We start from the raw sequence: 57671 nt of genomic DNA, 5'->3' as shown, positions 1-57671 counted from the left end.
GGCGGGCTAAAAGTTCAGCAGGCCTTGGCGCGCGCGATCGTTTTCCCCCGGCCAGGGCGCCATGGGATGGCCCAGTAACTGGCTTATCTGGCGTGCCAGTACAGGGGCCTGGGCATTGTCGGCGGTATGAATAAAGAGGTGGAGATCCTTGCCCTCGGCAAGCCAGCGCTGCCAGTGGGGCAACCAGGCGGGCAGGAAGGGGTGGTTGTCCTCGGGATCTGGCAGACCGATGAGGCGCACCACGGGCGCGTTGGCGGTGGCCAGCAGGTGCACCGGCAGCCTCGGCTTCTTGCCTTGGGCGTCTATCATGGCAGCGCTGCTGGCGGGCACAGAGAACAGCGGGCGGGAATCGAGCATGATGCGGTTGATGCCCTTTTCCATCAGCAGCCGGTTGAGAGCCCGCTCCGCCTCGCCCTTGGCGAAGAAATCGGGGTGACGCACCTCGAGCGCATAGCCAAAGTCCCGCGGTAGTCGATTGAAAAATTCGGCGAGGCGCGGCAACCCGGCGGGGCCGAAGCGGGCGGGCAGCTGCAACTTCAGCAGCCCCAGCTTGTCGTGCAGCGGGCCGAGCAGGTTAATGAAGTCCGTTACCTGCTTGTCGACGCTGACCAGGTCGCTCTGATGGCTGATGGTCTGCGGAAATTTGAAGCTGAAGCGAAAGGAGTCCGGCACCGCATCGGCCCAGCGCTGCACCGTTTCCGGGGTCGGCGAGGCGTAGAAGGTGGTATTGCCTTCCACCGTGTTGAACACACGGGCATAGTGGGCGAGGTGTTCGGCGGGTTTGGCACCCATGCCCAGTAATTGACCGGGCCAGGCCGGGTGTGACCATTGTGGCAGACCCAAATAGAGGCTCATGACGGATCCTGTCTGCTGATTTGGCGTGTTTTGCTCCTCTTTTTGCGCCAGGACAAGAAAAAACAGGGCAAAGGAGGCTGTGGGCCATTTTACCCAAATGGGGGTTTTCCTCTATAATGCCAGCCCTTTTGTTTGCCAATTTATTGTGGCCCATGCGGTCGTGCGCCTATGGTGGTGATGATTGCGACCATGAACTGGCCAAACAACGACGCTTGCCGATGCCCTCGCACCGACTTTCGACTCCCGGATGAGTCGCCTCTGGTCGAGTCGATATCGGTGGCAAGACTCCGGTTCAGGTGAGCCGGATGGTACGAGACTGATTTTAAACCGGGTAAGAACAAGAATCTGGCCAGCTGTGAGACAGACGGTGCTTGCCAGTCGTGCCCGGCGGCCCAAGGTTAACCGTCTCTCTACAATTTCGAAGGAAGAAGTCCATGCGCTCTATCTATTGCGGACAGGTCAATGAGGCCCATGCCGGGCAGACCATTACATTGTGCGGTTGGGTCCATCGTCGTCGTGACCTCGGCGGTCTCATCTTTATCGACATGCGCGATCGGGAAGGGATCGTGCAGGTGTTCTTCGATCCGGACAAACCGGACGCTTTCGCCCTGGCCTCCGAACTGCGCGGTGAGTTCTGCATCCAGGTGACCGGTGTGGTGCGTAGCCGCCCCGATTCCCAGCGCAACAGCGACATGGCCACCGGCGCCATCGAGGTGTTTGGCCACGAGTTGACCATCATCAACCGCTCAGAGCCGCTGCCGCTCGACTTCAACCAGGTCAACAGCGAAGAGCAACGCCTCAAGTTCCGTTACCTGGACCTGCGTCGCCCTGAGATGGCCAAGTACCTGAAGACCCGTGCCAAGGCCAGCGCCTTCGTGCGCCGCTTCATGGACGAGCAGGGCTTCCTCGACATCGAGACCCCGATGCTGACCAAGGCGACCCCGGAAGGCGCCCGTGACTACCTGGTACCGAGCCGCGTGCACAAGGGCAAGTTCTACGCCCTGCCGCAGTCTCCGCAGCTGTTCAAGCAGTTGCTGATGATGTCCGGCTTCGATCGTTACTACCAGATCGTCAAGTGCTTCCGCGATGAAGACTTGCGCGCCGACCGTCAGCCTGAATTCACCCAGATCGATGTGGAGACCTCCTTCATGACCGCGCCGCAAGTGCGCGAGCTGATGGAAGAGATGATCCGTCAGCTGTGGCAACACGTGCTGGCCGTGGATCTCGGCAACTTCCCGGTGATGACCTTCGACGAAGCCATGCGTCGCTTCGGCTCCGACAAACCGGACCTGCGTCTGCCGATGGAGCTGGTCGATGTGGCCGATCTGCTGACCGCGGTCGAGTTCGCCGTGTTCGCCGGCCCGGCCAACGACCCCAAAGGCCGTGTGGCCGCCTTGAAAGTCCCAGGTGGCGCCGAGCTGTCTCGCAAGCAGATCGACGAATACACCAAGTTTGTCGGCATCTATGGCGCCAAGGGCTTGGCCTGGATGAAGGTCAACGACGTGGCCAATGGCCTCGAGGGCGTACAGTCTCCGGTTGCCAAGTTCCTCTCCGACGCCATAGTGCGCGAGATCCTGGCCCGTACCGGCGCCGCCAATGGCGACATCATCTTCTTCGGCGCCGACAGCAAGAAAGTCGTCTGTGACGCCATGGGCGCCCTGCGCCTGAAGGTGGGTCGCGATCTGGGTCTGGTGGAAAAGGTCTGGAAACCGCTGTGGGTCATCGACTTCCCGATGTTCGAGGAAGACGGCGAGGGCGGTCTGGCCGCCATGCACCACCCGTTCACCGCGCCGAGCAATCTGAGCGCGAGCGAGCTGAAAGTGGATCCGCTCCGTGCCTACGCCAACGCCTACGACATGGTGATCAACGGTTACGAAGTGGGTGGCGGCTCGGTCCGTATCCACAACAGCGAGATGCAGTCCACCGTGTTCGACATCCTGGGTATCACCCCGGACGAGCAGCGCCTGAAGTTTGGCTTCCTGCTGGATGCGCTGAAATACGGTACTCCGCCCCATGCTGGTCTGGCCTTCGGCCTGGATCGCCTGAGCATGCTGCTGACCGGCACCGACAACATCCGGGACGTGATCGCTTTCCCGAAAACCACCGCAGCCGCCTGCCTGATGACCGACGCCCCCAGCTTCGCCAACCAGGCCCAGCTGAGCGAGCTGGCCATCGCGACCGTCGCCAAGGCCGATGCCAAGGCTGAGGTCGAAGGCGCTGAATAAAGCAGACGGGCCGCACATGCGGCCCGCATTATCAGACTATCTCATCGAGTTAAAATTATAACGGAGAGCTTCTATGGCAGGTCATAGCAAATGGGCCAACATCAAACATCGCAAGGCGGCGCAAGACGCCAAGCGTGGCAAAATCTTCACCAAGCTGATTCGTGAAATCACCACTTCGGCGCGCATCGGCGATCCGGATCCCGCCAACAACCCGCGCCTGCGTGCGGCGGTGACGGCGGCCCTGACCAGCAACATGACCCGCGAAACCATCAACCGCGCCATCGCCCGTGGGGCTGGCGGTGGTGACGGCGAGCAGCTCGAAACCATCGTTTACGAAGGTTACGGCCCGGCGGGCTCTGCGGTCATGGTGGAGTGCCTGACCGACAACCGCAACCGTACCGTTGCCGAAGTGCGTCATGCCTTCAGCAAGAGCGGTGGCAACCTGGGTACCGACGGCTCCGTGGCCTATCTGTTCAGCAAGAAAGGGCTGTTGACCTTCGTCGGTGTCGATGAAGATGCCCTGATGGATGCGGCGCTGGAAGCCGGCGCCGATGATGTTGTCACCGAAGAGGATGGCTCCATCGAGGTGTACACCACCCCGAACGATTTCGGGACCGTGCTGGATGCACTGGAAGCGGCCGGCTTCAAGCCAGAGAACGCCGAAGTGACCATGATCCCCTCCACCGAAGCCGAGCTGGATGCCGAGACCGCACCCAAGCTGATGCGTCTCATCGACATGCTCGAAGATCTGGACGACGTGCAGGAGGTGTACCACAACGGCTCCATCTCCGACGAAGTCGCCGCATTGCTCTGATCCTTAGTACCCCAATGACAGAAACGGCAGCCACAGGCTGCCGTTTTTTTTGTCTTAAAAGTGTAATTGGGACTCATAACTTCCCCTCCTTAATTCTCGCTTAAGTTTGCCTTCCTAAGATTCCTCCGTATCCGGGCCACTGTGCCCATCACCTTGTTGTCTGCTCGGGAAGAGAGACGGGTGACTGGGATGCCCAAAACGGAGCCCCCATGCAGGGCCTCCAGATCTACTGGCTTGTCGGAGTACTGTTATGCGTCTCACCCTAGGAGTGATGAAGGTCAACTTGTTGCTGGTGCTGCTGTTTGCACTGGTCTTCAACTGGCCCATTTTCCTGCATTTTTACACCATCCTCACCGCACTCGAACACGTCAAGGTGGGCTTCGCCCTCTCTATTCCGTTTGTGCTGATGGCCGCGCTCAATGCCGTCTTCCTGCCATTTACCTTCAAGTATCTGCTCAAGCCCTTCTTCTGCTTGCTGATCCTGACCGGCTCCATCGCCAGCTACGCCATGCTGAAATACGGCGTCATCTTCGACGTCGGCATGGTGCAGAACATCATCGAGACCAACAGCGGGGAGGCGACCTCCTACCTCAACGGCTCGGTGGCGATCTGGTTCCTGCTGACCGGCGTGTTGCCGGTGCTCTGCCTGCTGTGGATCAAGATTGAATACCCGGCCGTCTGGTACAAGGGGCTGGCGCTGCGATTGGGCTCCATTGCCCTCTCTCTGCTGTTCCTGGTCGGGGTTGCGGCCCTCTATTATCAGGATTACGCCTCGGTCGGGCGCAACAACCACGCCATCGTCAAGGAGATAGTGCCCGCCAACTATGTGCGCGGTCTCTATCGTTACGCGCGGGACATAGTGTTCGCTACCCCCATCCCTTATCAGCCGATCGGGACCGATGCCAAGGTAGTGGCCAAGAGCGACAAGCCGACCCTGATGTTCCTGGTGGTAGGGGAGACGGCGCGCAGCCAGAACTACTCCCTCAACGGCTACAAGAAAGAGACCAACAGCTTTACCGAGAAAGAATCCGGGCTTGTCTCCTTCAAGGATGTGCGCTCCTGTGGCACCGCCACGGCGGTCTCGGTGCCCTGCATGTTCTCCAACCTGACGCGTCATGAGTATGACGAGACCCTGGCAAAGTCCCGGGACGGGCTGCTGGATGTGCTGCAACACGCCGGTGTCTCGGTGCTGTGGAAGGAGAATGACGGCGGCTGCAAGGGGGTGTGCAAGAACGTGCCCACCATCGAGATCGAGCCCAAGCAGTTCCCCGACTATTGCCAGGGCGACTCCTGCTATGACGAAGTATTGCTGCAGGGGCTGGACAAGCAGATCACCGACATGAAGAGTGGCAACAAGGTGGTGGCTTTCCACCTGATGGGCAGCCATGGTCCGACCTACTATCGTCGTTACCCAGCCGCCGATCGCTTTTTCCTGCCGGACTGCCCACGCAGCGACATCGAGAACTGCAGCAACGAGGAGTTGGTGAACACCTACGACAACACCATCCGTTACACCGACAAGGTGCTGTCCCAGCTGATCGCCAAGCTCAAGACCCTGGAGAGCCAGTACAACGTGGGGCTGGTCTACCTGTCGGATCACGGCGAATCCCTCGGCGCCATGGGGCTCTATCTGCACGGCACACCTTACAAGTTTGCGCCGGACGATCAGACCCGGGTGCCGCTGCTGACCTGGTTCTCCCCCCAGTTGCAACAAGACCGCCAACTGGATCAGGACTGTCTGCGCCAGGAGGCGAGCAGCAAGCGCTTCTCCCACGACAACCTGTTCCACTCAATGTTAGGGATCATGGACGTGAAGACCCAGGTGTATGACGGGGCGCTGGATATGTTCAAGCCCTGCCGCGCGGGTTGAGTCAAAGCGAGTATCCATAGATAGAAATGGCAGCCGAGAGGCTGCCATTTTTATTGGGGGAGTGTGGGTTATCGCTACACCCAGAATCTGGCAGAGCGGAAACTGGGCTGATAAGCGGAGACCTATGGACCTATGTGCCCAGCGACATAAATGGCAGCCGAGAGGCTGCCATTTTGCGATTTAGGGGTAGAGGAGATTGCGGCTAAACAGGATGGGACACTGCCTGCGATGGGCCTGGTAGCGACTCTGACTGCTCAGGTCCGATATGGCAGCGATATAACAATGCGAAATATAAAAATGGCGGCCGATTGGCCGCCTTTTTATGCTCGAAGCCTGTGGGTCGCTCGTTACTTCTGCTCCATGATGATCTGCAGCAGGTCGCCTTCCAGCAGGGAGCGCTTGACCAGGGCGAAGCCGCCGATGGTGGGCTGGTTCTGGAAGCGCGCCTTCACGATGGGCAGGCCACGGTGGAAACTTGGCAGGGATTGATGCTCAACGCAGCGACGGATGGCCGGGATCAGGATCTCCTCGGCGGCGGTGATTTCGCCAGCGATCAGCACCTTCTGCGGGTTGAACAGGTTGACCGTGATGGCGATGGCCCGGCCCAGATGTTCCCCCACGTTCTCGATCACGCTGCGGGCCAGTTCATCCCCGGCCACGGCGGCCTTGCACACCTCCTGGATGGTGATGTGCTTCTCCTGCAGCGAGCTCTGGTGGCCGCGGCTGATGAGCTCCTTGACCTTGTCGACGATGGCCTCGTTGGAGGCGATGGTCTCCAGACAGCCGAAGTTGCCGCAGTGGCAGCGCTTGCCGAGGGGTTCGACCTGGATATGGCCAATTTCGCCGACGTTGCGGTTCTGACCGAGGAACACCTTGCCCTTGGTGATGATGCCCGAACCGGCGCCCTGGTGCACGCTGACCAAGATGGAGTCCATGCAATCGCGGGACTCGCCGAAGAAGTGCTCGGCCAGCGCCAGAGAGCGGGTGTCGTTACCCACGTAGCAGGGCAGGTTGAAGTGGTGCTGCAGCAGCTTGGCCAGCGCCAGGTTGCGGATCTGGTAGGTCGGGGTATAGATGACCATGCCGGATTCCGGGTTGACCAGACCCGGCATGGTCAGCGCGATACTGATGAGGTTGCGGCTGCGATCCGTATTGGCATCGATGAAGGCGCCAATTTCGCGCAGCAGCATGTCGACCACGGGCTGCTGCTCGATCTCGCTCACCTGGGTGATGTGCTGATCGAGCTCCTTGCCGTCGAGATCATAGAGACTCAACTGCAGGTAGCCGCGGCCAAGCTTGGCGGAGACAAACTGAAAGCGATGCTTGATGGTGGTCAGGGAAATGGCACGTCGCCCGCCGGTGGAGGCCTGCGGTGAGGTTTCCCTGATCAACCCATGCTCGATCAGTTGCCGGGTTATCTTGGTCACGCTGGCCGGGGCCAGCTGACTCAACTCGGCAATTTTGACCCGCGAAATGGGCCCTTGCAGGTCAATGAGTCGATACACGACCGCACTGTTTACCTGCTTGATGAGATCTACGTTTGCTATTTGTCCGCCAGTCATAGTGTCACTGTTGTGTGTAGTGTCCGTTAACCACGGTCCCGCAGACCGTGAAGGCCTGATCAAAGACGGTGAGGTTGGCAATTTTTCCGACCTGGATACTACCGAGACGTGAGTCCCATCCAATGGCGCGTGCGGGGTAAAGGGTGGCCATTCTCAGTGCTTCATCGAGCGGTAATCCGACCTGTTTGACCAGATTCTCCACCCCCTCGATCATGGTGAGGGCAGAACCGCCGAGTGTACCATTCTCATCGACGCACTGACCATCGCGGAAATAGACGGTTGCGCCACAAAAATCAAACTTCTCAAAGCCTTCCGGTGCGCCCGCGGCGGCGGTGGCATCGGTCACCAGCACCAGCTTCTCCCCCAGCATCTTGTGGGCGAGGCGCACGTTGGCCCAGTGCACGTGATGGCCGTCGACGATGACGCCAGCGTAGACATCCTTGCGATCGTAGATGGCACCGACCACCCCGGGCTCACGGCCGTTCAGGGTCGGGGTCATGGCGTTGTAGAGGTGGGTGGCAAAGCGAATGCCATCGTCAAAACCGGCCATGGCCTGCTCATAGTTGGCGGCGGTGTGACCGGCGGAGACCAGGATGCCTGCCTCGACCAGACGACGGATGTGTTCCGGTTTGTTGCGCTCCGGCGCCAGGGTGATCTTGGCGATGGCATCGCTGTTGGCGCAGAAGAAGTCGATCATCTCGTCCGCGGGCTGGCGGATCTGCGCAGCCGGGTGGATGCCCTTGCGTTTGAGGTTGGTGTAAGGCCCTTCCAGATGGACGCCGAGCACCTCATTGGGGTGGGCGGCCATGTAGTCGCGGGTGACTGCCACCGCCTGCTTCATGTCCGCATCTGGGCTGGTGATCAGGGTCGGCAGGAAGCTGGTGGTACCGGACTTGAGGTTGGCCGCCTGCATGATGGCCAGGGTCTCGGTGGTGATGTGGCCATTGAACATGATGCCGCCGCAGCCGTTGAGCTGCACGTCGATGAAGCCGGCGCTCAGGTTGGCGCCGTGCAGATCATGTTGGACCACCGCTGCGGGCAGCTCTGCCCGGGGCACAATGGCGACAATGCTGTCGCCCTCGATCAGTACGCCGTGGCCGGTCAGCACACAGCTGCCGGTGTAGATGGTGCAATTAGTCAGTGCGTACATGACGGCTCCTTACAGACGGTTGATGTTGGCGGCTTCCAGCTGTTGGAAGTAGCGGACCGTCTTGACTTTCAATTCCATGGTGGAGGGCTCGTCGCACACCATCATGCCCTTCGGATGCAGCTGCAGGGTGGAGATGGTCCACATGTGGTTGACACAACCTTCCACCGCGGCTTGCAGCGCCAGCGCCTTGGCGTGGCCGGTGACCAGGATCATGATCTCTTCGGCATCCATCAGGGTACCGACACCCACGGTCAGCGCCAGCTTGGGCACCTGCTCCATGTCGCCGCCGAAGAAGCGGGAGTTGGCGATGCGGGTGTCCTCGGTCAGGGTCTTGACTCGGGTGCGGGAGGCCAGGGAGGAGGCCGGTTCGTTGAACGCGATATGGCCGTCATTGCCGACGCCGCCCATGAACAGGTTGATCTTGCCGTAGGACTTGATCTTGTCTTCGTAGCGCTTGCACTCGGCCGCCAGATCCTCGGCGTTGCCGTTGAGGATGTTGATGTTCTCCGGGCGAATGTCGACGTGGTTGAAGAAGTTGTTGTACATGAAGCTGTGGTAGCTCTCCGGGTGCTCGGCCGGCAGACCCACGTACTCGTCCATGTTGAAGGTGACCACGTGCTGGAAGCTGATTTCGCCGGCTTTATGCAGTTCAATCAATCGCTTGTAAGTGGTCAGCGGGGTGCCGCCAGTGGGCAGGCCCAGTACAAAGGGGCGATCGCTGGTCGGCTTGAACGCATTGATGCGGTCTACGATGTAACGGGCAGACCAGAGACCCACTTGGCTGGCAGATTTCAACGGGATCAGGCGCATTATAGATACCTCTGTACGGGTTGCGGCCGGTCTATCGACGGCAAGGATTTAAGATAGATTTAAGTTGTTTCATAGCGTAAATAAAGATTGCGAACTAAGCCACATCTATCCGCCACCTTTATCTCTGTTGAGTGATAATGATCACGAAAGTCGGTTTATTAATTTGCGCAGCGAAATAAAACCCATAGACTGCCAATCAAGCCTTGATGGCTTATGCGTCGAACGTGATAAGCACTTAATTTCTAGAAAAACATTAACTAAGGAGAGGAACCGTGAACATTCTCGGTTATTTGCAAAAGATCGGCCGTGCCCTGATGGTGCCGGTAGCGGTATTGCCTGCCGCAGCGATCCTGATGGGGATTGGCTACTGGATTGACCCGAACGGCTGGGGCGGCGATAGCGCACTGGCTGCTTTCCTGATCAAGGCGGGTGCCGCGATCATCGACAAGATGGCCATCCTGTTTGCCGTCGGCGTCGCCTATGGCATGTCCAAGGATAAAGACGGCTCTGCCGCACTGGCCGGTCTGGTCGGTTATCTGGTCGTGACCACCCTGCTGAGCCCGGGCGCTGTGTCCCAGATCCAGCAGATCCCGCTGGATCAGGTCCCTGCCGCCTTCGGTAAAATCGAGAACCAGTTCATCGGTATCTTGACCGGTGTCATCGCCGCCGAGCTGTACAACCGCTTCAGCAGCGTCGAGCTGCACAAGGCGCTGGCCTTCTTCTCCGGCCGTCGTCTGGTGCCGATCGTGACCTCCGTGGTGATGATCGTGGTCTCCTTCATCCTGATGGCCGTCTGGCCCGTCATCTATGGTGGCCTGGTCTCCTTCGGTGAGTCCATCGTCAACATGGGTTCCACCGGCGCCGGCATCTATGCCTTCTTCAACCGCCTGCTGATCCCGGTCGGTCTGCATCACGCCCTGAACTCCGTGTTCTGGTTTGACGTGGCTGGCATCAACGACATCCCGAACTTCCTGGGTGGCCAATCTTCCATCGACGCTGGTAAAGCGGTAGTGGGCGTGACTGGTATGTACCAGGCTGGCTTCTTCCCCATCATGATGTTCGGTCTGCCGGGTGCCGCACTGGCCATCTACCACACCGCCAAGAAAGAGAACAAAGAGAAAGTTGCCTCCATCATGGTTGCAGCCGCCTTTGCCGCCTTCTTCACCGGGGTGACCGAGCCGCTCGAATTCTCCTTCATGTTCGTGGCACCTGTGCTGTACGTCATCCACGCCTTCCTGACCGGTATCTCCGTGTTCATCGCCGCCAGCATGCAGTGGATCGCCGGTTTCGGCTTCAGTGCCGGCCTGGTGGATATGGTGCTCTCCAGCCGTAACCCGCTGGCGACTCACTGGTACATGCTGCTGGCACAAGGCCTGGTGTTCTTCGGTCTCTACTACGTCATCTTCCGTGCCGTGATCGTCAAGTTCAACCTGAAAACCCCGGGTCGTGAAGATGACGAAGCTGTGCCGGTACAGGCTGAGATCACCGACCGCACCGAACTGGCTCGCCAGTATCTGGAAGTGCTGGGTGGCCAGGACAACCTGGTGACCATCGATGCCTGCATCACCCGTCTGCGTCTGACTCTGAAAGACCGCAGCATTGTGGATGAGCGCAAGTTGAAAGCCCTGGGCGCGGCCGGTGTGGTCAAGCTCGGTGAGCAAAACCTGCAGGTGATTCTGGGCCCCTTGGCCGAAATCATCGCCGGTGAGATGAAAGCCCTGCGTTAATCGAGCACAAGCTCACCTCAAGTCTAAGTCCATTGTTGACATAAATAAGGGCCCCCACAGGGGGCCCCATATAAAAAAAGCCAAGAAAATCCAACCTTTACTTCAAATGAGAGCAGCAGTTATGAACTTGAAACATTCTCTGTTAGCCATTGCCATGTCTACCGTTTTTGTCAGCCAGGTACAGGCGGCTGATACCGCCAAACAAGCCGTGGTCGACTCCATCGCCAACAACCTCGTCGTCAAGTACGAAGTGGTCACCAACGACGGTGCGGGCGCAGGCCTGGATTGTCAGGCACTCGGGTCCGAGTGGGCGAGTTGCGGAGTGGCCAAGCTGCACCTGACCAACACCGGTGCCGATGTGACCTCCAAGGACTGGAGCATTTATGTCTCCTCCATCCGCCGCATCCAGCGTATCGACAACGACCAGTTCACCATCACTCACCTGACCGGCGATCTCTATCGTCTGTCGCCGACCGAGAAATTCCAGGGTTTTGCCAAGGATGCCACGGTCGAAGTCCCGCTGGTGGTGGAGTACTGGGTACTGTTTGAAACTGACATCATGCCGAGCTGGTATGTGACCGCCGAGGGCGCCGAGCCTAAGGTTATCGCCAGCATGAGCAACATCGATGATGCCACCACCTACGAGAAGCCGATGCCGGCCGATGGCTGGAAGCGCACCAAGGATGACAACAACATCCTGATGAACAGCGAGACCCGTTTCGCGGCCAACCAGACCAGCAGCCTGCTGCCGGCCAGCAAGATCGACGACCGGATCTTGCCGACCCCGCACAAGCAAGTGGTGAAAGCGGGCCCGCAGGTGGATCTCTCCAGCATCAAGCTCAATGCCCTTGACCTGCCGACCGACCGTGCCGATGCCATCAAGGCGTCACTGACCAAGCTGGGTGTTACCCTCTCCGACACCGGCTATCCAGTGACCATCAAGCTCGGCAGCAAGGTCAAGCAGACCGAAGGCTATGACATGACCATCGGCCAGAAGGGCGCCGTCATTGCGGGCCACGACATTCAGGGTGCCTTCTGGGGCGCGCAGTCCTTGATCTCCCTGCTGGGGGTCGATGACAAGCTGGTCAGCCAGATGAGCGTCGAGGATGCGCCGCGCTTCGAATACCGTGGCATGCAGACCGACGTGGCTCGCCACTTCAGAAGCCCGCAGACCCTGCACAAGCTGATCGACCAGATGTCCGCCACCAAGCTCAACGTGCTGCATCTGGGTCTGACCAACGATGAAGGCTGGCGCCTCGAGATCCCGGGCCTGCCCGAGCTGACCGAGGTGGGCAGCGAGCGTTGCCACGATCTGTCCGAAACCAAGTGCATCCTGCCGCAGCTGGGTTCAGGCCCGGGCAGCGACAACCAGGGCACCGGTTTCTACAGCAAGAACGATTACATCGAGCTGGTGCGTTACGCCAAGGCGCGCGGTGTGACAGTAGTACCCGAGATCAACATGCCGGCCCACGCCCGTGCCGCCGTGGTTTCCATGGAGGCGCGTTACAAGCGGCTGATGGCCGAGGGCAAAGAAGCCGAAGCGAACCAGTTCCGCCTGACCGATCCGGCCGATACTTCCAACATCACCTCGGTCCAGTTCTACGACAAGATGTCCTTCATCAACCCTTGCCAACCGGGTGCTGCCACCTTCGTCGCCAAGGTGATGGATGAAGTGGCCCAGATGCACCAGGCCGCCGGTCAGCCGCTGACCGCCTGGCACTACGGTGGTGATGAGGCCAAAAACATCATGCTCGGCGGTGGCTATCAGGATCCGGCCACCACCAAGAAAGAAGAGCTGGTGGCCTGGAAGGGCAACACCGACTGGAGCAAGCAGGACAAGCCGTTTGGCAAGTCCCCGATGTGCCAGAAGATGATCGACGATGGCAAGATCAAGGACGTGGCCGAGTTGCCGGTCTATTTCGCCAAGGAAGTGAGCGAGATGGTCAAGGGCCACGGCTTCTCCACCCTGCAGGCGTGGGAAGATGGTCTGAAGTACGCCAAGGATGCCAGCGTCTTCGCCACCGAGAAGACTCGGGTCAACTTCTGGGAAACCCTCTACTGGGGTGGCTTCAACGAGGCGATGAAGTGGGCGCACAACGGCTATGATGTGGTGCTCTCCAACCCGGATTACCTCTACTTCGACTTCCCGAACGAGGTTCACCCGGCCGAGCGTGGCTACTACTGGGCCACTCGCTTCAACGACACCCGCAAGGTGTTCGCCTTCGCCCCGGAGAACCTGCCGCAGAACGCCGAGACCTCGGTTGACCGCGATGGCAATGCCTTCGTCGCCAAGGGTGATCAGGATGCCGTCAAGTTCAAGGGCATGTCTGGTCAGCTGTGGAGCGAAACGGTACGTACCGACGCCCAGTACGAGTACATGGTCTACCCGCGCATCTTCTCGGTGGCCGAGCGTGCCTGGCACCAGGGTGGCTTCGAGCTGCCGTACGTGAAGGGTCGTGAGTTCTCCGGTGAGACCAAGTTCGTCAACAAGGCGACCCTGGCCAAGGAGTGGAACCAGTTTGCCAACCTGCTGGGTCAGCGTCAGCTGCCGAAGCTGGATCAGGCCGGGGTGGAATATCGCCTCTCGGTGCCGGGTGCCAAGCTGGTCAACGGCGTGCTGGAAGCGAACGTGGATCTGCCGGGCCTGCCCATCCAGTACAGCCTGGATGGCAAGACCTGGACCGCCTATGACGCCGCGGCCAAGCCGAGCGTGACAGGCAAGGTCTACCTGCGTACCACCAGCTTCGATGGCAAGCGCACCAGCCGCGTCACCGAACTGAACTGATCGTCGTCATTAGCACAGGGTGGGTCGCAAGACCCACCTTTCCCAAGGTCGCGTCGGGCAGGATGTGCTGGCACGGACTTGGGAAAGGTTGACTGTGCGTGTGAGCCTTTGTTGTGTGTGTTTGTCTGTTTTTCATCACTTGTGACCCCGCTTCGTGCGGGGATTTTTTTATCTACTGGGTGGTGATTTAATGGCATGAATATCTTTTAAATTGGCACTGTTTAGTTAAAAAAACTGCCATAAAAGGACGGGTCTGTGGGTCAGAGCGGGTCACTTGGCCAGAGCGGATCGCCTGGCCAGTCGATGTCTTGTACGCAGCCGGGATCATTGAGTGGCAGGCAGCGCAGGCGAGCCTGGTGACGTGCCACTATGCTCTGCGCTCCTTGCTCACCGCTGAGACTGGCCAGCTCGGGCAGCAAGTCGGCGGGGAAGCTGACGGGGTGTCCCGGTTGCCCCAGGTGAAGGGGGCGCACTATCTCCAGGCCCGACTGGGCGGCCTGGAGCGCTCGCAGGCTGGCGGATGAGAGATGGGGCATGTCGGCCAGGGCGATGGTCAGGCTGTGCACTGGTCGGCCGCTCGCCAACAGGGTACGCACGCCATGGGCCAGACTGTCCCCCAGGCCGCCGTCGAGGGGCACCTGGGTGAGCTCGGCACCGCAATCCGCCAGCAGACGGCGCAGCGCTTCATCGTCACGGCGCAGCACCACCAGCACGTGGTCATGATAAGAGAGCAGGGGAGCTAGGGTGCGCAGGATCAGCGGCGGTGAACCGGCGAGGCGCTTGTCGCTGCCGTAGCGGCGGGAGAAACCCGCGGCCAGCAGCAGGGCAACCCGTTCAGGTGGCATCTGGGGTGCTCCTTAATGTATTTCCATGCAGGGCGCGTCCGGCTCAGGCCGCATGGGTGGTGCGCCTCAAGGTAATGCCCTGGCGCACGGCGATCAGCTCGGCCAGCACGGCGATGGCGATCTCGATCGGGGTCTTGCTGCCGATGGGCAGCCCGATCGGCGCGTGGATCCGTGCAAGCTGGCTCTCGCTCGCCTCGCCAATTCGCTGCAGCCGCTCCAGCCGGCGCGCACTGGTACGTATTGAGCCCATGGCGCCGAGGTAGAAGGCTTCTGACTCGAGCCCCGCCATCAGGCCGGCATCGTCGATCCTGGGATCGTGCGCCAGCGCGAGCACGGCGCTCTGGGCCGTGGCGTGGCGCTCGACGAAGCGCTCGGGATCGCACCACTCCACTTCGATGCCGCCTTGCTCCGGCCCCCAGTGCCAGTCGGCGCGGTACTGCTCACGGGTATCGCACAGCCGCACCTCGAAGCCGGCGGCCTGGCCGAGCCGCGCCACCTGCTCGCTCACCTGGCTGATGCCGAGCAGCAGCAGGCGCCAGCGCTGGGCGTAGGCGAGCCGTACCCTGCCTGGTTCGTCCTGCTCGCACTGGCCCTGGTGCTCGCCGGCGAGATAGCAGCGAACTCCTTGCTCAAGCAGCACCTCCCGCACGAAGGGGAGGCCCCCTTGCAGCCGGGTCAGCCACTCATCCAGATCCGCCATGGCCGCGTCGCCGGTGAGGCGCTCGACCAGCAGCCGAATGCGGCCGCCGCACGGCAGCTCGAACGCGCTGCCGTCGGGGGCGAGATGGGCGCCATAGTCCAGCAGGCTTAAGGTTGAGTCATGCTCCCCCCTCGCCAACATGTCGACGAAGGCATCTTCGATGCAACCACCGGAGATGGAGCCGCTGCGGCTCGCGCCGTCGGTGGCGAACAGGGCCCCCTTTGGACGGGGGGCCGAGCCGTAGGTGTCGACTATGCTGCACAGCCAGATGCATTTTCCCTGGGCGAGCCAGGCGAGGCTCTGGCGCAGCACCTCCAGCTGACCATTACTCATCGTGCGTCCCGACGATCTCCTGCCTGAGCGTCTTGATGTCGTCGGCAGTCAGGGTCGAGGGCTGATGGGCCCAGGTCTGGCGCAGGAAATTCACCAGATCCGCCAGTTGCTGTTCATTGAGCTCCTTGGCGTAGCTTGGCATGGGGGCGAAGCGCTCGGTCTGGCTGTAGCTCTGGGCCGGGATCCCGCGCAGCAGCACCGCCAGGGTATTGGTCGGCGTCTTCTGATCCAGGGTGGCGTTGGTGTACATGGACGGCGTCACGTTCGGCTTGCCCTGACCCTCCTGGCCGTGGCAACCGGCGCAGTAGCTGTTGTAGAGCGCATAGCCGGGGTGCGCGCTATCCAGTGTGACCGGCTTGGGTTCTGGCACAGGCAGCGGGGTATCGCTATCGAGCAGGTAGCTGGTGACGGCGTGCATGTCCTCGTCGGTCAGGTAGGCGAAGCTCTTCTCGACCACGGGATACATGCCGGCGAAGACGCCGCCCTTGACCGAGTAGCCCTTGCGCAGCAGCTTGGTCAGGGAGTCATGGGTCCAGCCCTGGCGCCTGAGCTCGGTGGCGGTGATCTCCGGCGCCATCACCCCCTCGATCATGCTGCCCTTGAGGTAGTTGGCTTCGTCCATCGCCATAAACACATTGCGCGGCGTGTGGCACTCGCCACAGTGGCCCAGTCCATCCACCAGGTAGCGGCCCCGATTCCAGTTGCTGCTCTTGGCCGGATCCGGTTGGAAGGCGCTGTCGTCGTGCGCCACCAGGTTCCAGGCCAGCAGACCGGTACGTATGTTGAAGGGGAAGGAGACGCCGTTGTCACGGTTCGGGGTGGCGGCGGGCCTGGTCTGCATGAAGTAGGCGTAGAGCGCCTTCATGTCCTCATCCGTGACCAGATGATAGGAGGTGTAGGGCATGGCGGGATAGAGCCGCCCCTTGGGGGCATCGCCGTTATGCATCACCTCGCGAAACTGCTCATAGCTGTACTGGCCGATGCCGTGGGTCTTGTCCGAGCTGATGTTGGTGGAGTAGACGACGCCAAAGGGCGTCTCGAAGCCGAGCCCGCCCGCGTACTTCTGGCCGCCTTCTGTGGTGTGGCAGGCGGCGCAGTCGCCGACCTTGGAGAGGTAGGCCCCTTGTGCCACCAGGGGATCTTGTGCCTCGGCCCCGTGCACAGCGCCTGCACCAAGCAGCAGTGCGAATGTGAGTCTGGAAAGCATCATGTGCGTACTACCCCCTCCGAGATCAACATGGCCTTGACCCCCTCGTAATACTTCTTGTAACCGGTGCAGCGGCAGACGTGATCTTTAAGCGCATCCTCGATGGTGGACTCGAGATCGGCCATGGCCACCGGCTGTTTGCGCAGACGCTCGAGCAGCACCGTGGTCTCGTTGACGAAGCCCGAGGTGCACCAGCCGCACTGGAAGGAGAAGTGGTCGAGGAAGGTCTTCTGCACCGGGCTCAGGGCGATCACCTTGCCCATGCCGTTGCGTTTGGCATGGCCTTCTACTGTGCGTATGCGCTGGCCGTTGAAGCGGCCCACCCCATTGATGCAGGTGCGCACGCTCTCGCTGGTGCCATTCGCACCGTCGATGACGATGGTGCAGGCATGGCAGACACCGACGCCACAGCCAAACTTGGTACCGGTCAGGTTCACATACTCGTGCAGGAAGTCGATCATCATGGTGTTGTCATCCACGTCGATCGGGCCAATGAGACGGTCGTTGATGGTCATGTTTACGGTGATCATTGGATGGCCTTCTGAATGTCGGTTGCAGTGACGGGAAGATGATAGAAGCGGGTACCGCTCGCCTGATAGATGGCTTCGACCAGGGCGGCGACGACGGGGATCATCACCACTTCGCCGATGCCCTTGGTGGCATCGGTGGGGGAGAGGGGCTCCAGCAGGGTGTGGGTCAGGTTCCAGACCGGCAGTTGATGCGCCAGCGGCACCTGATAGCGGTTCAGGTTCCAGGTGCCGTTGCCCGGCCCCTCTTGTCCTGGCGGCAGGTATTCATACAGGGCATGGCCGACGCCCATGGCGAGGCCACCCTGGATCTGGCCTTCCACCAGTTCGGGAACGATGACCCGGCCGGCGTCCAGCCAGCTGTGCGCAGACAGGATATGCACCTTGCCGGATCCCTTCTCCAGCGCGATCTCGACCAGGGTGGCGCAGGGGGCGTAGTAGGTCACCATGGCGTTGTTCAGACTGGTGCTGGGGTAGTGAGCCTGGGTGCGTTCGAGCAGGTGATAGCCGCTGGCATCGGCCTGTGCCCGCAGCTCGCTGCTGGCTCCCTCGCCGTAGCGCAGCGCCAGCGCATCGATGGGCAGGCGCTTGCTCTGACCCTCGATGGTGAAGTCGCATTCGGCCCAGGCCCAGCGGTTGAAGGTGTGCACCATGGCGCCGGTGATGAGGCCGTTGGCGTGGGCATGGGCTGCCAGCAGGGAGAGCGGCAGTGGTGGCATGCCACGGGTCGTCAGCCCCGCCGGGGTCCAGCTCGCTTCGCTGGAGGGGCCCAGATCCAGGCCCGCCTGACCGACGAAATACTGCTTGCGCCAGATGGCGGTCGCCGCTGGCCAGAGTGTCTGCTCAAACAGGAGACGGGCCGCCGCGACAGTGGCGTGGCTCTGGAAGTAGGAGGAGATGGAGGCCGAGGAGGCCTGCGGAATGGCCAGGGTCCAGCGCGGGTTCTTTTGCATCTCGTCCTGGCGTTCCTGGGAGATGATGTAGGGGTTGTCGGTCTCTTCCAGCTTGAAGCTTTCCCAGAGCGCGATTTCGGCGAGATCTATGGTGTCGGCCGGTTGGCCGAAGTAGCGGCTGACGATCTCTGCCTGAGAGGTCTGGATCCCGGTCCCCATCTCCATGCCACTGATTTTAAGCAGGATCTCCCCCTTGCTGGTCAGCTCGACGCAGGCCGATGGCGCCACGGCGCCGGTGCCATAGTCCTTGGTGGTGATGCTGAACCCTGTGCCGTGCAGGCGATCGGGGTGCTGGGCCTCGTAGGCCTGCTTCCTGGCCTCACGCTGGGCCCAAGCCTCGTGTTGCCCGGCCATCGCCAGGATCTCGGGGTAACGGTTGTTGCCCTCGGGGATGGCTCCCTGGGTATTGGGCTGGCCGGGCTTGATCAGGTTGCGGCGCCGCAGCTCCAGCGGATCTATTTTGAGCAGCGCGGCGGCCTCGTTGATCATCATCTCCATGGCCGCCATGGTTTGCAGGGAGCCATAGCCCCGCATCGAGCCGCAATCCGGGTTCTCGGATGGCATGGCGACCGCCGTGATGTCGTTCTTGGGCAGGTAGTAGACCCCCTGAATGGCGCTGGCGCCCACGCTGGTCACGGAGCCGGTGAAGTTCAAGCGACCGCCACCGTCCACCGTCATGGAGGAGATGAGGGCACGGAACTGGCCGCTCTGCTTGTCGAGCACCAGCTTGTTTTTCATGTTGAACGGATGACGCTTGAGGCCACCCTGGAACTGCTCGAAACGGTCGTTGGCCAGGCGTACCGGGCCGTTGCCATAGATGGCGGCGAGCAGGCCATAGAAGGGGAAAATGGTGTGATCCTTGGCCCCGAAGCCACCGCCGATGAAGGGGGAGTGCACCACCAGCTTGTCGACCTTGCCTGCCAGCGGCCCCTTGGCCAGCATCTCGGCGGCTTCGTAGTAGAAGTCGTGTGGGGACTGGGTGCTCACCACCAGATGCATGGTGCGCGCCTTGGCGTCGAACCAGCCGTTGAAGTTTTCCGGCTCCATCATCATAGGTTCGATGAACTGGGTCTGGTAGGTGCGATCCAGCACCAGGGCGTCGTCGGCTTCCAGCTCCTTGTGCACCAGCCCGGCCTGATACATGCCCTGCTCACCCGCATTACCATCGGCCTTGGGGGTCGGCCATACCGGCTGGTGATTGGCGATGGCCGGGAAGAATAGGCCGTTTTTCAAGGCGCTGTATTGATCGGCCATGCCGAGCTTGCCCTCGATCCGGATGATGCGCCAGCAGGCCCAGGGATCGCGGGAGGCGGCGACCAGCGGCGTCACATCGCCGTAGCGCACCACCTTGTCATTGAATTGCAGCGTCTGCTTGGCCCGGTTGAAGGTGGCAAAGTCCGGGAAGAGGAGCATGGCGGCGGCCTGGCCCAGATAGTCCGGGGTAGCGCCTTCGCTCACCATCATGTTGATGCCGTAGAAGGAGGGCAGCTCGACGCCGTCGCGCAGCAGATCGACTGCGGTGATCACCCGACTGGGCTGGGCGTTGGCAGGCAGCATGGAGAGATCCAGCCCCAGATAGCGGTGATCCGCCTTGTCGAGCCGGATCAGCAGCGCATGTTGCTGCTGGGACGGCCAGCCAGCCAAGTCCTGCGCACGATAGTCCCGGCTGTAGATCTTCTGGCCGGTGACCTTGGCCAGGCCGTCGCTGCGAAACTTGACTTTGCCGCCCTGTTTCCACTGGCCGAGCAAGGCGGGATCGAAGACCTCGTCCTCCATGCCGGACAACGAGAGGTTCGCGAGAAGAGGGGCGCTGTAGACGGCGATGCCGGCGATGACGCACTGCTTGATGAATTCACGTCTTGATAAGGGATAGGACATGGCTTCGCTACCTGTGTGAGGATGAGGCGTGTGGCATGGGGAAAGGGAGGGGGACAGCGTTGTCGACCATCTTCCCTGATGTCGCAGTAGAGAATGATAGAGTTATAAATAGGATACTAGGATGATGCGGTTTGGAAAATGCCTAGTTTTTGTTTATGCCAACTTGGTCCAATTTGGTGGCGTGATGCGCTGGTTGTTGACGTTTGGTTTCACGTTATTGAAGTTTGATAGCGAAATGGCAACGATAAACAGCGTTTTATTCGTACTCATAAGCGGCCCTCCATATTCAAGCGGCGCGCCTCATCTGTTTTTCCAGCGCAGTAATTGCCCCGATGGCGGCTCAATAAAGTGAGCATGGGCGAGCGAACCCAGCACAGTTTCCTTGAGAATGGGGTCTGTCGTGCTACCACACAGGGCGCGGCGGCAAATTCCTGTTGAGCCTCGTGGGTGAATAGTGGATCATTGACGGTTTCTAAGCGGGGGCGCGCGGTTGCCCCATGAGCTGAGACTTTCGAGGTGAATTCATGAGCGAGGCGAGCAGCCCAACCAACTTTATCCGTCAGATCATCGATGAAGATCTGGCCAGCGGTAAGCACAAGAGCGTGCATACCCGTTTTCCACCTGAGCCGAACGGTTATCTGCACATCGGTCACGCCAAGTCCATCTGCCTGAACTTCGGCATCGCCCGTGACTATCAGGGCCAGTGCAACCTGCGCTTCGATGACACCAACCCGGCGAAGGAAGACATCGAGTTCGTGGAGTCCATCAAGCAGGACGTACAGTGGCTCGGCTTCCAGTGGAGCGGCGAGATCTGCTACTCCTCCGATTATTTCGACAAGCTGCACGGCTACGCCATTGAGCTCATCGAGAAGGGTCTGGCCTATGTGGACGAGCTCTCCCCCGAGCAGATGCGCGAGTATCGTGGCACCTTGACCGAAGCCGGCAAGAACAGCCCGTTCCGCGATCGCAGCGTCGAAGAGAACCTGGCGCTGTTTGCCAAGATGAAGAACGGCGAAATGGCCGAGGGCAGCGCCTGCCTGCGTGCCAAGATCGACATGGCATCCCCCTTCATGGTGATGCGCGATCCCGTCATCTATCGCATCAAGTTTGCCCACCATCACCAGACAGGTGACAAGTGGTGCATCTACCCGATGTATGACTTCACCCACTGCATCTCGGACGCCCTGGAGGGGATCACCCACTCCCTCTGTACCCTGGAGTTCCAGGACAACCGCCGTCTGTATGACTGGGTGCTGGACAACATCAGCATCGATTGCCACCCCCGTCAGTACGAGTTCTCCCGTCTGAACCTCGAATACACCGTCATGTCCAAGCGCAAGCTGAACCTGCTGGTGACCGAAGGGCACGTCAGCGGTTGGGATGATCCGCGCATGCTGACCGTGTCCGGTCTGCGTCGTCGTGGCTATACCCCGGCCTCCATCCGCGAGTTCTGCAAACGCATCGGCGTGACCAAGCAGGACAACATCGTCGAGATGAGCATGCTGGAAGCCTGCATCCGCGAGGATCTCAACGAGAACGCCCCGCGTGCCATGGCCGTGCTGCATCCGCTGAAGGTGGTGATCGAGAACCTGGCGGCCGACGAGGTGCTGATTGCACCTGCGCACCCGAACAATGCCGAGATGGGCACGCGTGAACTGCCCTTTGGCCGCGAGATCTTCATCGATGAAGCAGACTTCAAGGAAGAGGCGAACAAGCAGTTCAAGCGGCTGGTGCTGGGCAAGGAAGTACGCCTGCGCAACGCCTACGTCATCAAGGCCGAGCGGGTCGAGAAGGATGCGGATGGCAAGGTGACTTGCGTCTATTGCTCCTACGATCCGGAAACGCTAGGCAAGGATCCGGCCGATGGCCGCAAGGTGAAGGGCGTGATCCACTGGGTCAGTGCCACTCACTCCCTGCCGGCGGAGATCCGTCTCTACGATCGCCTGTTCAAGATGCCGAACCCGGCGGCCGAAGATGACTTCGAGGCAGCGCTCAACCCCGACTCCTTGGTGATCATCGAAGGCGCCCGGGTCGAAGCGTCCTTGAAAGATGCCAAGCCGGAGTTTGCTTACCAGTTCGAGCGCGAAGGCTACTTCTGCGCCGACAACAAGCTCTCCAGCGCTGAGCACCTGGTGTTCAACCGCACCGTCGCCTTGCGCGACGTCTGGGGCAAGGCCGAAGGCTGATAGCCAGAGAAGGGCAGGGGAGTCCCTGCCTTTTTAGCGGATAACGGATACAAAAAAGCCAGCATGATGCTGGCTTTTTTCTTGCCTGTTACGCCTGCTGCGTTATTCGTCGTGCTTGCAATCGCCGTTGGCACAGTGACCATAGAGGTAGAGGCTATGGTTGGTCAGGCGGATGTTGTGCGCCTTGGCGATGTCGCGCTGACGCTGCTCGATCACCTCGTCGGAGAACTCGATCACCTTGCCGCAGTCGAGGCAGACCAGGTGGTCGTGGTGTTCCTGGGTCGCCAGCTCGAACACCGACTTGCCGCCTTCGAAGTGGTGACGGGTGACGATACCAGCATCATCAAACTGGTTGAGAACACGATAGACGGTAGCGAGACCAATCTCCTCACCCTGTTCGATCAGCCGTTTGTACAGATCTTCCGCACTGGTGTGCTGGCAGTCCGGTTGCTGCAGGATTTCCAGGATTTTGACACGGGGCAAGGTGATCTTGAGCCCGGCCTTTTTTAACGCTTGGTTGTTGTCTGCCATATTCTATTTATTCGCATTCTCGAAGGTGTGGTTATTCTGATTGACTGCCGAAGGAATGGCAACCACGAACTCGTATGGCCTGACATTATAGGTCGTAGCCAACTCAAAAATAAACCCAGTGATTCAAGGGGTTTAGCACATTTGCTCCCGGTGGAAGATAAATATACCCAGCTGTGGTTAGGCTTGCTCCGCGAGAGAATGTTGATAATATGTAATATCTCTATTGTCTGGTCGGATGAGATCCATGGATTGGCTTTTTGGCAACGCGGCCTGGGTGCGCCACGCCCTCAACGCCTGGCCTCCCTTCTGGGGAGCGGGCATCAAAATTGACACCCTGAGCGATGACTTTCGCTACTGCCGGGTCACCCTGAAATCACGCTGGTGGAACAAGAACGCCAACCGGACCCAGTTCGGTGGCAGCATGTTTGCCATGACGGATCCCATCTATCCACTGATGCTGATGGGCCATTTCAAGAATCGCTATTACGTCTGGGACAAGGCGGGCAGCATCAACTACATCAAACCGGGCAAGGGGATACTGGTGGCCGAGTTCAATCTGACCGATGCCAAACTGGCGTCGATCGTGGCGGCGACCGAGCGGGGAGACAAACATTTCCCCGAGTTCGAGGTGACGGTACAGGACAAGCAGGGCGAGCTGGTGGCGCAGATCAAACGCACCCTCTATGTGCGGCCCAAGCCGGAGCACAGGGTTGCCGAGTAGGGCGCAGTGATAAGCACAAACAACAAGGGCCCCAGCGGGGCCCTTGTTGTCAGAGGAGATAAATCAGGCCAGTTCAGCCAGATTCAGCTCTTCGTGCAGCTGTTTGCACCAGCCCTTGACGCGCTCGGCAGTCAGCTCCGGCTGGCGATCTTCATCGATGCCCAGACCGACGAAGTGCTTGTCATCGACCAGTGCCTTGGACGCTTCGAACTCATAGCCGGCGGTCGGCCAGTGGCCAACGATGATGGCGCCCTTGGCTTCGACGATGTCACGCAGGGTGCCCATGGCGTCGAGGAAGTACTCAGAATAGTCTTCCTGATCGCCGCAGCCGAAGATGGCTACCAGCTTGTTGGTGAAGTCGATCTCTTCCAGCTCAGGGAAGAAGTCATCCCAGTCAGCTTGAGACTCGCCGTAGTACCAAGTCGGGATGCCAAACATCAGCAGATCGAAATTGGCGATGTCAGCCTTGCTGCTCTTGGCAATGTCATGGACTTCAATGAGTTGCTTGCCCAGTTCTTTCTGGATCATCTTGGCGACAGCTTCGGTATTACCGGTATCGCTGCCGAAAAACAGACCTACACTAGCCATAGTGTTTAGTTACCCGTATTTGGTGTTAATGCTAACGGTTCAGATTGCGATGCCTGCTGCAAAAGCAGACTCAATCTGTTGCTTCAAGATAGATTGGATCAGCTCGGCTCGGCTGACGTTCTGTTGCAGCGCAAGTTGGTTCAGGCGCTCCAGCAACTCGGCCTCCACCTTTAACTCTACCCGTTTCAGGCCGTTCTCCCGATCGCGCTTGAGCTGGTTGCGCTTGTTGATCTTGAGTTGGGTCTCACGGGGGAGTGGATTGGTCTTTGGCCTGCCGGGGCGCTTCTCAGTTGCGAACAGATCCAGTGTTGTTCGATCAGTTTGCTGTTTGGCCATACGTCACAGATGAAAAGTAGTTAGCCGATCCCTGAGCCTTCCCAGCCCATTTCGATCAGCCCCTTGGCGACAAAACCCGCGCAACCCAGAAACAGAACCAGCCAGACGATGAGACGACCGAAACGGGGCACATTGCCGCGTTTGAGCACATCTTGAATGGCCAGACCAATCAGCAGGAAGATGGCCACGAAGAACAGCTTCAGGCCCAGACTCTCGATCAGATCGATGTGTTCATTCAGCATGGATTGCGCGCACTCCTTATGAGGGCCGCACTATATCACAAAGGATTTGAAACTGTTAACCGCCTATCGACAGGAAATCCACAACCAATTTGTTGAACAATGCCGGCTTTTCGGCGTGCAGCCAGTGGCCGGTTCCGGCGATGACTCGGGCGTTGGCGGCCGGGAACTGGGCCGTCACCATGCCCGTGTATTCGGGCAGTACATAGTCCGAATCTCCCCCCTTGATGAACAGGGTCGGTCCCTCAAAGCGGGTCTGGTCGTCGGGCCAGCCCATGATGTTGGCGTAATTGCGCTCGAGGGCCGGCACATTGAAACGCCAGCCCCACCCGGACTCACTTTTGGCGAAGGATTTGAGCAGGAACTGGCGCACCCCGGGGATCTCGATGTGCTGGGCCAGCAGGGCTTCGGCCTCGTTGCGGCTCTGGGGCGGGTTGGCCAGTGTGGCATTGAGGCCGGCGAACACATTTCGGTGGCGGGCGTGGGGATAGGCCACCGGCGCGATATCGGCTACCACCAGTTTGCGGATGCGAGCAGGCGCCAGCTTGGCGAGCTGCATCGCCACCTTGCCGCCCATGGAGTGGCCCACTATCGCCACCTGCGCTAGGCCGAGGTGGTCGAGCAGGGCGAGTACGTCGGCGGCCTGCTGGGGATAGGTCATTTCATCTGAGTGGAAGGAGGCGCCGTGGTTGCGCAAGTCCAGGCTGATGACGCGAAACTGTTCGCTCAAGGGGCGTGCCAGCAGGCCGAGGTTGTCCAGGCTGCCAAACAGGCCGTGGATCAGGATGACGGCAGGGCCCTGGCCCTGCTCCTTGAAGTTCAAAAGCTGTTTGTGTTGCAAAATAACACCTTATCGGTCGTGGGCTGCGCCGCCAGATTCTTAACGCACTGAAAGAAAAGGATTTCATTATTTTGGAATGAATATTCTGTGGTTTTCTTCCAAAAAATGAGTCCAGGATCGGCTATCAGTGCGGGGGATCACACACTTGGTCCCGCATTATGCCGTATTCTCGATGAGATTCATGCACATCTGCCGGCCACTCCCTTGGGCTGCCGGGTTTGCCTATGTATAATCGCCGCATCCGAATTTCGACGAGTCCAGCGCATCCCTATGAAAACCATTGAGCTTGATGACGATCTCTACTTCTACATCGCCAGCCAGACCCGGCACATCGGCGAGAGTGCCTCCGATATCCTGCGCCGTCTGCTGGAGCATCCCACCCAGGCAGGCGCCCCCGTGGTTGCCGAGCCGGTAGTGTTGGCTCAGCCCGTGGCCGATGCCATGGGGTTGCAGGCACTGCTCGACTCCGGCGCCTTGCAGCAGGAAGAGAAGTCCATCAACCGCTTCATGCTGGTACTGACCACCCTCTATCGGGACAACCCGGAGAGCTTCACCCAGGCGACCGAGATCAAGGGGCGCAAGCGCGTCTATTTCTCCCGCGATCCGGAGGCGCTGCGAGCCAGTGGCAGCACCACTAAACCCAAGCAGGTGCCGGATACCCCGTTCTGGGTTATCACCAATACCAACACCAGCCGCAAGCAGAACATGGTGGCCCAGCTGATGGCCAGCATGGGTTATGACGAGGATTTGACTGCTCGGGTGTGCGCAGCGGTTTAACGATTCACAAGACTTAAGGCCTTGTCAGACAAGGCCTCGCTCAAGGAAAACGTCATGGCACAGCATCCCCACGCCGGCAAGCCGGCTCGCCTCAGCGACTTGACCAACATTCCCCGTCTGGTCAGCGCTTACTACCTCAACAAGCCGGACATGAGCCGCCCCGAGCAACGGGTAGCCTTTGGCACCTCCGGCCATCGTGGCAGCGCCCTGCACAACGCCTTCACCGAATCCCACATCCTGGCGGTGACTCAGGCGCTGGTGGAGTATCGCCAGCAGGCCGGCATCCAGGGGCCGCTGTTTGTCGGCATGGATACCCACGCCCTGTCGGAATCCGCCTTTGCCAGTGCGGTGGAAGTGCTGGCGGCCAATGGCGTCGAGACCCGTATTCAGGCCGGGCTTGGCTTCACGCCGACCCCAGTCATCTCCCATGCCATTCTGCGCCACAATTCCGGTAAAGAAGGGGCGGGCAAACCGGCGGCGCTGGCGGACGGTGTGGTGATCACCCCGTCCCACAACCCGCCGGAAGACGGTGGTTTCAAGTACAACCCGCCACACGGTGGCCCCGCCGAGGGCGAGATCACCAAGTGGGTGGAAGACAGGGCCAACGCCATTCTGGAAGCGAACCTCGCCGGCGTGAAGCGGATGCCGTTCACCGAGGCGCTCAAGAGCCCGCTGGTGGTCGAGCACGACTACGTCACCCCTTATGTGGACGATCTGGAAAACGTGCTGGACCTGGACGCCATCAAGCGGGCCGGCATCAAGATCGGGGTGGATCCCCTCGGCGGCTCCGGCGTCGCCTATTGGGACGTGATCGCCAAGCGCTATGATCTCGACATCGAAGTAGTCAACTACCGCGTCGATCCGACCTTCTCCTTCATGACCCTGGACAAGGACGGCAAGATCCGGATGGATTGCTCCAGCCCCTTCGCCATGGCGGGTCTGATTGCACTGAAAGACAAGTTCGACATCGCCCTTGGCAACGATCCTGACTACGACCGTCACGGCATCGTCACGAAATCCGGCCTGATGAACCCGAACCACTATCTGGCGGTGGCCATCCAGTATCTGTTCACCCACAGAACCGGTTGGGCCAAAGAAGCGGCCGTCGGCAAGACGCTGGTCTCTTCCTCCATGATCGACCGGGTCGCCGGCGAGATTGGTCGCACCCTGAAAGAGGTGCCGGTCGGCTTCAAGTGGTTCGTGGACGGCCTCTACAGCGGCGAGTTCGGCTTTGGCGGCGAGGAGAGCGCGGGCGCCTCCTTCCTGCGCAAGGACGGCAGCGTCTGGACCACCGACAAGGATGGCTTCATCCTGGCCCTGCTGGCGGCCGAAATTCTGGCGGTGACCGGCAAGGATCCCCAGGCGCACTACGATGCCCTTGAGGCCAAGTTTGGTCGCTCCAGCTACCGCCGCATCGACGCCCCGGCCAACAGCGCGCAAAAAGCCGTGCTGTCCAAGCTGGATCCGGCGCTGGTGGAAGCCTCCAGCCTGGCCGGTGACCCCATCCTCGCCAAGCTGACCAAGGCCCCCGGCAACGACGCCGCCATCGGTGGCCTCAAGGTGGTGACCGAGTTCGGCTGGTTCGCGGCGCGTCCCTCCGGTACCGAGTCCATCTACAAGATCTACATGGAGAGCTTCAAAGGCGAAGCACACCTGGATCTTATCCAGCAGGAGGCGCAGCAGATCGTCTCCGCCGCCCTGGCCAAGGCCGGCGTCTGACGCCATCTAGCCGATGGGCTGAGTCGAGTCGCGCGATATAACGCGATAGAAAAAGAGGAGCCCCGGTGGCTCCTCTTCTTTATGTCGTTTTTTACGCAGATCCGAGTTAACCGTTGTCGACCCTCTCGGTGGCGGCCTTGCGAGTCTGCCAGCGTTTGAAGAAGGCGCGGCCCGGCAGCTTCATCAGGAACAGGGAGAGCAGGATCACCCCGATGCCGAGCCACTGGCGGCCGTCCAGGGTCTCACCCACCATCAGTACCCCGAGCGACACCGCCACCATGGGATTGGTGAGGGCCAGCATGCCCATCACCTCTGGGCCGTGGCGCTTGAGGCCCCACAGCCAGGCCCAGTAGGCCAGCGCCGTATTGAGCAAGATGAGCCAGCCAAAGGCGGGAGCACTCGCCAGCTGTGGCATCGGCATGGGCCCTGCCAGCCACCAGGCCAGCGGGATCAGCATCAGGCCGCCGAGCAGCAGCTGCCAGGCGGTCAGCGCCAGCAGATCGCTCACCGGCCAGCGCTGCATCCAGCGACTGGATTGGCCGATGAGCACGGTGGCGAGCAGGGCGCAGGCGACACCGACAGGATCCAGGTTGGCGGACGGGTTGAGCAGCAGCAATACGCCGGCGAGCCCCATCAGGCCCAGCAGCAGCCATTTGAGGGTCGGCCTCTTGCCATCTTGCAGCCAGGCCAGCGCCATCAGGATGAGCGGCAGGGTGGCGCCGAGGGTACCCGCCACGGCGCCCGGCAGGCGAAAGGCCGCCACGAACAGCAGGGCGAAGAAGGCGGTGATGTTGCAAAACGCCAGCAGGAATTGCCGACTCCAGGTCAAGGGCGGCCAGCGCGGATGCAGCAACAGCAACAGCACGCCAGCGGGGAGCGCTCGCCACACCGCCACCCAGTAGGGGGAGTAGTCGGTCAGGTAGAGGCTGACCAGCGCATAGGTACTGCCCCACAGCAGGGGGGCGAGCAGGGCGATCAACAGTGGCATGGCTATCTCATGAATAAGTATCTTTAAGTAAAGATACATTAGTCGCGAGTTAGTTTATTATCAAGTATCTTTACGAAAAGATAGTGGAGCCATGATGGAGTGTGATCATGTAGACCTGCTGCTGGCGCAGTGGGCCCAGCAACGACCGGATCTCGACTGCTCGCCCATGGGGGTGGTGGGACGGGTGGCCAGGATGGCGGCGATCGCCGGCCGTGAGGTGAACGAAGAGCTGAAAGAGTGTGGCCTGCTGGGCTCGGACTTCGATATTCTGGCGACCCTGCGCCGGGCCGCCGGGCCGCTGACCCCGACCCAGCTCTACCAGTCCGCCATGCTGACCTCGGGGGCCATGACGGCCCGGCTCGACAAGTTAGCGGAGCGCGGTCTGATCGAGCGCCAGGCCGCCCCGACTGACAGGCGCAGTCTCTTGGTCAGCCTGACGGCGGCTGGGCGGGAGCTGATCGACAGGGCGGTGGAGCGACATGTGGCGAACGAGCGTCGCCTGCTGGCCCCCCTGACCGAGGCCGAGCAGGCGCAGCTGGCTGCCTTGCTCAAACGCTGGCTACTGGAAAACGAATAGCAAAAACGGGCCAGAGGGCCCGTTTTTTCATCCTGCAGCAGGATTAATAACTGCCTTTGGCATCCTTTACCGCCAGACCCAACTGCCACACTGCCATGGCGTAGTGGGTGCTGTGGTTGTAGCGGGTGATGGCGTAGAAGTTCGGCAGGCCGTACCAGTATTGATAGCCGGTGCCGACGTCCAGACGCAGCAGGCTCGCCTCCTTGTGATTGCCAAGGGAGGCGATGGGGGCGAGGCCGGCGCCGCGCAGGGTGGCGACCGGGTAGCGGGTCTGGAAGCCGTGCTCATAGCCGGGCAGCTGGCCCTGACCGCGCACCGCTACCGGTTGTCCCTTCTCCCAGCCATGGGCCTTGAAGTAGTTTGCCACGCTGCCGATGGCATCCACCGGATCCCAGAGGTTGGTGTGGCCGTTGCCATCGAAGTCGACCGCGTAGCTCTGGAAACTCGACGGCATGAACTGGCCGTAGCCCATGGCGCCAGCGTAGGAGCCTTGCGGCTGCGCGGGATCCATCCCCTCATCCCGGGTCATCACCAGGAAGGCTTCCAGCTCGCCGGTGAAGAACGTGGCCCGGCGCGGATAGTCGAAGGCCAGGGTCGCCAGCGCATCCAGGATGCGGGTCTTGCCCATCACTCGGCCCCAGCGGGTCTCCACCCCTATGATGCCGACGATGATCTCCGGTGGTACCCCGTAGATCTGCTGCGCCCGGTTCAGCTCGCTCTCGTATTCACGCCAGAAGTTGACGCCGTTTTGCACGTTGTCCGGGGTGATGAACTTGGCGCGATAGCGGTTCCAGGCACCGGTCGGGCCGGTCGGCGGCGTGGTGGTGGGGGCCTGGGCATCCATCAGCTTGATGATCCAGTCGTAGCGCTGGGCCTGTGCCAGCACCTGATGCAGCTGTGCACTGTCAAAACCGTGCTTTTGCACCATGCGTTGCACGAACTGGTCCACATTCGGGCGATTGGCGAAGTCTCCCTTGCTAACCCCTTGACTATAAACTGGTTTATTCGGCGGTGTCTGATTGATAAAGGCGCTGTTGGGCTGCGGTTTGACCACAGCCGCGGGGGCCGGGGTGCTGCTGCAGCTCTGGATCAGCGGCAAGGCAGAGAGGGTGAGAAGGCAGACAAGGCGACGCATAGGGATTCTCGGAGGAGTGAAGCTAAGTGAGGTCATGGTAAAACATTGGCGTCCATTCGCAAGTGCTCCGTATGAGCAGATGTACCCAGACGCATCTAGTCGCGCAGGGTGTGATAACCGCTCCAGAGCCGGGTCAGGGTGGTGATGAGGCAGAGCAGGGCAAAGCCGTAGGCCAGTGGCGCGAAGGCCGCGGGCCACAGGCACATCAGCACGAACAGGGCGATGGTCTCGCTGCCCTCGGTCAGGCCACCGAGGTAGTAGAGCGACTTGTGGTGGTAGACGGGGTTCTCGATGCCGCGCTTGCTGGCCATGATGGCAAAGGCCAGGAAGCTCGAGCCCGTGCCCATGAAGGCGAACAGCAGGGTGGCGGCGGGCAGGGCATTGGCGGGAGCACTCAGGGCAAAGCCCAGCACCACGGCGGCGTAAAAGATGAAATCCAGCGTGATGTCGAGAAAGCCGCCGCAGTCGGTGATCCCGTTTTGGCGCGCCACGGCACCATCCAGTCCATCCAGCAGCCGATTAAACAGGATGGCAATCAGCGCCCAGCCGTGGAGCCCCAACGCCAGCAGCGGCAGGGCCAGCATGCCGATGACAAAGCCGGCGAGGCTTATCTGGTTGGCGCTGATGCCGGCTCGGCACAGGGGCGTAGCCAGCAGCGACAGGGCGCGACGAATGAGGGGAATAAGGTGGCTGTCAAACAAGGTCAGGTCTCCTCGTATGTGGTGGAAGCGGGGGGCATAAGGTCAAGAATGGTGCCCGGTGCATCATCCTCGTCATGGGTGACCAGGATGGCCGGGATATGCAGCTCCCTTAACTGCTCGAATACCAGGGTACGAAAGGCGGCTCGCAGCGGCTTGTCGAGCCGGGAGAAGGGCTCGTCCAGCAGCAGTGCCTCGGGCTCTGCCAGCAAGGATCGCAGCAGGCTGACACGGGCCTTCTGACCACCGGAGAGCTGGCCTGGCAGCTTGTCGGCCTGATCGCTCAGCGCCACCTGGGCCAATGCTTCGAGGGCGCGTGCGCGCCGCACGCTCAGCCCCTTGAGATGGGCGGGCATGCCGAACAGCAGATTTTCCACCACCGTCAGGTGGGCAAACAGCAGATCATCTTGAAACAGCATGCCGATGCGCCGCTGCTGGGGGGGAAGGGGGGTGAGCAAGCGCTCACCCAGCCAGAGGTCGCCTTCCAGCCGAAAGGGGCCTATCCCCGTCAGAGAGCCGGGCAGTACGCCAGCCAGCGCCGCCAGCAAGGAGCTCTTGCCGCAGCCGCTTGGCCCCATCAGAGTCAGCACCTCGCCGGGGGCCACCGCGAGAGCGGGCAACCGCAGCAGGGGGCGCCCTTCCAGATGCAGGGTAAGGGGAGTGGTCAACAGCATCATGTCTGCCTCGGTGCGCGATGGGATCGGACCGCTAACCAGAGGTGCAGGGCTGGGCTCGTCAGTAACATCATTTCCCCCTTAGTCCGGAGTCAAGCAATGCGGGATTGAGTCGGGTCGGCAGCCAGAGCACCATGGCGTAAATAATTAGCGGCAACAACAGTTGCAGCAGGCCGTAGAGGCTCGCCAGCCGCCGGTTGAGGCCGCTGCCGATGGCGACCGCCTCCGTGGTGATGGTGACCACTCGCCCGGCCCCAAACAACAGGGTGGGTAGGTATTGGGCCAGGCTCACCGCCGCACCGACCCCGAAGGCGAACAGCAGCGGGCGTGCCAGCAGGGGGGCCTTCACTCGCCACCAGGCTCGCCAGGGGCTGGCACCGAGCAGTTGCGCCGCCTGCACCAGGCGGCCATCGAACTGGTGATAGGGGCCGTGCAGGCAGAGGTAGACATAAGGCGCCACGAACAACAGCTGGCTCCACAGCACCCAGCCCCAGCCGATGCCATCCCCGAGCCAGCCGCGCCCCAGCCAATCTATCTGCAGCCGCAACCCGAACAGCAGGCTGGCCTGAGGCAGCAGCAGCGGCAGGCAGATGAGCCAGTGCGGCCAGCTGTGGCGCTTGGCATGACGCTCGTGCTGCGTCTCCAGGTAGATCACTACCAGCAGCAGCGAGAGGGCGGCGCTGGCGAGCGCGAGCAGCAGGCTCTGGCCGAGCAAAGGGCCAAGGCTGGGCAGCAGATCCCGCCAATGCTGGCCACTCCACTGGCTCGGCAACAGATCCGGGAAGGACCAGCGCCGGGTCAGCGACCAGAGCAGCAAGGATGCAAGTACCAGCGCGTTGATGATGAGCAAGATGGCGATGCCAATGCTGGTCAGGCGCCCTGCCAGCCGCGAGGGGGCGGCGCGGCGCCCATCGAGCCAATGGGGTTTGCCAAGGCGGATATGGCCCCATTCGAACAGCCGCAGCGCGGCTACCAGCAGCAGGTTGCCTGCCAGCAGCAACAGGGCGCCGCTGGCACTGGCACCCCGCCAGTGCAGATCCGGGTCCTGATACCAGAGCCAGAGTCGCACCGCCAGCGGGGGTGGGGCATCGGGTCCCAATAGCAGGGCGAGATCCACAACCCCCAGGCCGTAGGCCACCACCGCATAGAGCGGCAGGCGCAAGGTGGGCCAGAGCGCGGGCAGCAGCAGGCGCCACCAGATCTGCGGTGCACTGAACCCCATGGTGTGCCCCAGCCACTGCTGGCGGCTCACCCTGGCGGGGTCGAGGGCCGCCAGCGCCATCAGCAGCAGGAAGGGGGTCTCTTTCAAGATCAGCGCCAGTATCAGCCCGAGCCCGAAAGGGTCTTTCATGGTCTGCCAGTCGGGCGGCAGCTCGAACCCGGTGAGGCCGGGGGAGAGCAGTCGCAGCAGCCAGCCGGAGGGGGCGAGCAGGAAGGCAAAACCGATGGCAAAGGCCACGTGGGGCAGGGCTAGCAGGGGGGAGAGCAGACGGCACAAGGCGCCCATCCAGCGGCTGCCCTCGCCGTGGGCGAGCAGCAGGGCGGTAAAGAGCAGGGCGCCGAGGGTGGAGGCGCTTGCTACCCAGAGGCTCAGACCAACGGAGTGCCAGAGCCTCGGCTGGGCCAGCAGCAGGCTGATGTTGGTGCGGGTTGCCCCCTCATCCAGCAAGAGCAGCAGGCCGCCGCCGAGCGGCGCGATCAGCAGCAGGCCGCACAGCAGAAGGAAGAGGGGGCGTCCCCAGCGCCTGCTCGTCATCCGCGGCCGTAGCGCTCGGCCCAGGCCGCTTCCAGCCGCAGCTGCCAGCTGGGATGGGGCTCGGCCACGGCCTTGAAGCGCAGGGCTGGGGCAGTGCCTTTTGGCAGACTGTCGGGGCTCAGCACGCTGGGATCCCCCCAGAGCGCGGGATCGGCCTTGCGCGCCTGGGCGGCGGGGCTGAGCAGGAAGTTTGCCACCACCAAGGCGCCGGCCCTGGCATTGGCGTTGAAGGGGATGGCGAGGAAGTGACTGTTGGTCAGCGCCCCCTTGGCCATGGCCACGGCCTTGACGGTGGGCGGCAGGGTGCCGTTTTGTACCGAGCTCTGGGCCTCCTGCGGGTTGAAGCTGATGGCGATGGCCAGCTCGCCGTCATCGAGCAGCTGTTTGGTCTCGGCGGCGCTGGTGGGGAACAGTTTCCCCTTGCGCCAGAGCAGGGGGTGGAGCTGGTCGAGCCAGGCCCAGAGCGGCGCGCTCAGGCGGCTGAACTCGGCATCGGTCGCCTCCCGATAGAGCGGAGCGGGATTTGGCGTCAACTCCAGCAGGATCTGTTTCAGAAAGCTGGAGCCATGGAACTGCGGCGGCTTTGGGTAGGTAAAACGGCCTGGATGCGCCTTGGCCCAGGCGAGCAGCGCCTCTGCGGAGCGGGGCGGGTTGCTCGCCTCATCCTCATTGACCATGAAATTGAGCTGACCTATGCCCCAGGGCGCCTCCAGCCCCTCCACCGGCACGGTGAAATCTTCGGTCACCGGCAGGCGCTGATCCACCAGGGCCATGTTGGGCAGATCCTGGGTGAACGGGGCCCCCAGCAGCTGCTTGTCTTTAAGCGCCTTGAAGTTCTCGCCATTGACCCAGAGCAGATCGATGGGGCCACCGTCGAGCTTGCCTGCCCGCCGGTTGGCCAGCAGTTGGCTGACACTCAGGGCGATGTCATCCACCTTCACCTGCACCAGCTTGACCCCGTATTGGTGCTTGAGCTCCTCTGCCGCCCACTGCAGATAGGCGTTGATCTCCGGGCTGCCACCCCAGGCGTTGAAATAGACGGTCTGGCCGCGGGCCTCGCTCAGGGTCTGCTGCCATGGCGCCTCGCTGGCGTCCAGTTGGGCCGCCATCAACAGGGGAAGGAGAGCGGTGCAGAGCGAGTGGAGCAGGGCGCGAAGCCGGGTCTTGAACATGGTGAGGACCTTATGCAAAGGGTCAGGCGCCGCGGCGCCAGCGATGAAAACGAGCCAGCCAGGGCAGCAGGCGGGTCGGCTGATGGGCCCGCTGCCATTCACCCGCCAGGTATTTGTTTCCCTCCATCAGGGTGGGGTAGGCGTGGACGGTGGCGAGGATCTTGCGAAGCCCGAGCCCGTGGCGCATGGCCAGCACGAATTCGGCGAGCCGCTCGCCAGCATGAGGCCCCACTATGGTGGCGCCGAGGATCCTGTCCTTGCCGGGCACCGTCAGCACCTCGACAAACCCCTCTCGCTCGCCATCGGTGATGGCTCTGTCGAGCTCGGCCATATCAAAGCGGGTTCGCTCGAAGGGGATCCCCCGGATACGGGCCTCGCGCTGGTTCAATCCCACCCGGGCGACTTCCGGGCTGGTGTAGGTGGCGGCGGGGATCACCCGGTAGTCGGCCCGAAAACGCTTGAAGGGGCTCAGCAGGGCATTGACCGCCGCATACCAGCCCTGATGGGCCGCCGCGTGGGTGAACTGATAGGGGCCCGCCACATCGCCCACCGCCAATAGGCTGGGGTAGGGGGTGGCGAGGTACTCATCCACGGCCAGGGTGCCATCTGGCGAGAGGGGCAGCGCCAAGGCTTCCAGCCCGAAGCCCTGCACGTTGGCGACCCGGCCCAGCGCCAGCAGCAGTTGATCCCCTGCCAGCTCCAGGCTCTCGTTATCGCGACGCAGGTGCAAGCGAATGGGTAAGGGCCCGGCTTGTCCATCGTCTGTCTGAGGTAGTGAGTGGACCCGTTCGGCTCGCCATCCGGTGAGCACCCGCACCCCATCGGCCTCCATCTGCTGGCGCAGCAAGGCCGCGACCTCGGGATCCTCCCTTGGCAGCAGCTGATCGGCCAGCTCCACCAGGGTGACCGGAATGCCGAGCAGCGCCAGGCTTTGGGCCAGCTCACAACCGATGGGGCCGCCCCCCAGCACCAGCAAGTGGCGCGGCGCCTCTCTGAGTTCACGCCAGAGGTTGTCCGAGGTGAGGTAGGGAACATCCGCCAATCCCGGTAAGTTAGGCACGCGCGGACGGGCGCCGGTGGCGATGACGATGTGGCGGCTGGTGAGGCGCAGGCCGTTGACCTCTACTTCCCAGGGGGAGATCACGTGGGCCTGCCCCTGGATGCACTCCACTCCCAGCGCCTGGTAGCGCTCGATGCTGTCGTGGGGTTCAACCTGCTTGATCACCTCGGCCACCCGCGCCATCACGGCGGCAAAGTCGGTGCGGGACTGGCTGGGGCTGAAGCCGAATTCGGCGGCGCGGCGCTGCTGCGCGGCGAAGCGGGCGGAGCGGATCAGCGCCTTGGAGGGGACGCAGCCGGTATTGAGGCAATCCCCGCCCATCTTGTGCTGCTCGATCAAGGCGACCCTGGCCTTGACGGCCGCGGCGATATAGCTGGTCACCAGACCGCCGGCGCCAGCGCCAATCACCAGCAGGTTGTAGTCAAAGCGGGCGGGTTTTTGATAAGGGGCATGCAGGCGGCGCAGGGCCAATTGCGTCATCACTTTTTTCATTATCAAGGGCATCAGCCCCAGCAGGGTCAGCGCCAGGATGAGGCCGGGGGAGAGAATATTGCCGGTGCTGGTGAGTGTGGCCAGCTCGCTGCCTGCCAGCACATAGACGAAGGTGCCGGGCAGCATGCCAAGCTGGCTCACCCAGAAGTAGGTGCTGATGCTGATGGGGGTGAGCCCCATCAGCAGGTTGACCAGAAAGAAGGGGAAGAGCGGGATGAGGCGCAGGCTCAGCAGGTAGAAGGCACCATCTTTCGCCATGCCCTGTTCGAACTGGGCCAGTTTGTCGCCAAAACGCGCCTTGACCCAGTCACGCAGCAAGAAACGGGCGCTGAGCATTGCGAGCGTCGCGCCGAGGGTGCTGGCAAAGGAGACCAGCAATAACCCCCAACCGATGCCGAACACGGCGCTGCCGGCCAGGGTTAGCAGGCTGGCGCCAGGCAGGGAGAGGGCGGTGCTCGCGACATAGATAAGCAAGTACAGTAAGGCGGCTTCGAGGAAGTGCGCCTGTACCCAGGCTGAAAGCTGCACCTGACGCGCCTGCAACTCGGCGAGGCTGAGGTAGCGGCCGAGATCCAGGGCGAAGAAAGTAGCGATCAAGCCGAGGATTAGTAGCAGTAACAGCAGGCGCTGACGGTTCATGGCAGCGGTTTATCCTGCCGGGGAGGGCTGGCCTGCTCGGTTGTCGGTTCGGCGGCGTCGGCCGTATCCGGCGCCGCGTCGCGCTCGGGCTGCACCGGCAGCTGGCAGAAACCCTGGGGGGCGATGTCGAGGGCGGCGTTGAACTTGGCGGACATGTTCTGGAAGGCGATGAGGCCGGTCAGCTCCACCAGACCGTCGTCGTCAAACCAGGGCTTGAGACGCCGCGCCTGCTCGTCGCTCACCCCGTCCAGCCCGGTCATGGCCTCCGCGTAGTCGAGCACGGCTTGCTCCCGCTCATCAAACAAGGGGCTGCTGCGCCAGTTCGCCAGCGCTTCCACCTTGGCGCTGGAGCCCGCCCGCTTGATCAGCGTCATGGCGTTGATGTCGATGCAAAAACGGCACCAGTTGAGCTGGGAGACCCGCACCGTCACCAGGGAGCGCAGCACAGGATCGATGGGGGAGCGCTGGCGGTTGATCACCCCATACAGGGTGGCCACGGCGGCAAACAGGCGCGGCGAGCGGCCCCAGCATTTGCCGGGGATCAGCACCTGACCATAGTTGCGCTGTTGCAGCCAGAAGAAGGGGCGGATGAACCAGGCATATTCCCGATCCGGTTTCACCTCGACACGCATGCTTAACCTCAGTGTTTCAATTGGGGTTTATAGGCCTGACCGAGGCGCTCATTCAGCCGGAACAGGAAATCCTGAATACGCGCCTTGTTGGTACCCAGATCGCTGCGCACCTGGCGAGAGGCCGATCGCATGTCGACCCGCGTCTCCTTGGGGCCCTGAAAGACCCGCAGCGCCACATCATCCTGAAAGCCGAACCAGGCGGAGGTCACCACGGCATCGAGTCCATCCGGACCGGGGCGCACCTGCCAGCCCAGCTCCAGCATCAGCTCCTCGGCTTCGGCGAGTACCTCATCGGGAGAGGCCTGGGTATAGAGAGGACCGGGGTTACCGGTAAAAGCTTGCAGAGGAGGGGCATTGATGGGGAGATCCTGCGCCGTTCTCAGCTGCTCGGCCCATTGCAGGCGGGGCGGATGGTAGGGATCGGTGCTGACGTCATTGGTGAGCGGTGTGCGCAGCGCCTGCACCACAAACAGCAGGGGCAGCAGCAGCGGGGCTATGCCCCACAGATCGGGCCACAGGTTGGTCGCCTGACGACGGCGCCAGGGCAGGCGCAGCAACAGGATGAGGCTGATCAGGGCGGCGGCGAGGCAGAGCGCGAAGCCGACCCACCAAGGCCAGAGGTGGATACGGCTGCCGAGGGCGCCCCCGAGGGGCAGTAGCCAGGCCAGCAGAGGCCACCACAAATAACTGGGCATATAAGGGATCCACTGGTTATGATGGATGAATGCTCAGAAGGATAAACTTAATTAACTGATAACGTTAGTAAATTTATTAAAGTTCTGCGGACTAATCAGAGTCGCCAGTGCCGAATCAGTTGCGGTAGAGCACCTTGATGAGGTGGAAGCCGAACTTGGTGCGCACCGGGCCCAGCACAGTCAGCAGCTCGCCCTTGAACACGGCGTCGTCAAAGGCTTTGACCATGTCACCCTTGGAGAATTCGCCGAGATCGCCGCTGCGCTTGGCGGAGGCACAGGTGGAGAAACGCTTGGCCATCTGGCCGAAGTCGGCGCCCTTGGCGAGTTTTTCCTTGATCTCGAGACACTGTTTCTCGGTCTTGACCAGGATGTGCTGGGCACAGGCTTTTTTCATGGGGCGCTCCGCGGCGATTGGGTCGATGGGGGCGCAAGATTACCCGAATTAACGCCCTGCGTCAGCCGCCAGACGTGCCCTTGGGCGAGATTGCCACAGGATCTCCAGCCCCAGCAGGGCGTACAGGCACCAGATCGCCAGTGGGTTGAGCCATTCGCCGCTCAGCTGCAGGGTAAACAGGGCGCCTCCCAGCAGCAGCAGGGTGATCCCGGGCAGCCGCCAGTGAGTCGGCAGCGGTGCCAGCATGGCCATTCCCAGCAACAGGGCGAGGCCAAAGGGCAGGTTGAGGGCGGTGAAGGCCAGCGCCTGTTGGCCACTCATGCCGGTCAACAGCGCCAGCAAAGCGCTGCAACAGGCCAGAAAGGTGATGAATTCGAGTCGGTCGGCAATATAGTCAGCCAGCTGGTCGCTACGTGAGGGCATGGAGTCTCTCCTTCGATTGATGCCATCAGTGTGGCGCAGGGGCCTGCACAGTGGCAGCGGGATAAATCGATTGGATTGAGCGAAGCTTTCTTTTCACCAATTCAAGTTATTGATTTAAATTTATTTTCCTGTTGAATAGCAGACAGGCTGTGAGGGCGGATGCGGCGATGCTGTCAAGTTGCTCCCGGTGTCTCTGCTCACCTTCTCGGCGCCGTCCCGACAGGGCTTGTCGCGTGCAACCCTTGGCCGATCAGGGTGTGCCGCCATGGGAGCGGCAGAGACAGAGGCGTGCAGCGTCGTTTTTTTGTACCCGGTTGCGGCGAGAGTGTGCGTTTTCACCCCCTCGAGCCGGGGTTTCCCTCGCCGGCTTGGCTGGTGGCGCCATTTTGCGGGTCAGGATTGCCAGCCCAGGGTGAGGCGGGAGCCAGCGCGCTACCTGCCGCCCGGTCCGGGGGTATGCTAGGATGGGCCGCGTTTGCTAGCGAGTGAGCCTCACTATCATTCTAAATAATGCAGTCTTTTAATCATGTTATGCGGGGAAATTGACGTTTGACAGGATGCTATCCTCTCCTGCCTGCAGGGATCACATCGCCCGGACGACGTCGTCGTCCTGGGCTCGGCGCGCTGGGGCTCTGCCTCTGTCTGTTGCTATTGGCGGCGCCCGCCATGGCGGCCAAGCTGACCTATCAGATCAAGGGCCTGAAAGGGGAGCAGAAGGATAACGTCGAGGCCTATCTCAATGCGTTGCCCGTCTATCAGGAGCGTCAGTATCGTCCCGCCCGCGCCACCATCACCGAAAGCGTGCAGAAGGCGCTGCAGGTCTACGGCTATTACCAGCCCAAGGTCACCCTGAGCCGCGACAAGAAATCTCCCGCCAAGGTGGTGATCGAGATAGACAAGGGCAAGCCCGTGCTCATCTCGCGCCTCGATATTCTGCTGGAGGGAGACGCGGGCAGCGACGAGGTCTACAGCGAGCTGCTGGACAAGCTGCCGCTCAAGGAGGGGGACCCCCTCAACCATGGCAAGTACGAGTCCATCAAGGCGGATCTCGGCAGCCTGGGGCTGGCCCGCGGCTACTTTGACGCCAAGATCAGCAAGAGTCAGGTCAAGGTGTTCCCGGATCAGGGCACGGCCGAGATCTTCATCCTGTTCCGCTCCGGTCCCCGCTATCACTTCGGCGAGATCCGCTACGACGCCACCCCGGAGGCGCTGCGCCTCATCCGGCCGCTGATCAACATCAAGAGTGGCGATCCCTATCTGGCGATTCGCCTCGCCGAGATGACCCAGGATGTCTCCTCTACCAAGTTGTTCAAGCAGGTGGATATCAAGCCGCTGATAAGCCAGGCCAAGGGCAACCTTGTGCCGCTGCAGGTGACGCTCAGCAACCGGGTCGACCACGAGATCGAAGCCGGTGTGGGCTACGCCACCGATGTGGGGCCGCGCATGAGTGCCACCTGGGAGAAACCCTGGGTCAACCGCTACGGCCACAGCCTCTCCAGCACCGCCAAGATCTCGGCCCCGGAGGCCGAACTCAGCTTCGATTACCAGATCCCGGTCGGCAACCCGCTGCGGGATTACTACTCGCTGCAGGCCGGTTATCAGTACACCAACAACAACGACACCCGCTCCGACCTGACCACTATCGGGGTGCACCGCTGGAAACGGCGGCCGGATAGCTGGGACAGGGACGTCTTCATTCGGTTGGAAAACGAGCGCTATGTGCAGGGCAGCGACGAGGGTAACAGCCTGCTGCTGATCCCGGGTGTCTCCTGGTCACGGCTACGGGTGCGCGGTGGAATGGTACCCGATTGGGGCGATCGCCAGCAGTTGACGACGGAGTTTTCCAGCCCTTATTGGGGCTCTGATATCAACTTCATGCGGGTGTGGGGACGCAGCAAGTGGCTGCGCACCCTGGGGGACGATCACCGCTTCCTGATGCGGGTCGAGCAGGGCGCCATCATAGGGGATGAGTTCTCGCTGGTGCCGCCTTCCTTGCGCTTCTTCACCGGCGGCGATCAGACCATCCGTGGCTACGGTTATGAAACCGTCTCCCCCAAGGATGAAAATGGCAAGCTGACCGGCGGTCGCTACACCAGCGTGGGCAGCCTGGAATACAACTACCGCTTCAGCGACAAGTGGCTCGGTGCCCTGTTCGTGGATGGCGGTACCGCCACTGTCGACTATAGCGAGGCCTGGAAGATAGGCACCGGGGTCGGGGTGCGCTGGGTCACGCCCATCGGTCAGGTGAGACTCGATCTGGCGGTGGCCATCTCCGAGGAAGGCAAGCCGTTGCGGCTGCACTTCGCGCTGGGGCCTGAACTATGAGGCAGATAAACAAGCTGCTACGTGATGTTTCAGTGATTCTATATGCTGAAATAATCAATATTTTCGATTCAATTATGCTGGTTCGGCCGCTGCGGCTGCATTTTTCGCTGGGGTCTGCATCGTGATCTGGGTAAAACATATTTTCCTCTGGCCGCTGAGTTTGTCCTCTTCGCAAGGAGTGGCATCGTGATCTGGGTAAAACGCATTTTCCTCTGGCTGATGGGCCTCATCTTCTTGCTGCTCATCGGCGTCAGCCTGCTGGGCTTCACCCATCAGGGCAACAAGTGGCTGTGGCAACAGGCCAAGGCTGCGCTGCCTGCCCTCAAGGGGGAATTGGTGGCGGGCCAGCTCGGCTACGGCTGGACCCTGGAAGGGGTAGGTTGGCAGGACGAGCTGATCGATGTCACCGTCGAGCGGGCCGTGCTGGACTGGGATCTGGGCAAGTTGCTACAGGGCAAGCTCTGGATCAAATCCCTCGAAGTGACTCATCCGGTGGTGCGGGTGGCCGAATCCGAGCCGGTCGCCGAAGAGCCGACGGAGCCCTTCGTCTGGCATCCCTTGCCGCTGCGCATTCAATTCGACAGCCTCAAGGTCGCGGATCTGGATCTCGCCGTGCCCGGGGTGGTGGTCACCCTCAAGGCCCTCGACATAGGGGCGACTCTGAATCGCAAGGGTCTGATCGTGCGCGGCCCGGTGCTCGATGGGCTCAACATAGTGCTGGCGGATGCCCCCAAGGACGCGGCCGATCATAAAAAGCCCGCCGACAAGGGCAAGCAGCCCGCCAAGCCAGCGCAACACAAGGCGACCGGCGATCAGCAGAATAAAGACATCGCCTCGTTGACGGCCAAGTCGCCTGAAGGCACCAAGGCGGACAAGAGCAGCAAGAGCAAAGCCGCCAGCAAGCCCGAGCCTATCCTGTTGCCTGCCATCAGCCTGCCATTCCCCATTCAGCTGGAAGGGCTCAATGCCAGCAAGCTGCGTTATCAGCAAGGGGAGCTCATCGAAGGGCTCGACACCCTGCTGCTCTCCGCCACCGCCAAGGACGATCGCATCGACATCCGCGAGCTCTCCTTGCGCCACGACATGGCCGATCTGGCGCTCAGCGGCCACGTGCGCCTGGTCGATGACTATCCCCTTGCCCTGACCCTGGATGCCAAGGCTCGCAAGGGACTCAAGCAGTGGGAGCTCGACACCGAGCAGGCAAAGCTGACGCTGGATGGTTCGGTCGGCAAGCTGGCGCTGGCGCTGCAGGCCAAGGGGCCGGTGGCCGCCAATCTCAAGGGCACGCTAGGGGCGCTGGATCCGGACTTGCCGTTCGATCTGGCGCTGGACTGGAAACGCCTCGGCTGGCCGCTGCACAAGCCTGCCAAGGAAGAGCCCAGCTATCAGCTGGACAAGGGCAGCCTCAGTGCCAAGGGCAAGCTCTCCGGCTATCAGTTTGCCTTGAACACCGCTGGCAAGGGCACGGATGTGCCGCCCTTCAAGCTGGCGATCGAAGGCAAGGGGGATCTGAGCCAGTTAAGCCGCATCGAGCTGCTGCTCAATGCCCTGACCGGCGAGCTCAAGCTCGATGGCAAACTGGCCTGGAGCAAGGGAGTCCAGTGGCAGGGCACCACCGAGTTCAAGGAGATCAACCCGGCCGAGCTGGTGCCCGAGATCAAGGGCAAGCTGGCGGGCAAGATAGTCAGCCGCTTCGAGATGACAGAGGCTGGCCACTGGCAGCTGGCCCTGCCTGAGCTCAAGGTCGATGGCAAACTGAACCAGTATCCGCTGGCGCTCAAGGGGGAGCTCAGCGGCAACGACAAGATGGAATGGAAGATCCCGGCGCTGGCGCTGCAAAGCGGCCCCAACCAGCTGCAGGCCAAGGGCTCCCTCACGGCGCAAGCCTGGAAGCTGGATGCGGATCTGGATGCTCCCAAACTGGGTGGCCTCTACCCAGGCCTCAAAGGCGACATCAAGGGTCAGGTACGAGTGGGGGGCAATCAGCGGGCGCCCAGGGTGACCACCGAGCTGGCGTCGAGCCGTCTCTCTTATGCGGGCACAGTGCTGAAGGATATCGTCATCAAGGGCAATGCCCTGGTGGGCGACAAGCCGGCCGGTGAGCTGGCGCTGACGGTATCGAGCCTGGTGCAGGGCACCAATACCCTCTCCCAACTGGCCCTGAACCTCAGCGGGGATCTCAATCGTCATGATCTGACCCTGACCATGAAGGGCGATCCGCTGGCCGCCAACCTGAGCATCAATGGCAGCCTGCGCGGGGATCATTGGCGTGGTGCCCTCGCGACCCTCAAACTGAAGACGCCGCTCAAGCGCTGGGAGCTGACGGCGCCCTGGTCACTGGATGTGGATCTGCCCAAACAGCAGCTGACCATGGGGGATCTCTGCCTAGGCTCGCAAGGCTCCAGCCTCTGCGTCAAGGGCAGTCAGCTCTCCGCCGCGCAGGGCGACCTGGAATTTGCCCTGAACGAATTTGATCTCAAGCGACTACGCCCCTGGCTGCCGGACAACTTCAGCTGGCAGGCCGTGCTGTCGGCCGATGGTCGCGCCAGCTGGCGCGGCTCCCAGCCGACCCTGCATGCCAGGATCCGCACCACCGCCGGGACCTTCATCGCCGATGAACTCAAGACCGATTACCAGCGGTTGGAGCTGGGGATCGATTTCGAGCGCCAGCAGGCGGCTATCCGGCTCGATTTTGCCTCCAAGCAGATCGGCAATATCGATACGGATCTGTTGATCAAGGAGCCGGCGGGTCGTGGCCTGCTGGCGGGCCAACTCAAGTTTGACAGCTTGAAACTGACCACCTTTGCTCCGCTCATCCCCGAGGTGCGCTCCCTGCAGGGGATCATCTCGGCGGATGCCCGCTTCGATGGCACCCTGAAGGCACCCTTGCTGTATGGGGAGCTCGACCTGAAAGACGGGGAGGTGCAGACCCACTCCGACATGGTCACCCTCACCAAGCTGGTGACGCGCCTCAAGATTGATGGCAACAGAGCCGAACTCGATGGTTCCATGTTGGTGGGCAAGGGGCCCCTGACGCTGGGAGGCTGGTTGAGCTGGGCCAAGCTGCCGGTCACCGGCAGCCTCACTATCAAGGGCAAGGATCTGGAGGCCCAGTATCCGGGCATGGGTCGGGTGCGGGTGACGCCGGACATCGCCATTTCACTGGGGGAGGAGACCAAAGTCAGCGGTCAGGTGGATATTCCCTGGTCACGCATCCTGGTCAAGGCCCTGCCCGAGAGTGCGGTCGGTCTGTCCGATGATGTGACCGTGATCTATGACGATCTACCGCCGGTGCCAAAAGCGGCGCCGCTGCCGATGGAGATCCGGCTCGCGATCCGACTGGGAGACGATGTGCGGCTGGAAGCCATGGGCCTCAAGACCAAGGTGGCCGGGGCGCTCAACATAGCGCAGGATCCGTCAAAGCCGCTGTCGGGCAACGGTCAGCTGGTGCTCAACGAGGGGCGCTTCAAGGCCTATGGTCAGAACCTGATCATCAAGGATGGCCGCATTCTGTTCTCCGGCCCCATCGATCAGCCCTATCTCAACATCGAGGCCTATCGGGATCCCGATACCATAGAGGACAACGTCACCGTCGGGGTGCGGGTCACGGGACCGGCGGCCAAGCCCAAGATCAGCGTCTATTCCGAGCCGCAGATGACCCAGTCCGAGCAGCTCTCCTACCTGTTGCGGGGCAAGGGGTTGCAGACCGGTGGTGAGGATGGCGGCTTCAACGGCCTGCTGGTGGCCGGTGCGGTCAGCCAGGCCAATGGGGTGGTCTCCAGCATCGGGGAGTCCCTCGGCATGAGTGATGTGGCCCTCGATACCGCTGGCAGCGGGGATGATACCCAGGTCACCCTGTCGGCCTATCTGCTGCCCGGCTTGCAGTTCCAGTACGGGGTCGGGGTGTTCAGCCCCATCGCCGAGTTCAAGCTGCGCTACGAGGTGCTGCCAAGACTCTATCTGCAGGCGGTGAGCGGGGTGGCCCAGGCGGTGGATATCTTCTATCGCTTCACCCTGTAAGGGAAATGGATGCAACAACGGGAGGCCTTGGCCTCCCGTTTTTCATGGTGCTAACCGACAGGGCGGGATTTCGGACGAAATGGTGAGGCCCGGAAATGCAAAAAACCGGCACATGGCCGGGTCTGCGGAATAATGGTGGAGGGAGAAGGATTCGAACCTTCGAAGGCAGAGCCGTCAGATTTACAGTCTGATCCCTTTGGCCGCTCGGGAACCCCTCCACGGGGCATAGCTGTCATATTGTGTGCACTCAAATGGTGGAGGGAGAAGGATTCGAACCTTCGAAGGCAGAGCCGTCAGATTTACAGTCTGATCCCTTTGGCCGCTCGGGAACCCCTCCGCGAGTGCGAGGCGAATACTAACAGATCCGCTGTGGTTGTGAAGCCCTTGGTCGGGATTTTTAATGCTTAAAGGATCCACTTTGTGGCCGATAAGCAATGAAACCCTCATTTCTGAGATTTATCCATGTTGCCCAGCACCATCCGTGACCGGCTGCTCGTCGATGAAGCCCAGCTGGGCCAGCGCCTCAACCAGGATCTGTGCCAGGGCGACAGGGCCGATTTCAGATTGCATCTGGCCCTGCTGACTGACGCCGTCGAAGAGCAACCCTGGTTTGGCGCCTCGCCTGCCGCTGAGCCGCAAGCCAAGGTATGGCGTGCCCATTTTGGCTTGCCACCTCAAGCATCCTTGCAAGGGGAGCTGGATGAATCAGGCAATTGCGCGATCAATGAACGCTTGCAGCAAGGGGGCAGCATGGTGGATGTGCGGCTCTGGCTGGCGCTGCGCTCGCCGCCTCTGGTGAGCAAGACGCCCGCGCTGGATCCTGCGGTCTATGACAATCTGTCGGCGCTGGGACGCGAACGCTGGCAGGGCAAGCTGGCGGCTCAGCCGAGGGAAGAGCTGCCCTTGCTCATGTTGCCGCTGCTGGATGAGTTGAAACTGGGGGTCGATGCCCGCTTGCGCTGGTTGAGTTGATGCGGAGAGTCGAGATAGTGAGTTGAGGCAGAGGGCATGACAGACCCAATGCAAAAAGGCGGGATAGCCCGCCTTTTTGCTCAATGGATGGGATGACGGCCTGACTTAGGCGTCAGCTTCGTCAGGCTCAGGTTGAGGAATTTCCTTGCCTGCGGCGGCGGCACGGCGAGCGATGGGCTTCTCGATGTGGCGAGTGAGCTGACGCTCCAGCTTCTGGCCCAGATCGGTGATGGCGGCGTACAGATCCTCGTGCTCTGCCTGTGCAAACAGTTTGCCGTTGGGGATACCGGCCGTGGCTTCGATGTTATACATCAAACGCTCTTTGGAGATGATCACATGGGGTGTGATCAGCGGCACCTGAAGACGCTCGAGCTTTTCAAAACGGGATTCAATGCGCTCGCGGATGGCTGGGGTGATGTCGATGATTTTACTGGTGATTTCGATTTTCATATTGGCCCCCTTTGGGTCGTCTTACTTGTGTCTTCACCTTCAGATTACCCATGTCAGCGAATTGAAATGTGATCTGGGTCACGAAATTATGCCTTGGCTATTTAGCGATTTATAAATTGTGAGCTTTTCCCGTTTCATGCCAAAAACCACTTGAGCTCGACGAAACAGGCAGGCAGTATGAAGAAACTAGGCTCGTCTCTGTCCCCTCTTGGCAGCGCCTTGTGTCGACCCGATGTCTGGTTTTTGCCGCTAAGTCTCGTCTTTTTACCCATCCTTATTTCATCGCGTTGCAGGTTGACTGCCATGTGCAAGCGGGTATGTGCGCAAGTAAATATTCCCTCCCTCGAATCTGAGGGATGGCTTACGTAGTTGTAGTGAGTGTTGGAGTCGTAAATGAAACAGCAAGCCACTCAAATGATGTGGTTTTATGATCGGCAGCATGAACAATGGAGCCTGTCTGATCATGTCTCTTGCCAACCCTGGCAGGGGGAGGGGGCTCACCCTTGGGCCGCGCGGCTGGCGCAAGAGGATGAACCCGGCTTCGCCGATTTTCTCTCCAGACTCTACCATTCACGCCAGCCAGGCCAGTTCATCGGTCATCTCAGCGATGAAGCGGGTACCGTGCATCATATGCTCTGGTGCGGCCAGTATGTGCCCGCCCAGCAGCTGTGCTGTGGGTGGCTGGCGCCGCTGGATGTGACGCAAAACGTGGTGAGCAATCAAGCTGCCACCATCGTCCAGCAACCACCGCTGTTGCAAGACCCCTTGCTGGCCCAGCTGGCGCAAGCGCTCTCTGCCAAGACGGGGCTCGATTTCTGCAACACTCTGGTCAACGAGTTGGCCCACATTTTAGGGGCCAATGCGGTCTGGCTGACCGAGCGTGTCGGCCGCGATCGGCTCAGGGTATTGGCGAGTCATGGCATCGATCTCAAAGAGTATGCCCTCGCCGACATGCCCTGCCAGCAGCTCTACCGGCAGGGGGCCGCCAACGCTGCCTTCATCAGCGAACCCATGACCGATTGTGCCTGCCTGCAACCGGGACAGCACTATTACGCCCAGCCGCTGTTTGATCGCACTGGCCAGATCCTGGGCCATCTGGCTCTGCTGTTCCCGAGCCAGACCCAGACCGCCAATCTGGGCTCGGTGCTGACCATCTTCTCGGTGCGCATGGTGGCCGAGCTGGAGCGGTTGCAAAGCGATGCCCAACTGCGGCTCTCTGCCGTGGCGTTCGAGACCCACGAAGGGATCATCATCACCGATCCCGATTTCAAGATCCTGCGGGTCAACTATGCCTTCAGCCAGATCACCGGCTTCGACAGCCAGGGCGTGATAGGCCGGCACCTTGGCAACGATCTCTGGTTTGCATTGGGAGGCCTTGGCTATGAGCTCAATGCCCTCGACCGCTGGCAGGGGGAGACTCTGCGACTGCATGCCGATGGTTACTCCTATCCCCAGTGGGAGATAGTCACCCCGGTGCAGGATGACAAGGGGGGCATCAGCCACTACGTCATCTTCTTTGAAGACATCTCGGAGCGTAAGGCGGCGGAGCGCCGCATTCAGGATCTGGCCTATTACGATGAGCTGACCGGCCTGCCCAATCGCCGGCAGTTGCATGAAACCCTGGCCCAGGCCTTCATCGAGGCAACCCGCGAGCACCTGATTGGTGCCCTGCTGTTTATCGATCTCGATCACTTCAAGACCATCAACGACTCCCTCGGCCACGCCACCGGCGACTGGTTGCTCAAGGAAGTGGCCTGTCGCCTCAAGCGGCTGGTCAGGCAGGGAGACTGTCTGGCTCGGCTCGGCGGCGACGAGTTCGTGCTGCTGTTGCCATCGTTGTCGACTAGTCCACCCCAGGCGGAGATGCAGGCGGATCTTATCGCCGAGCGGCTCATCGGCGAGATTGCCGCCCCCTATACCCATGGTGGCCAAGTGCTGCACATCGGTGCCAGCGTCGGTATCACCCTGTTCCCCGGCCGGGAGCAGGAGGCGGGAGATTTGCTCAAGCAGGCGGACACCGCCATGTATCAGGCCAAGTCGGCCGGTCGCAAGACCCGGCGTTTCTTCGATGCTTCCATGCAGTTGCAGGCCGACCGTCGCCTGCTCATTCACAACGAACTGCGCAGTGCCCTCAACAATCAGGAGCTGACGCTCCATTATCAGCCCCAGCACATGGTGGAAGGGGGAGACATCATCGGGGTCGAGGCGCTGATCCGCTGGCAACCGCCGGGCCGTGCGCTGGTCTCGCCCGCCGAGTTCATCCCCATCGCCGAGGAGACGGATCTCATCGTTGACATCGGTAACTGGGTATTGCATGAGGCTTGCACCCAATATGTCTCCTGGGAGGAGAACGGCATCCACGTGCCCCAGCTGTCGGTCAATGTCAGCGCCAAGCAGTTCCACGCCCACGACTTCGTCGACTGTATTCACGACGTGCTGGCCGCCACCGGCATGGATCCCGCCTGCCTGAACCTGGAGATCACCGAATCCGTGGTGCTGGGCCATGCGGAGGACACCATCAGCAAGATGACCGAGCTCAAGGCGCTTGGCATCAGCTTTGCCATCGATGATTTTGGCGCAGGTTACTCCTCCCTGAGCTATCTCAAGCGGTTGCCGGCGGATGAGCTCAAGATCGACCGATCCTTCATCCAGGACATCCCCAAGGATGGCGACAACATGGCCATCGTCGAGGCGGTGATCGCCATGGCCCGTCACATGGGCTTCAACGTGACGGCGGAAGGGGTCGAATCCCGCCAGCAGCTGGAATTCCTGCAGGCCCAGGGCTGTCATTTCTTCCAGGGCTACCTCGCCTCCAAGCCGTTGCCGGTACCCTATCTGGAGCGTTATGTCAGCCGGCTGGCTCGCCCGGATCGCGCCGCGCCAGCCGATAAAAATAGTGTGGCGTAGCCCCCAAGGTTAACGGGTAGAATGAGTGTCATGTCACCATCGCCAGCGGGCGGTGGTTGTGCCTCTCAGGGAGAATGCTATTCGTGAAAGTCGTCTGGGGAATCATCTTGTCGGCTCTGTGTGTGCCAGGACTCGTGGCACGGGCCGAGGCGCAAACCATGGAGCAATCCCTCTATCGGCAGGCCTATGATGCGGTGCGGGCCGACGATCAGGCCCGTTTCCAGCAAATTCGTGCGCGGCTGACCCACTATCCACTGCTGCCCTATCTGGATTACTACCAGCTGGCCTTCCGGCCGGGGGCGGCGGACTACGATGATGTGACCCGCTTCATCCGCCAGCACGGGGATACCCCCCAGTCCAATCGCCTTGAGCGCGCTTACCTCACCTACCTTGCCCAGAGTGAGCAGTGGTCCCAGTTCCTGCGCTTCTATCCGGCCAAGCCGAGTTCCACCGACCTGCTCTGTCAGCACTATCAGGCGCGCTACTACACCGGGCAGCGCACGGAGGCGCTGAATGAAGCGGGCAAGCTCTGGTTGAGCGGTCAGTCCAGGCCCGATGCCTGCGATCCCCTGTTCCAGCTCTGGCAACAGGCGGGCCTGCGCACTCAGGATAAGATCTGGCAACGGATGAACCTGGCGTTTGAGGCGCAAAACCCCGATCTTATCCGCCATCTCGGCGCCCAGCTGAGCGGCAACCTGAAACCCTACGGGGATCAGATGATTGCCCTCTATGAGCAGCCCGCCAAGGCGATGAATCCGGCCTATTTCACGACGGCGCCTCAGTCCAAACACCTGCTGGCGCTAGGCCTTGCCCGTTATGCCAATCAAGATCCCGAGGCGGCGCTGCGCCAGCTGGGGGAGATGAAGCGCCGCTTTGGCCTGAGCCAGGCTGAGGTGGCCCCCATCGAGCGGGCGGCCGCCCGTCGCCTGCTGCTCGACCGATCCCTGGTCCAGCGTAGCTGGCTGGATGCGGCCCTGGCGCGCAGCAAGGATGCCGAGCTGCTGGAGCTGCGGGCTCGGCTCGCTATCTGGGAGCAGGATTGGCGTGGCCTGTCCGGCTGGGTCAAGAAGATGCCCATCGCGCTGCAGAAAGAAGATCGCTGGCGTTACTGGTTGGCACGCTCTCTGGAGGTGCAGGGTCAGCAGAAACTGGCGCGGGATCTCTATCTCGAAACCGCCAACCTGCGCGGCTTCTATGGCTTCATGGCGGCCCAGCGCACCGGCGTGCCTTATCGCATCAAGAACCAGAGTGTGGCGAAGAAGGTACCGGACTGGCGCACGGCGAGCAGCCGCTGGCCCTTCCTGCTGCGGGTGCGCGAGTTGCTGGCGATGAACGAGATCACCGCGGCGCGCGCCGAGTGGATCCACAACATGGATCGCAATCCGGTCGCCCAGCGTCTCGAGTTTGGCCACATCGCCCTCAATCAGGGCTGGCATGAGCTGGCTATTTTGTCCAGCATCCGGGCCGAGGCCTGGGATGCGCTCGATTTGCGCTTCCCGCTGCCGCTCAAGCGTGCCTTCTCCCAGATGGCACAAGAGCGCACCATGAACACCAGCCTGCTCTACGCCATCTCCCGCCAGGAGAGCGCCCTCTATCCGCTGGCGCAGTCACCGGTCGGGGCGCGGGGTCTGATGCAGCTGATGCCGGCCACCGCCAAGGAGACCGCCGCCAAGCTGGGGGTGCCTTATCGCAACGAGCAGCAGTTGTTTGATCCGGCCATGAACATCCGGCTCGGCAGCGCTTACCTCAAGCGCCTGCTGGATGTTTACGATGGCAACCGGATCCTGGCGGCGGCGGCCTATAATGCGGGGCCTGGCCGGGTCAAACGCTGGCGCGATCAGAGCACCAACAAGCCGATGGATGTCTGGGTTGAGAGTATTCCCTATCGGGAGACCCGCAACTATGTCCAGAACGTGATCTCCTTTGACCTCATCTATCAGCACAAGCTGCAACAGCCGCTGCGTTTCATGTCGGAACGCGAGCTGAATCACGCCTACTGAGAGCGGAGGCAATCGCTGCGGCGGTTGCCTCCCTTTCTTGCCTCAAAATGGTTATTATCCCTTAAGGTTTTGTTACAAAAGGAAACCTGCCAGGTGATCGGGCGCTGCGTCTTGGTCTGGCAGGTTCGATATAATGCCCCGATCATCACAGACAGGCTTCCATAACAAAGGAATTGAGAGTGGCAACGATCAAAGACGTATCTCAGATGGCCAATGTGTCCATCTCGACGGTGTCGCGAGTCATCAACAACACGGCGCAGGTTGCTCCAGAGAAACGAGAGGCTGTGCTGGCAGCCATGAAGGCGCTGAGCTTTCGTCCCAACAGTTTCGCCCAGGCCCTGGTCAGCAAGCGTTCCAATTGCATTGGCGTGCTGGTGGGAGATCTCTGTGGTGGTCCCTTCTTCGCCCAGATGATGCGTGGCATCGAGAGCATGGTCGACAAGGCGAACAAGTTCACTATCGTCGTCTCCGGCAACCATGACGCGACCCGTGAGCGGCACGCCATCCAGGCGCTGCTGCAACGCCAGTGCGACGCCCTGATCCTGCACAGCAAGGCACTGCCTGACGAGGAGCTGAGCGAGCTGGCGGCGGGGACGACCCCCATCGTCTTCATCAACCGCCAGGTGCCGGGTTGCGAGGATCGCTGTGTCTGGCTGGACAATCAGGCAGGCATCACCACCGCCTGCCAGCATCTGCTGGACACCGGGCACCGCAAGATTGCCTTTGTGACCTCGGATGACGAGGAGTTCGTCGATGGCCAGCAGCGGATGGCCGGTTACGGCTTCGCCCTGCAACGGGCGGGCATCGCGCTGGATCCGGCCCTCATCGGGCGTGCCTTCGCCGACGAGAAGGGCGGCTACGTGGCCATGAGCGCATTGCTGGAGCGGGGCGTTGAGTTCAGCGCCGTGCTGGGCTTCAACGATGCCATGGTGGCGGGGGCCATCTCCTGCTTGCTGGAGCGCGGCTACAAGATACCGCAGCAGGTGTCGGTGGTGGGTTTTGATGACATTCCCTACGCCCGTTACATCTATCCCAAGCTCACCACGGTACGTTACCCCATCGAGGAGATGGGCGAGCGGGCCGCCGAGCTGGCCTTGCGGCTGCTGGATCACAAGCCGGTCGACGGCCTGGCACTCAAGTTCGAAGCCGAGCTGGTACGCCGGGAATCCGTGGCCTGAGCCATAAATTGGCCCTGAATGGGCCAATTTTTGCGGTCATCACTGAAAGCGCTTTCAGAAATCCTTTTCAACTGTGATCCGCTTCAAAGCTTTTTGCCGGCGCTGCCACTAGCATAGGCCCCACGAATTAGGAGCGTGCGCTCCCGATTTTCCCGCTGTGGGAGGTAACTGGTTAATCCAGCTATTTCCTTCGTTACTTTCGACGGTCATCATGGATGGCCGTTTTTTTTTGTCAGGATTTTACCAATGCAAGAAGCGAACATGAGTCAGACGGGGATCTTGGGGGCTGGTTGGTTGGGATTGCCACTGGCGAAGGCATTGCAGGACGCGGGTAAACGGGTGCTGGTGACCGTCAGCTCGGCCGAGAAGGCAGAGCGCCTGCGCGGGGAGGGGATCGCCGCCTTGCCGCTGTTGATGGCGCCTCAGATGGCGGCGCCGTTACCGTTCACCTGCGATGAGATGGTGATTTGCGTGCCGCCGAGCAAGACGGAGGATTACCCCGCGGCGGTAGCACGACTCTGCCTGCTGGCCAAGGCGGCGGGCACAAAGAAGGTGCTGTTTATCAGCGCGACCTCGGTGTGGGCTCCAGGGCAGAGTGAGGAGGAGATGCCCAGCCCGGCCCATGCACGAGGAGCGCGGATGCTGGCCGCCGAGCAGGCGGTGCAAGCGGCCGGCTTTGAGTGCGCCATGGTGCTGCGTCCCGCCGGCCTCTATGGTCCGGCGCGCCACCCTGGCCAGTTCCTGGCGGGCAAGACGCTGGACGGGGGCGATCAGGCGGTGAACCTGGTGCATCTGGATGACGTGGTAGCGGCCTGTTTGCTGATGCTGGACAAGGGGCAGGATGGGGATGCCTACAACCTGAGTGCCCCGGTGCACCCGCGCCGGGAGCAGCTCTATCCGTTTGCATCACGCCTGCTTGGCCTGACGCCGCCGATCTTCACCGAGCCACGGGGTGACTTCCTGCCCATCGAGGGGCAGCGCATCTGCCAGCGGCTCGGCTTCGTCTATCGCTGGCCGGATCCGGCCCACTGGTTTGCCGAACCGGCAGCACAATAAAGAGGAAACAGGATGGGGCTCAATATTATCTGCTGCGCCCTATCCCCGTGCCTGGCGGGCAATTGCAATTTGCCAAGGTGGGGATCGACCCCTATCATGCGCCATCCATAGTTGGAGTGCGGTCATGATGACCCATAGCCGGTTTGCCTCAGGGTGAGCCTCGTGCTGTGCTCATGCCGCCATTCATTCCTGTCATAGAGAGTCGTAATGATGGTCGATACCAAGCGTCACCCCGACGGGGAACTGTTGCTGAGAACCCTGGCAATGCCAGCCGATACCAACCCCAATGGCGATATTTTCGGGGGATGGATCATGTCCCAGGTGGATATAGGTGGGGGCATCATGGCCAAGGAGCTGGCAAAAGGACGTATTTGTACCGTATCCGTCGAAGGCATGACCTTTCACAGTCCGGTCAAGGTGGGGGACGTGGTCTGTTGCTACGGCCGCTGCCTGAAGGTGGGTCGCAGCTCCATGCGGCTCAAACTGGAGGTCTGGGTCAAGCCGGTACTGCGGGAGAATGAAGCTCAACGTTACTGCGTGACCGAGGGTGTCTTCACCTATGTCGCCATCGACGATCAGGGTAAATCCCGTCCCGTACCGGTCTGACTCGGCTCAGATAAGCCGGGCGCTGATGATGGATATTTCCTGCTCAAACCCGGTTTTTTGCCGTATCATGCGCTCCAGCATCTCTTCCGAGCCCACGCACTGCTGGGTGTCGAACAGGCAGAGATCGCACTGGGGATCCCGCCTGATCTGATAGACGGTGGAGAGCTCCACTTGATGACAATTTCCTTGTTGATCGTAAAATGTCACGCGGTACTGGTGCTGTCTCGCCATTGCGGGATCCCTCATGGATGAGTCGGGCCGGACACGAATAATGAGACTAGTCGGCGTCCATGACATTTGTGATGGTCATGGCGCCTTGCAGAGGCAGGTGGTTGTTAGCCAATGAAAAATAGTTATCGTATCTTGGGTACCTCCCTGCTGACGCTGGGGCTGGTTGGTTGTTTCGAGGTGCCGGATCAGGATCATCTGGTCACGGCGGCAGGCATAGTGCCTGGTGTAAACTGTCAGAAACCTCCGCTGGTAGCATTGGCTTCCACTGCATTGCCTCGTGAATTTGGCATAACCGTCTGGAATCTCTATAAGGGTCAGCGTAAAAACTGGCGGGAGGGACTGGACGAGTACGCCAAATCCCAGGATCTGGTGTTGCTGCAAGAGTCGGTGACCCGCCCCGAGATGCTGGATTGGCTCAAGACCGGTGACTTCCAGTGGCAACAGCTGCAAGCCTTTACTCAGGGCGGCTTCTCCTTTGGCGTGATGACGGTGGCCAAGACGCCGCAGGCGTTCGTCTGCGGTGTGCGCTCCCCTGAGCCGCTGCTGCGCATCCCCAAGTCCGGGCTGGTGAGCCTGTATCCCCTGCAGGGGGATCCGGACGGTGTGCTGGTGGTCAACCTGCACGCGGTCAACTTTGAATTGGGCATGGCGACCTTCCGCGAGCAGATCAACGATCTGACCGCGCTTATTCATCGCCATCAGGGCCCTGTCATCCTGGCCGGGGATTTCAACACCTGGAGCGACAAGCGCGAATACTGGCTGAACAAGCTGGTGGGGGAGCTCGGCCTGCAGGAAGCGATCCCGGTGCCTGACCTGCGCCGCACTGCCTTCGGTCGCCCGCTCGATCACCTCTACTATCGCAATCTGGATCTGGTCGAGGTGAGCTCACCGGCCACCGATGCCTCGGATCACAACCCCATCATGGCGCGTTTCGCGGCCCAGGCCATCACCCCCTGAGGCGTGTGGCTTGAGCAATAGCTAAAAAAATACCCCGCACCAGGCGGGGTATTTTTATATGGGTCATGTCGTATCAGCTGTTGTTCTTCACGAACAGGGTCAGCTCCTGGCCCGGCTTGAGATAATCACTCTTGCCAAGCTGGTTCCAGCGCATCACGTCGTTGATGGCGACCTGGAAGCGGGCGGCGATGGAGGAGAGAGAATCCCCACGGCGCACCTGATAGACCATGGACTTGTTGCTGTCCTTGCCCTGCTTGGGCCAGACCACCAGTTTCATGCCCGGTTTGAGCGGCGACTTGGCGTTCAGCCCGTTCCACTTGGCCAGATCGGCATGGGTGACCCCGTGTGCCTGGCTGATGCTCCAGAGATTGTCACCGGAACGCACCTGGTAATGGGTCTTGCTGTTACTGCTGCTACCACTGCGGCTGGCCAGCTGTTGCGGCTTGCTCTGGGCTGCCTGACTCGCACTGCCCCCGTGGGGGATAGTCAGAGTCTGACCACGGCGCAGGGTGTTGCCGCGCAGGTTGTTGGCCAGCTTGAGCTGCTGCACGCTCACCCCATGGTTCTGGGCGATGCGGGAGAGGGTATCGCCGCTGCTGACCTGATAGGAGCGAACGCCACGAGTGCGCTCACGCTTGGGCAGGTCGGCCAGGGCCAGCTCCAGGGTATCTGCATACTCGACAGGTACCAGCAGCTGATAGGGGCCCTGTGGCGAGGTCATGCCGCGCTTGAGGGCCGGATTGACCTCTTTGAGCTGGGAGGCTGATACCCCGGCCAATTGCGCTGCCACGTTCAGATCGATCTGACCACCGGTGTTGATGGTGCGCAGCTGCGGCTTGTTGGCCAGCACTGGCAGGGTGACATTGTATTTGTCCGCGTTGCGGATCATGTCAGCCATGGCCAGGATCTTGGGCACGTACATCCGGGTTTCCCGGGGCAAATCCAGCGACCAGTAGTCGGTCGGTCGACCGGCCTTCTGATTGCGGATAATGGCGTTACGTACTCGCCCTTCACCGGCATTGTAGGCAGCCAGTGTCTGCAGCCAGTCACCGTCAAAGAAACGGTTCAGGTACTCCAGATAGTCCAGCGCGGCATTGGTGGACGCCAATACATCGCGACGGCCGTCATACCAGCTGTCGTGGCGCAGACCGAAGTTCTTGCCGGTCGCAGGTACGAACTGCCAAAGACCGACCGCATTGCTGCTGGAACGGGCGTTGGGATCGAACATGCTCTCGATCATGGGGATGGTAATAAGCTCCATTGGCAGCTCACGCCGTTCTATTTCCTCTACCATCAAATACAGGTAAGGCTCAGCCCGGCTGGCAATGGTCGCCATATGCTTATCATTTCGAAGTAACCAATCACGCTGCTGGCGGACACGAGCATTGTCATGTGAGTCAAGCTGCATATCATCGCTGATGCGCACCCATAGGTTGTCCGTGTCATCCAGTTCTT

47 protein-coding genes and 2 tRNA genes (1 of these 49 running past the window's edge) are annotated in these 57671 nt (G+C 61.2%); 19 read left to right on the top strand and 30 right to left on the bottom strand.

The annotated features are described in order from the left end of the window. Positions 1–6 precede the first annotated feature (6 nt). A complete protein-coding gene (locus tag BN1137_RS10950) occupies positions 7–855 on the bottom strand; it encodes a DUF72 domain-containing protein (protein WP_050718628.1) in 849 nt (282 codons plus the stop codon). Between the two features lie 434 nt (positions 856–1289). Between BN1137_RS10950 and aspS the strand changes: the two genes are divergently transcribed. From aspS to BN1137_RS10935, 3 genes are all read left to right on the top strand, one after another. After that, complete coding sequence (aspS, locus tag BN1137_RS10945; RefSeq protein WP_050718627.1) at positions 1290–3080, top strand: aspartate--tRNA ligase; 1791 nt, start codon at positions 1290–1292, stop codon at positions 3078–3080. Between the two features lie 73 nt (positions 3081–3153). Further along, positions 3154–3894: a YebC/PmpR family DNA-binding transcriptional regulator gene (locus tag BN1137_RS10940; RefSeq protein ID WP_050718626.1), complete on the top strand. Its 741-nt coding sequence runs from the start codon at positions 3154–3156 to the stop codon at positions 3892–3894. Positions 3895–4144: 250 nt separating this feature from the next. Then, positions 4145–5764, top strand: a complete 1620-nt coding sequence (locus BN1137_RS10935) for a phosphoethanolamine transferase (protein WP_050718625.1) — start codon at positions 4145–4147, stop codon at positions 5762–5764. Positions 5765–6111: 347 nt separating this feature from the next. On the opposite strand, the gene nagC is transcribed toward BN1137_RS10935, so the two are convergent. The 3 genes from nagC to nagB are packed head-to-tail and all read right to left on the bottom strand — an operon-like array spanning position 6112 to position 9286. After that, positions 6112–7326: a DNA-binding transcriptional regulator NagC gene (gene nagC / locus BN1137_RS10930; RefSeq protein ID WP_050718624.1), complete on the bottom strand. Its 1215-nt coding sequence runs from the start codon at positions 7324–7326 to the stop codon at positions 6112–6114. A 4-nt stretch (positions 7327–7330) separates the two neighbouring features. Further along, on the bottom strand, positions 7331–8476 hold the full coding sequence (gene nagA / locus BN1137_RS10925) for an N-acetylglucosamine-6-phosphate deacetylase (protein WP_050718623.1): 1146 nt from the start codon (positions 8474–8476) through the stop codon (positions 7331–7333). A 9-nt stretch (positions 8477–8485) separates the two neighbouring features. Next, positions 8486–9286 carry a glucosamine-6-phosphate deaminase gene (gene nagB / locus BN1137_RS10920; RefSeq protein WP_050718622.1) on the bottom strand — a complete coding sequence of 267 codons (801 nt, stop codon included), beginning with the start codon at positions 9284–9286 and terminating at the stop codon, positions 8486–8488. Between the two features lie 272 nt (positions 9287–9558). On the opposite strand from nagB, the gene nagE reads away from it, so the two are divergent. Beyond that, positions 9559–11013: an N-acetylglucosamine-specific PTS transporter subunit IIBC gene (gene nagE / locus BN1137_RS10915; RefSeq protein WP_050718621.1), complete on the top strand. Its 1455-nt coding sequence runs from the start codon at positions 9559–9561 to the stop codon at positions 11011–11013. A 121-nt stretch (positions 11014–11134) separates the two neighbouring features. Beyond that, the gene (locus BN1137_RS10910; RefSeq protein ID WP_050718620.1) at positions 11135–13798 is read left to right on the top strand and encodes a beta-N-acetylhexosaminidase; all 2664 of its coding nucleotides are present in this window, start codon (positions 11135–11137) and stop codon (positions 13796–13798) included. Between the two features lie 260 nt (positions 13799–14058). Here the strand turns inward: BN1137_RS10910 and BN1137_RS10905 are convergent, their stop codons facing one another. Genes BN1137_RS10905 through BN1137_RS10885 form a run of 5 tightly spaced genes read right to left on the bottom strand, consistent with a single transcriptional unit; the run spans position 14059 to position 20241 of the window. Further along, a complete protein-coding gene (locus BN1137_RS10905; protein ID WP_050718619.1) occupies positions 14059–14643 on the bottom strand; it encodes a nucleotidyltransferase family protein in 585 nt (194 codons plus the stop codon). A 43-nt stretch (positions 14644–14686) separates the two neighbouring features. Next, the gene (locus tag BN1137_RS10900; RefSeq protein ID WP_050718618.1) at positions 14687–15676 is read right to left on the bottom strand and encodes an XdhC family protein; all 990 of its coding nucleotides are present in this window, start codon (positions 15674–15676) and stop codon (positions 14687–14689) included. Next, positions 15669–16886: a c-type cytochrome gene (locus tag BN1137_RS10895; protein WP_050718617.1), complete on the bottom strand. Its 1218-nt coding sequence runs from the start codon at positions 16884–16886 to the stop codon at positions 15669–15671. Before BN1137_RS10895 ends, BN1137_RS10900 begins: the two co-directional genes overlap by 8 nt. Continuing rightward, positions 16883–17413, bottom strand: a complete 531-nt coding sequence (locus BN1137_RS10890; protein ID WP_050718616.1) for a (2Fe-2S)-binding protein — start codon at positions 17411–17413, stop codon at positions 16883–16885. The genes BN1137_RS10895 and BN1137_RS10890 overlap by 4 nt, the downstream gene beginning before the upstream one ends. Further along, complete coding sequence (locus BN1137_RS10885; protein ID WP_050718615.1) at positions 17410–20241, bottom strand: xanthine dehydrogenase family protein molybdopterin-binding subunit; 2832 nt, start codon at positions 20239–20241, stop codon at positions 17410–17412. The genes BN1137_RS10890 and BN1137_RS10885 overlap by 4 nt, the downstream gene beginning before the upstream one ends. A gap of 524 nt (positions 20242–20765) precedes the next feature. Here BN1137_RS10885 and glnS point away from each other — a divergent pair. Beyond that, positions 20766–22427, top strand: a complete 1662-nt coding sequence (gene glnS, locus BN1137_RS10875; RefSeq protein WP_050718613.1) for a glutamine--tRNA ligase — start codon at positions 20766–20768, stop codon at positions 22425–22427. 102 nt (positions 22428–22529) lie between these two features. Here glnS and fur read toward each other — a convergent pair whose 3' ends face one another. Further along, the gene (gene fur, locus BN1137_RS10870) at positions 22530–22958 is read right to left on the bottom strand and encodes a ferric iron uptake transcriptional regulator (protein ID WP_050718612.1); all 429 of its coding nucleotides are present in this window, start codon (positions 22956–22958) and stop codon (positions 22530–22532) included. A 244-nt stretch (positions 22959–23202) separates the two neighbouring features. Between fur and BN1137_RS10865 the strand changes: the two genes are divergently transcribed. Continuing rightward, positions 23203–23679 carry a DUF4442 domain-containing protein gene (locus tag BN1137_RS10865; RefSeq protein ID WP_050718611.1) on the top strand — a complete coding sequence of 159 codons (477 nt, stop codon included), beginning with the start codon at positions 23203–23205 and terminating at the stop codon, positions 23677–23679. 63 nt (positions 23680–23742) lie between these two features. Here the strand turns inward: BN1137_RS10865 and fldA are convergent, their stop codons facing one another. The 4 genes from fldA to BN1137_RS10845 are packed head-to-tail and all read right to left on the bottom strand — an operon-like array spanning position 23743 to position 25665. Then, complete coding sequence (gene fldA, locus BN1137_RS10860; protein WP_050718610.1) at positions 23743–24267, bottom strand: flavodoxin FldA; 525 nt, start codon at positions 24265–24267, stop codon at positions 23743–23745. Positions 24268–24306: 39 nt separating this feature from the next. Then, a complete protein-coding gene (gene ybfE / locus BN1137_RS10855; protein ID WP_042651364.1) occupies positions 24307–24603 on the bottom strand; it encodes a LexA regulated protein in 297 nt (98 codons plus the stop codon). Positions 24604–24623: 20 nt separating this feature from the next. Then, the gene (locus tag BN1137_RS10850) at positions 24624–24845 is read right to left on the bottom strand and encodes a DUF2788 domain-containing protein (protein ID WP_050718609.1); all 222 of its coding nucleotides are present in this window, start codon (positions 24843–24845) and stop codon (positions 24624–24626) included. Between the two features lie 55 nt (positions 24846–24900). Continuing rightward, positions 24901–25665, bottom strand: coding sequence for an alpha/beta fold hydrolase (locus tag BN1137_RS10845; RefSeq protein WP_050718670.1), 765 nt, complete (start codon positions 25663–25665; stop codon positions 24901–24903). 288 nt (positions 25666–25953) lie between these two features. On the opposite strand from BN1137_RS10845, the gene seqA reads away from it, so the two are divergent. Beyond that, positions 25954–26460 (top strand): replication initiation negative regulator SeqA, encoded by a 507-nt coding sequence (seqA, locus tag BN1137_RS10840; protein WP_050718608.1) that lies wholly within the window; start codon positions 25954–25956, stop codon positions 26458–26460. A 54-nt stretch (positions 26461–26514) separates the two neighbouring features. Further along, positions 26515–28179 carry a phosphoglucomutase (alpha-D-glucose-1,6-bisphosphate-dependent) gene (gene pgm, locus BN1137_RS10835; RefSeq protein WP_050718607.1) on the top strand — a complete coding sequence of 555 codons (1665 nt, stop codon included), beginning with the start codon at positions 26515–26517 and terminating at the stop codon, positions 28177–28179. A 106-nt stretch (positions 28180–28285) separates the two neighbouring features. On the opposite strand, the gene BN1137_RS10830 is transcribed toward pgm, so the two are convergent. Beyond that, positions 28286–29167, bottom strand: coding sequence for a DMT family transporter (locus tag BN1137_RS10830; protein WP_050718606.1), 882 nt, complete (start codon positions 29165–29167; stop codon positions 28286–28288). Between the two features lie 94 nt (positions 29168–29261). Here BN1137_RS10830 and BN1137_RS10825 point away from each other — a divergent pair, with 94 nt between their 5' ends. Next, positions 29262–29744 (top strand): MarR family winged helix-turn-helix transcriptional regulator, encoded by a 483-nt coding sequence (locus BN1137_RS10825; RefSeq protein WP_050718669.1) that lies wholly within the window; start codon positions 29262–29264, stop codon positions 29742–29744. A 43-nt stretch (positions 29745–29787) separates the two neighbouring features. Here the strand turns inward: BN1137_RS10825 and mltB are convergent, their stop codons facing one another. The 10 genes from mltB to BN1137_RS10775 all read right to left on the bottom strand — a co-directional run bounded on the left by mltB (position 29788) and on the right by BN1137_RS10775 (position 39514). Then, the gene (gene mltB, locus BN1137_RS10820; RefSeq protein ID WP_050718605.1) at positions 29788–30879 is read right to left on the bottom strand and encodes a lytic murein transglycosylase B; all 1092 of its coding nucleotides are present in this window, start codon (positions 30877–30879) and stop codon (positions 29788–29790) included. Between the two features lie 95 nt (positions 30880–30974). Then, positions 30975–31580 (bottom strand): CDP-alcohol phosphatidyltransferase family protein, encoded by a 606-nt coding sequence (locus BN1137_RS10815; protein WP_050718604.1) that lies wholly within the window; start codon positions 31578–31580, stop codon positions 30975–30977. 2 nt (positions 31581–31582) lie between these two features. After that, positions 31583–32251, bottom strand: a complete 669-nt coding sequence (locus BN1137_RS10810) for an ATP-binding cassette domain-containing protein (RefSeq protein WP_050718668.1) — start codon at positions 32249–32251, stop codon at positions 31583–31585. Between the two features lie 70 nt (positions 32252–32321). Continuing rightward, positions 32322–34007, bottom strand: a complete 1686-nt coding sequence (locus tag BN1137_RS10805) for an ABC transporter permease (RefSeq protein WP_050718603.1) — start codon at positions 34005–34007, stop codon at positions 32322–32324. Next, positions 34004–35179: an ABC transporter substrate-binding protein gene (locus BN1137_RS10800; RefSeq protein ID WP_050718602.1), complete on the bottom strand. Its 1176-nt coding sequence runs from the start codon at positions 35177–35179 to the stop codon at positions 34004–34006. The genes BN1137_RS10805 and BN1137_RS10800 overlap by 4 nt, the downstream gene beginning before the upstream one ends. Before the next feature lie 22 nt (positions 35180–35201). After that, the gene (locus BN1137_RS10795) at positions 35202–37370 is read right to left on the bottom strand and encodes an FAD-dependent oxidoreductase (RefSeq protein ID WP_050718601.1); all 2169 of its coding nucleotides are present in this window, start codon (positions 37368–37370) and stop codon (positions 35202–35204) included. Beyond that, entirely contained in the window at positions 37367–38002 is a 636-nt protein-coding gene (locus BN1137_RS10790) for a carboxymuconolactone decarboxylase family protein (protein WP_050718600.1), read from the bottom strand. The genes BN1137_RS10795 and BN1137_RS10790 overlap by 4 nt, the downstream gene beginning before the upstream one ends. A gap of 8 nt (positions 38003–38010) precedes the next feature. Beyond that, positions 38011–38697 (bottom strand): DUF1499 domain-containing protein, encoded by a 687-nt coding sequence (locus BN1137_RS10785; protein WP_050718599.1) that lies wholly within the window; start codon positions 38695–38697, stop codon positions 38011–38013. A gap of 115 nt (positions 38698–38812) precedes the next feature. Beyond that, the gene (locus BN1137_RS10780; protein ID WP_042651377.1) at positions 38813–39091 is read right to left on the bottom strand and encodes a peptidylprolyl isomerase; all 279 of its coding nucleotides are present in this window, start codon (positions 39089–39091) and stop codon (positions 38813–38815) included. A gap of 48 nt (positions 39092–39139) precedes the next feature. Further along, positions 39140–39514 carry a hypothetical protein gene (locus tag BN1137_RS10775; protein WP_050718598.1) on the bottom strand — a complete coding sequence of 125 codons (375 nt, stop codon included), beginning with the start codon at positions 39512–39514 and terminating at the stop codon, positions 39140–39142. A gap of 549 nt (positions 39515–40063) precedes the next feature. Here BN1137_RS10775 and tamA point away from each other — a divergent pair. Both tamA and tamB read left to right on the top strand, forming a co-directional pair. Then, positions 40064–41839, top strand: a complete 1776-nt coding sequence (tamA, locus tag BN1137_RS10770) for an autotransporter assembly complex protein TamA (protein WP_050718597.1) — start codon at positions 40064–40066, stop codon at positions 41837–41839. Positions 41840–42025: 186 nt separating this feature from the next. After that, positions 42026–45859: an autotransporter assembly complex protein TamB gene (gene tamB / locus BN1137_RS10765; protein WP_050718596.1), complete on the top strand. Its 3834-nt coding sequence runs from the start codon at positions 42026–42028 to the stop codon at positions 45857–45859. Positions 45860–45992: 133 nt separating this feature from the next. On the opposite strand, the gene BN1137_RS10760 is transcribed toward tamB, so the two are convergent. After that, positions 45993–46077: transfer RNA gene (locus tag BN1137_RS10760), tRNA-Tyr, on the bottom strand. A 34-nt stretch (positions 46078–46111) separates the two neighbouring features. Continuing rightward, positions 46112–46196 (bottom strand) — tRNA-Tyr (locus tag BN1137_RS10755). 125 nt (positions 46197–46321) lie between these two features. Between BN1137_RS10755 and BN1137_RS10750 the strand changes: the two genes are divergently transcribed. Then, positions 46322–46831: a VC2046/SO_2500 family protein gene (locus BN1137_RS10750; protein ID WP_050718595.1), complete on the top strand. Its 510-nt coding sequence runs from the start codon at positions 46322–46324 to the stop codon at positions 46829–46831. Between the two features lie 105 nt (positions 46832–46936). Here BN1137_RS10750 and hpf read toward each other — a convergent pair whose 3' ends face one another. Beyond that, a complete protein-coding gene (gene hpf, locus BN1137_RS10745) occupies positions 46937–47281 on the bottom strand; it encodes a ribosome hibernation-promoting factor, HPF/YfiA family (protein WP_050718594.1) in 345 nt (114 codons plus the stop codon). Between the two features lie 393 nt (positions 47282–47674). Between hpf and BN1137_RS10740 the strand changes: the two genes are divergently transcribed. The 5 genes from BN1137_RS10740 (at position 47675) to yciA (ending at position 55028) form a co-directional block, all read left to right on the top strand. Next, a complete protein-coding gene (locus BN1137_RS10740; RefSeq protein ID WP_050718593.1) occupies positions 47675–50188 on the top strand; it encodes a putative bifunctional diguanylate cyclase/phosphodiesterase in 2514 nt (837 codons plus the stop codon). A gap of 83 nt (positions 50189–50271) precedes the next feature. Beyond that, a complete protein-coding gene (locus tag BN1137_RS10735; protein ID WP_050718667.1) occupies positions 50272–52188 on the top strand; it encodes a transglycosylase SLT domain-containing protein in 1917 nt (638 codons plus the stop codon). Positions 52189–52367: 179 nt separating this feature from the next. Then, entirely contained in the window at positions 52368–53366 is a 999-nt protein-coding gene (locus BN1137_RS10730; RefSeq protein ID WP_050718592.1) for a LacI family DNA-binding transcriptional regulator, read from the top strand. 246 nt (positions 53367–53612) lie between these two features. Then, a complete protein-coding gene (locus BN1137_RS10725) occupies positions 53613–54422 on the top strand; it encodes an NAD-dependent epimerase/dehydratase family protein (RefSeq protein ID WP_050718591.1) in 810 nt (269 codons plus the stop codon). A gap of 207 nt (positions 54423–54629) precedes the next feature. After that, the gene (gene yciA, locus BN1137_RS10720; RefSeq protein ID WP_050718590.1) at positions 54630–55028 is read left to right on the top strand and encodes an acyl-CoA thioester hydrolase YciA; all 399 of its coding nucleotides are present in this window, start codon (positions 54630–54632) and stop codon (positions 55026–55028) included. 6 nt (positions 55029–55034) lie between these two features. On the opposite strand, the gene BN1137_RS10715 is transcribed toward yciA, so the two are convergent. After that, the gene (locus BN1137_RS10715) at positions 55035–55259 is read right to left on the bottom strand and encodes a hypothetical protein (protein ID WP_050718589.1); all 225 of its coding nucleotides are present in this window, start codon (positions 55257–55259) and stop codon (positions 55035–55037) included. Positions 55260–55370: 111 nt separating this feature from the next. On the opposite strand from BN1137_RS10715, the gene BN1137_RS10710 reads away from it, so the two are divergent. Next, on the top strand, positions 55371–56216 hold the full coding sequence (locus BN1137_RS10710; RefSeq protein WP_050718588.1) for an endonuclease/exonuclease/phosphatase family protein: 846 nt from the start codon (positions 55371–55373) through the stop codon (positions 56214–56216). 73 nt (positions 56217–56289) lie between these two features. On the opposite strand, the gene BN1137_RS10705 is transcribed toward BN1137_RS10710, so the two are convergent. Further along, positions 56290–57671, bottom strand: the 3' portion of a protein-coding gene (locus BN1137_RS10705; protein WP_050718587.1) for a lytic transglycosylase. It continues 172 nt past the right edge of the window; only the last 1382 of its 1554 coding nucleotides appear in the window; its start codon lies beyond the right edge, outside the window; the stop codon is at positions 56290–56292.

Origin of the sequence: Aeromonas tecta, assembly GCF_000820185.1 — a bacterium.
Classification (GTDB): domain Bacteria; phylum Pseudomonadota; class Gammaproteobacteria; order Enterobacterales; family Aeromonadaceae; genus Aeromonas; species Aeromonas tecta.
Note: the sequence above shows the minus strand (reverse complement) of the source record. Positions and strands in the feature narration are given on the sequence as shown.

What these genes read in the sequence shown, in the direction of transcription:
- BN1137_RS10950 (WP_050718628.1), bottom strand. Translation starts at nt 855, where the DNA reads ATGAGCCTCTATTTGGGTCTGCCACAATGGTCACACCCGGCCTGGCCC.
- aspS (WP_050718627.1), top strand. Translation starts at nt 1,290, where the DNA reads ATGCGCTCTATCTATTGCGGACAGGTCAATGAGGCCCATGCCGGGCAG.
- BN1137_RS10940 (WP_050718626.1), top strand. Translation starts at nt 3,154, where the DNA reads ATGGCAGGTCATAGCAAATGGGCCAACATCAAACATCGCAAGGCGGCG.
- BN1137_RS10935 (WP_050718625.1), top strand. Translation starts at nt 4,145, where the DNA reads ATGCGTCTCACCCTAGGAGTGATGAAGGTCAACTTGTTGCTGGTGCTG.
- nagC (WP_050718624.1), bottom strand. Translation starts at nt 7,326, where the DNA reads ATGACTGGCGGACAAATAGCAAACGTAGATCTCATCAAGCAGGTAAAC.
- nagA (WP_050718623.1), bottom strand. Translation starts at nt 8,476, where the DNA reads ATGTACGCACTGACTAATTGCACCATCTACACCGGCAGCTGTGTGCTG.
- nagB (WP_050718622.1), bottom strand. Translation starts at nt 9,286, where the DNA reads ATGCGCCTGATCCCGTTGAAATCTGCCAGCCAAGTGGGTCTCTGGTCT.
- BN1137_RS10910 (WP_050718620.1), top strand. Translation starts at nt 11,135, where the DNA reads ATGAACTTGAAACATTCTCTGTTAGCCATTGCCATGTCTACCGTTTTT.
- BN1137_RS10905 (WP_050718619.1), bottom strand. Translation starts at nt 14,643, where the DNA reads ATGCCACCTGAACGGGTTGCCCTGCTGCTGGCCGCGGGTTTCTCCCGC.
- BN1137_RS10900 (WP_050718618.1), bottom strand. Translation starts at nt 15,676, where the DNA reads ATGAGTAATGGTCAGCTGGAGGTGCTGCGCCAGAGCCTCGCCTGGCTC.
- BN1137_RS10895 (WP_050718617.1), bottom strand. Translation starts at nt 16,886, where the DNA reads ATGATGCTTTCCAGACTCACATTCGCACTGCTGCTTGGTGCAGGCGCT.
- BN1137_RS10890 (WP_050718616.1), bottom strand. Translation starts at nt 17,413, where the DNA reads ATGATCACCGTAAACATGACCATCAACGACCGTCTCATTGGCCCGATC.
- BN1137_RS10885 (WP_050718615.1), bottom strand. Translation starts at nt 20,241, where the DNA reads ATGTCCTATCCCTTATCAAGACGTGAATTCATCAAGCAGTGCGTCATC.
- glnS (WP_050718613.1), top strand. Translation starts at nt 20,766, where the DNA reads ATGAGCGAGGCGAGCAGCCCAACCAACTTTATCCGTCAGATCATCGAT.
- fur (WP_050718612.1), bottom strand. Translation starts at nt 22,958, where the DNA reads ATGGCAGACAACAACCAAGCGTTAAAAAAGGCCGGGCTCAAGATCACC.
- BN1137_RS10865 (WP_050718611.1), top strand. Translation starts at nt 23,203, where the DNA reads ATGGATTGGCTTTTTGGCAACGCGGCCTGGGTGCGCCACGCCCTCAAC.
- fldA (WP_050718610.1), bottom strand. Translation starts at nt 24,267, where the DNA reads ATGGCTAGTGTAGGTCTGTTTTTCGGCAGCGATACCGGTAATACCGAA.
- ybfE (WP_042651364.1), bottom strand. Translation starts at nt 24,603, where the DNA reads ATGGCCAAACAGCAAACTGATCGAACAACACTGGATCTGTTCGCAACT.
- BN1137_RS10850 (WP_050718609.1), bottom strand. Translation starts at nt 24,845, where the DNA reads ATGCTGAATGAACACATCGATCTGATCGAGAGTCTGGGCCTGAAGCTG.
- seqA (WP_050718608.1), top strand. Translation starts at nt 25,954, where the DNA reads ATGAAAACCATTGAGCTTGATGACGATCTCTACTTCTACATCGCCAGC.
- pgm (WP_050718607.1), top strand. Translation starts at nt 26,515, where the DNA reads ATGGCACAGCATCCCCACGCCGGCAAGCCGGCTCGCCTCAGCGACTTG.
- BN1137_RS10830 (WP_050718606.1), bottom strand. Translation starts at nt 29,167, where the DNA reads ATGCCACTGTTGATCGCCCTGCTCGCCCCCCTGCTGTGGGGCAGTACC.
- BN1137_RS10825 (WP_050718669.1), top strand. Translation starts at nt 29,262, where the DNA reads ATGGAGTGTGATCATGTAGACCTGCTGCTGGCGCAGTGGGCCCAGCAA.
- mltB (WP_050718605.1), bottom strand. Translation starts at nt 30,879, where the DNA reads ATGCGTCGCCTTGTCTGCCTTCTCACCCTCTCTGCCTTGCCGCTGATC.
- BN1137_RS10810 (WP_050718668.1), bottom strand. Translation starts at nt 32,251, where the DNA reads ATGCTGTTGACCACTCCCCTTACCCTGCATCTGGAAGGGCGCCCCCTG.
- BN1137_RS10805 (WP_050718603.1), bottom strand. Translation starts at nt 34,007, where the DNA reads ATGACGAGCAGGCGCTGGGGACGCCCCCTCTTCCTTCTGCTGTGCGGC.
- BN1137_RS10800 (WP_050718602.1), bottom strand. Translation starts at nt 35,179, where the DNA reads ATGTTCAAGACCCGGCTTCGCGCCCTGCTCCACTCGCTCTGCACCGCT.
- BN1137_RS10795 (WP_050718601.1), bottom strand. Translation starts at nt 37,370, where the DNA reads ATGAACCGTCAGCGCCTGCTGTTACTGCTACTAATCCTCGGCTTGATC.
- BN1137_RS10790 (WP_050718600.1), bottom strand. Translation starts at nt 38,002, where the DNA reads ATGCGTGTCGAGGTGAAACCGGATCGGGAATATGCCTGGTTCATCCGC.
- BN1137_RS10785 (WP_050718599.1), bottom strand. Translation starts at nt 38,697, where the DNA reads ATGCCCAGTTATTTGTGGTGGCCTCTGCTGGCCTGGCTACTGCCCCTC.
- BN1137_RS10780 (WP_042651377.1), bottom strand. Translation starts at nt 39,091, where the DNA reads ATGAAAAAAGCCTGTGCCCAGCACATCCTGGTCAAGACCGAGAAACAG.
- BN1137_RS10775 (WP_050718598.1), bottom strand. Translation starts at nt 39,514, where the DNA reads ATGCCCTCACGTAGCGACCAGCTGGCTGACTATATTGCCGACCGACTC.
- BN1137_RS10750 (WP_050718595.1), top strand. Translation starts at nt 46,322, where the DNA reads ATGTTGCCCAGCACCATCCGTGACCGGCTGCTCGTCGATGAAGCCCAG.
- hpf (WP_050718594.1), bottom strand. Translation starts at nt 47,281, where the DNA reads ATGAAAATCGAAATCACCAGTAAAATCATCGACATCACCCCAGCCATC.
- BN1137_RS10740 (WP_050718593.1), top strand. Translation starts at nt 47,675, where the DNA reads ATGAAACAGCAAGCCACTCAAATGATGTGGTTTTATGATCGGCAGCAT.
- BN1137_RS10725 (WP_050718591.1), top strand. Translation starts at nt 53,613, where the DNA reads ATGCAAGAAGCGAACATGAGTCAGACGGGGATCTTGGGGGCTGGTTGG.
- yciA (WP_050718590.1), top strand. Translation starts at nt 54,630, where the DNA reads ATGATGGTCGATACCAAGCGTCACCCCGACGGGGAACTGTTGCTGAGA.
- BN1137_RS10715 (WP_050718589.1), bottom strand. Translation starts at nt 55,259, where the DNA reads ATGGCGAGACAGCACCAGTACCGCGTGACATTTTACGATCAACAAGGA.
- BN1137_RS10710 (WP_050718588.1), top strand. Translation starts at nt 55,371, where the DNA reads ATGAAAAATAGTTATCGTATCTTGGGTACCTCCCTGCTGACGCTGGGG.